This is a genomic window from Paraburkholderia bryophila, from assembly GCF_003269035.1.
GTDB lineage: Bacteria > Pseudomonadota > Gammaproteobacteria > Burkholderiales > Burkholderiaceae > Paraburkholderia > Paraburkholderia bryophila.
Window position 1 is genome coordinate 1 of the sequence record NZ_QLTK01000033.1, and the last position, 57,181, is coordinate 57,181.

The 57,181-nt window shown below is 62.6% G+C and carries 53 protein-coding genes; 31 read left to right on the plus strand and 22 right to left on the minus strand.

Annotated elements, in window-relative coordinates; genetic code table 11:
- The first annotated feature begins 151 nt into the window (after window positions 1-151).
- Window positions 152-568, plus strand: a complete 417-nt coding sequence (locus BX591_RS30600) for a hypothetical protein (RefSeq protein WP_111935061.1) — start codon at window positions 152-154, stop codon at window positions 566-568.
- A 25-nt stretch (window positions 569-593) separates the two neighbouring features.
- Here the strand turns inward: BX591_RS30600 and BX591_RS30605 are convergent, their stop codons facing one another.
- Both BX591_RS30605 and BX591_RS30610 read right to left on the minus strand, forming a co-directional pair.
- Window positions 594-1,127 carry a GNAT family N-acetyltransferase gene (locus BX591_RS30605; RefSeq protein WP_111935062.1) on the minus strand — a complete coding sequence of 178 codons (534 nt, stop codon included), beginning with the start codon at window positions 1,125-1,127 and terminating at the stop codon, window positions 594-596.
- A 112-nt stretch (window positions 1,128-1,239) separates the two neighbouring features.
- On the minus strand, window positions 1,240-1,884 hold the full coding sequence (locus tag BX591_RS30610) for a glutathione S-transferase C-terminal domain-containing protein (RefSeq protein WP_111935063.1): 645 nt from the start codon (window positions 1,882-1,884) through the stop codon (window positions 1,240-1,242).
- A gap of 71 nt (window positions 1,885-1,955) precedes the next feature.
- Here BX591_RS30610 and BX591_RS30615 point away from each other — a divergent pair, with 71 nt between their 5' ends.
- On the plus strand, window positions 1,956-2,681 hold the full coding sequence (locus BX591_RS30615; protein WP_111935064.1) for a TetR/AcrR family transcriptional regulator: 726 nt from the start codon (window positions 1,956-1,958) through the stop codon (window positions 2,679-2,681).
- Between the two features lie 66 nt (window positions 2,682-2,747).
- Entirely contained in the window at window positions 2,748-3,452 is a 705-nt protein-coding gene (locus tag BX591_RS30620) for a hypothetical protein (RefSeq protein ID WP_111935065.1), read from the plus strand.
- 9 nt (window positions 3,453-3,461) lie between these two features.
- Here BX591_RS30620 and BX591_RS30625 read toward each other — a convergent pair whose 3' ends face one another.
- Window positions 3,462-4,139, minus strand: coding sequence for a DJ-1/PfpI family protein (locus BX591_RS30625; RefSeq protein WP_111935066.1), 678 nt, complete (start codon window positions 4,137-4,139; stop codon window positions 3,462-3,464).
- A 132-nt stretch (window positions 4,140-4,271) separates the two neighbouring features.
- On the opposite strand from BX591_RS30625, the gene BX591_RS30630 reads away from it, so the two are divergent.
- Both BX591_RS30630 and BX591_RS30635 read left to right on the plus strand, forming a co-directional pair.
- The gene (locus BX591_RS30630; RefSeq protein WP_111935067.1) at window positions 4,272-5,267 is read left to right on the plus strand and encodes a GlxA family transcriptional regulator; all 996 of its coding nucleotides are present in this window, start codon (window positions 4,272-4,274) and stop codon (window positions 5,265-5,267) included.
- Between the two features lie 116 nt (window positions 5,268-5,383).
- A complete protein-coding gene (locus BX591_RS30635) occupies window positions 5,384-6,652 on the plus strand; it encodes a hypothetical protein (RefSeq protein ID WP_146749835.1) in 1,269 nt (422 codons plus the stop codon).
- A 70-nt stretch (window positions 6,653-6,722) separates the two neighbouring features.
- Here the strand turns inward: BX591_RS30635 and BX591_RS30640 are convergent, their stop codons facing one another.
- From BX591_RS30640 to BX591_RS30665, 5 genes are all read right to left on the minus strand, one after another.
- Window positions 6,723-7,085: a cupin domain-containing protein gene (locus BX591_RS30640; RefSeq protein ID WP_111935118.1), complete on the minus strand. Its 363-nt coding sequence runs from the start codon at window positions 7,083-7,085 to the stop codon at window positions 6,723-6,725.
- Window positions 7,086-7,224: 139 nt separating this feature from the next.
- The gene (locus tag BX591_RS30645; RefSeq protein ID WP_244147171.1) at window positions 7,225-8,301 is read right to left on the minus strand and encodes a polyamine ABC transporter substrate-binding protein; all 1,077 of its coding nucleotides are present in this window, start codon (window positions 8,299-8,301) and stop codon (window positions 7,225-7,227) included.
- An 827-nt stretch (window positions 8,302-9,128) separates the two neighbouring features.
- The gene (locus tag BX591_RS30655) at window positions 9,129-9,413 is read right to left on the minus strand and encodes a DUF4148 domain-containing protein (protein ID WP_111935070.1); all 285 of its coding nucleotides are present in this window, start codon (window positions 9,411-9,413) and stop codon (window positions 9,129-9,131) included.
- Window positions 9,414-9,583: 170 nt separating this feature from the next.
- Window positions 9,584-10,657 carry an aldose epimerase family protein gene (locus BX591_RS30660; protein ID WP_111935071.1) on the minus strand — a complete coding sequence of 358 codons (1,074 nt, stop codon included), beginning with the start codon at window positions 10,655-10,657 and terminating at the stop codon, window positions 9,584-9,586.
- 33 nt (window positions 10,658-10,690) lie between these two features.
- Window positions 10,691-11,920 (minus strand): XylR family transcriptional regulator, encoded by a 1,230-nt coding sequence (locus BX591_RS30665; protein ID WP_111935119.1) that lies wholly within the window; start codon window positions 11,918-11,920, stop codon window positions 10,691-10,693.
- A 275-nt stretch (window positions 11,921-12,195) separates the two neighbouring features.
- On the opposite strand from BX591_RS30665, the gene xylA reads away from it, so the two are divergent.
- From xylA to BX591_RS30695, 6 genes are all read left to right on the plus strand, one after another.
- Entirely contained in the window at window positions 12,196-13,518 is a 1,323-nt protein-coding gene (gene xylA / locus BX591_RS30670) for a xylose isomerase (RefSeq protein WP_111935072.1), read from the plus strand.
- Between the two features lie 166 nt (window positions 13,519-13,684).
- A complete protein-coding gene (xylF, locus tag BX591_RS30675; protein WP_111935073.1) occupies window positions 13,685-14,713 on the plus strand; it encodes a D-xylose ABC transporter substrate-binding protein in 1,029 nt (342 codons plus the stop codon).
- A gap of 82 nt (window positions 14,714-14,795) precedes the next feature.
- Complete coding sequence (xylG, locus tag BX591_RS30680) at window positions 14,796-16,355, plus strand: D-xylose ABC transporter ATP-binding protein (protein WP_111935074.1); 1,560 nt, start codon at window positions 14,796-14,798, stop codon at window positions 16,353-16,355.
- Entirely contained in the window at window positions 16,352-17,551 is a 1,200-nt protein-coding gene (locus BX591_RS30685) for a sugar ABC transporter permease (protein ID WP_111935075.1), read from the plus strand. Before xylG ends, BX591_RS30685 begins: the two co-directional genes overlap by 4 nt.
- Window positions 17,552-17,873: 322 nt before the next feature.
- Complete coding sequence (locus BX591_RS30690; protein WP_111935076.1) at window positions 17,874-20,144, plus strand: xanthine dehydrogenase family protein molybdopterin-binding subunit; 2,271 nt, start codon at window positions 17,874-17,876, stop codon at window positions 20,142-20,144.
- Between the two features lie 51 nt (window positions 20,145-20,195).
- The gene (locus tag BX591_RS30695; protein ID WP_111935077.1) at window positions 20,196-20,657 is read left to right on the plus strand and encodes a (2Fe-2S)-binding protein; all 462 of its coding nucleotides are present in this window, start codon (window positions 20,196-20,198) and stop codon (window positions 20,655-20,657) included.
- 220 nt (window positions 20,658-20,877) lie between these two features.
- Here BX591_RS30695 and BX591_RS30700 read toward each other — a convergent pair whose 3' ends face one another.
- Window positions 20,878-22,539, minus strand: a complete 1,662-nt coding sequence (locus tag BX591_RS30700) for an FAD-dependent oxidoreductase (RefSeq protein ID WP_111935078.1) — start codon at window positions 22,537-22,539, stop codon at window positions 20,878-20,880.
- On the minus strand, window positions 22,539-24,053 hold the full coding sequence (locus BX591_RS30705) for a polyamine aminopropyltransferase (RefSeq protein WP_111935120.1): 1,515 nt from the start codon (window positions 24,051-24,053) through the stop codon (window positions 22,539-22,541). The genes BX591_RS30700 and BX591_RS30705 overlap by 1 nt, the downstream gene beginning before the upstream one ends.
- An 86-nt stretch (window positions 24,054-24,139) precedes the next feature.
- Here BX591_RS30705 and BX591_RS30710 point away from each other — a divergent pair, with 86 nt between their 5' ends.
- The 5 genes from BX591_RS30710 (at window position 24,140) to speD (ending at window position 27,694) form a co-directional block, all read left to right on the plus strand.
- Window positions 24,140-24,526 (plus strand): DUF350 domain-containing protein, encoded by a 387-nt coding sequence (locus tag BX591_RS30710; RefSeq protein WP_111935079.1) that lies wholly within the window; start codon window positions 24,140-24,142, stop codon window positions 24,524-24,526.
- Window positions 24,527-24,591: 65 nt separating this feature from the next.
- Window positions 24,592-25,596, plus strand: coding sequence for an SPFH domain-containing protein (locus BX591_RS30715; protein WP_111935080.1), 1,005 nt, complete (start codon window positions 24,592-24,594; stop codon window positions 25,594-25,596).
- A gap of 9 nt (window positions 25,597-25,605) precedes the next feature.
- On the plus strand, window positions 25,606-27,147 hold the full coding sequence (locus tag BX591_RS30720; protein ID WP_111935081.1) for a DUF4178 domain-containing protein: 1,542 nt from the start codon (window positions 25,606-25,608) through the stop codon (window positions 27,145-27,147).
- Window positions 27,148-27,149: 2 nt separating this feature from the next.
- Window positions 27,150-27,296, plus strand: a complete 147-nt coding sequence (locus tag BX591_RS36645; RefSeq protein ID WP_167444649.1) for a hypothetical protein — start codon at window positions 27,150-27,152, stop codon at window positions 27,294-27,296.
- Window positions 27,293-27,694 (plus strand): adenosylmethionine decarboxylase, encoded by a 402-nt coding sequence (gene speD / locus BX591_RS30725; RefSeq protein ID WP_244147170.1) that lies wholly within the window; start codon window positions 27,293-27,295, stop codon window positions 27,692-27,694. The genes BX591_RS36645 and speD overlap by 4 nt, the downstream gene beginning before the upstream one ends.
- Before the next feature lie 12 nt (window positions 27,695-27,706).
- Here speD and BX591_RS30730 read toward each other — a convergent pair whose 3' ends face one another.
- A complete protein-coding gene (locus BX591_RS30730; RefSeq protein WP_111935082.1) occupies window positions 27,707-29,182 on the minus strand; it encodes an HD domain-containing phosphohydrolase in 1,476 nt (491 codons plus the stop codon).
- 81 nt (window positions 29,183-29,263) lie between these two features.
- On the opposite strand from BX591_RS30730, the gene BX591_RS30735 reads away from it, so the two are divergent.
- Window positions 29,264-29,407 carry a hypothetical protein gene (locus tag BX591_RS30735; protein ID WP_176343141.1) on the plus strand — a complete coding sequence of 48 codons (144 nt, stop codon included), beginning with the start codon at window positions 29,264-29,266 and terminating at the stop codon, window positions 29,405-29,407.
- 110 nt (window positions 29,408-29,517) lie between these two features.
- On the opposite strand, the gene BX591_RS30740 is transcribed toward BX591_RS30735, so the two are convergent.
- From BX591_RS30740 to BX591_RS30760, 5 genes are read right to left on the minus strand one after another with little or no spacing between them, the layout of a single operon-like run.
- On the minus strand, window positions 29,518-30,978 hold the full coding sequence (locus BX591_RS30740; RefSeq protein ID WP_111935083.1) for an efflux transporter outer membrane subunit: 1,461 nt from the start codon (window positions 30,976-30,978) through the stop codon (window positions 29,518-29,520).
- Window positions 30,975-32,024, minus strand: a complete 1,050-nt coding sequence (locus BX591_RS30745) for an efflux RND transporter periplasmic adaptor subunit (protein WP_111935084.1) — start codon at window positions 32,022-32,024, stop codon at window positions 30,975-30,977. The genes BX591_RS30740 and BX591_RS30745 overlap by 4 nt, the downstream gene beginning before the upstream one ends.
- A complete protein-coding gene (locus tag BX591_RS30750; RefSeq protein WP_035561322.1) occupies window positions 32,021-32,230 on the minus strand; it encodes a DUF1656 domain-containing protein in 210 nt (69 codons plus the stop codon). The genes BX591_RS30745 and BX591_RS30750 overlap by 4 nt, the downstream gene beginning before the upstream one ends.
- A gap of 46 nt (window positions 32,231-32,276) precedes the next feature.
- Entirely contained in the window at window positions 32,277-34,379 is a 2,103-nt protein-coding gene (locus tag BX591_RS30755) for an FUSC family protein (protein WP_111935085.1), read from the minus strand.
- Between the two features lie 6 nt (window positions 34,380-34,385).
- Entirely contained in the window at window positions 34,386-35,015 is a 630-nt protein-coding gene (locus BX591_RS30760) for a MarR family winged helix-turn-helix transcriptional regulator (protein WP_111935086.1), read from the minus strand.
- A 221-nt stretch (window positions 35,016-35,236) separates the two neighbouring features.
- Here BX591_RS30760 and BX591_RS30765 point away from each other — a divergent pair, with 221 nt between their 5' ends.
- Both BX591_RS30765 and BX591_RS30770 read left to right on the plus strand, forming a co-directional pair.
- The gene (locus tag BX591_RS30765; RefSeq protein ID WP_111935122.1) at window positions 35,237-35,605 is read left to right on the plus strand and encodes a PAS domain-containing protein; all 369 of its coding nucleotides are present in this window, start codon (window positions 35,237-35,239) and stop codon (window positions 35,603-35,605) included.
- Complete coding sequence (locus BX591_RS30770) at window positions 35,605-36,882, plus strand: sensor domain-containing diguanylate cyclase (RefSeq protein ID WP_111935087.1); 1,278 nt, start codon at window positions 35,605-35,607, stop codon at window positions 36,880-36,882. Before BX591_RS30765 ends, BX591_RS30770 begins: the two co-directional genes overlap by 1 nt.
- Window positions 36,883-36,939: 57 nt before the next feature.
- On the opposite strand, the gene BX591_RS30775 is transcribed toward BX591_RS30770, so the two are convergent.
- The 3 genes from BX591_RS30775 to BX591_RS30785 all read right to left on the minus strand — a co-directional run bounded on the left by BX591_RS30775 (window position 36,940) and on the right by BX591_RS30785 (window position 41,139).
- The gene (locus tag BX591_RS30775) at window positions 36,940-38,598 is read right to left on the minus strand and encodes an ATP-binding protein (protein WP_111935088.1); all 1,659 of its coding nucleotides are present in this window, start codon (window positions 38,596-38,598) and stop codon (window positions 36,940-36,942) included.
- A 7-nt stretch (window positions 38,599-38,605) separates the two neighbouring features.
- Window positions 38,606-40,117, minus strand: coding sequence for an ATPase domain-containing protein (locus BX591_RS30780; protein ID WP_111935089.1), 1,512 nt, complete (start codon window positions 40,115-40,117; stop codon window positions 38,606-38,608).
- A 113-nt stretch (window positions 40,118-40,230) separates the two neighbouring features.
- Window positions 40,231-41,139, minus strand: a complete 909-nt coding sequence (locus tag BX591_RS30785) for a LysR family transcriptional regulator (protein WP_111935090.1) — start codon at window positions 41,137-41,139, stop codon at window positions 40,231-40,233.
- Window positions 41,140-41,339: 200 nt separating this feature from the next.
- Here BX591_RS30785 and BX591_RS30790 point away from each other — a divergent pair, with 200 nt between their 5' ends.
- The 5 genes from BX591_RS30790 (at window position 41,340) to BX591_RS30810 (ending at window position 46,496) form a co-directional block, all read left to right on the plus strand.
- Entirely contained in the window at window positions 41,340-42,395 is a 1,056-nt protein-coding gene (locus BX591_RS30790) for a porin (protein WP_111935091.1), read from the plus strand.
- Window positions 42,396-42,474: 79 nt separating this feature from the next.
- A complete protein-coding gene (locus tag BX591_RS30795) occupies window positions 42,475-43,551 on the plus strand; it encodes an alpha/beta hydrolase (RefSeq protein WP_146749836.1) in 1,077 nt (358 codons plus the stop codon).
- Entirely contained in the window at window positions 43,548-44,906 is a 1,359-nt protein-coding gene (locus tag BX591_RS30800; protein ID WP_111935093.1) for an MFS transporter, read from the plus strand. Before BX591_RS30795 ends, BX591_RS30800 begins: the two co-directional genes overlap by 4 nt.
- 20 nt (window positions 44,907-44,926) lie before the next feature.
- Entirely contained in the window at window positions 44,927-45,931 is a 1,005-nt protein-coding gene (locus BX591_RS30805) for an alpha/beta fold hydrolase (protein ID WP_111935094.1), read from the plus strand.
- Between the two features lie 109 nt (window positions 45,932-46,040).
- On the plus strand, window positions 46,041-46,496 hold the full coding sequence (locus BX591_RS30810) for a hypothetical protein (protein ID WP_111935095.1): 456 nt from the start codon (window positions 46,041-46,043) through the stop codon (window positions 46,494-46,496).
- Window positions 46,497-46,541: 45 nt separating this feature from the next.
- Here the strand turns inward: BX591_RS30810 and BX591_RS30815 are convergent, their stop codons facing one another.
- Window positions 46,542-47,144: a histidine phosphatase family protein gene (locus BX591_RS30815; protein ID WP_111935096.1), complete on the minus strand. Its 603-nt coding sequence runs from the start codon at window positions 47,142-47,144 to the stop codon at window positions 46,542-46,544.
- A 250-nt stretch (window positions 47,145-47,394) separates the two neighbouring features.
- Here BX591_RS30815 and BX591_RS30820 point away from each other — a divergent pair, with 250 nt between their 5' ends.
- From BX591_RS30820 to BX591_RS30845, 6 genes are all read left to right on the plus strand, one after another.
- A complete protein-coding gene (locus BX591_RS30820; RefSeq protein ID WP_111935097.1) occupies window positions 47,395-47,616 on the plus strand; it encodes a CbtB domain-containing protein in 222 nt (73 codons plus the stop codon).
- 13 nt (window positions 47,617-47,629) lie between these two features.
- A complete protein-coding gene (locus BX591_RS30825; RefSeq protein ID WP_111935098.1) occupies window positions 47,630-48,361 on the plus strand; it encodes a CbtA family protein in 732 nt (243 codons plus the stop codon).
- Window positions 48,362-48,716: 355 nt separating this feature from the next.
- Window positions 48,717-51,152 (plus strand): DUF6531 domain-containing protein, encoded by a 2,436-nt coding sequence (locus BX591_RS30830; protein ID WP_111935099.1) that lies wholly within the window; start codon window positions 48,717-48,719, stop codon window positions 51,150-51,152.
- A gap of 30 nt (window positions 51,153-51,182) precedes the next feature.
- Window positions 51,183-51,623, plus strand: a complete 441-nt coding sequence (locus BX591_RS30835) for a hypothetical protein (RefSeq protein ID WP_111935100.1) — start codon at window positions 51,183-51,185, stop codon at window positions 51,621-51,623.
- A 173-nt stretch (window positions 51,624-51,796) separates the two neighbouring features.
- On the plus strand, window positions 51,797-52,282 hold the full coding sequence (locus BX591_RS30840) for a hypothetical protein (RefSeq protein ID WP_146749837.1): 486 nt from the start codon (window positions 51,797-51,799) through the stop codon (window positions 52,280-52,282).
- A gap of 210 nt (window positions 52,283-52,492) precedes the next feature.
- Window positions 52,493-52,753, plus strand: a complete 261-nt coding sequence (locus BX591_RS30845) for a hypothetical protein (protein WP_111935102.1) — start codon at window positions 52,493-52,495, stop codon at window positions 52,751-52,753.
- A 358-nt stretch (window positions 52,754-53,111) separates the two neighbouring features.
- Here BX591_RS30845 and BX591_RS30850 read toward each other — a convergent pair whose 3' ends face one another.
- Together BX591_RS30850 and BX591_RS30855 are read right to left on the minus strand one after the other, a co-directional pair.
- Window positions 53,112-55,076 carry an FUSC family protein gene (locus BX591_RS30850; protein WP_111935103.1) on the minus strand — a complete coding sequence of 655 codons (1,965 nt, stop codon included), beginning with the start codon at window positions 55,074-55,076 and terminating at the stop codon, window positions 53,112-53,114.
- Between the two features lie 279 nt (window positions 55,077-55,355).
- Window positions 55,356-56,087, minus strand: a complete 732-nt coding sequence (locus BX591_RS30855; RefSeq protein ID WP_111935104.1) for a 2OG-Fe(II) oxygenase — start codon at window positions 56,085-56,087, stop codon at window positions 55,356-55,358.
- Window positions 56,088-56,260: 173 nt separating this feature from the next.
- Here BX591_RS30855 and BX591_RS30860 point away from each other — a divergent pair, with 173 nt between their 5' ends.
- Window positions 56,261-57,109: an HTD2 family dehydratase gene (locus BX591_RS30860; protein WP_111935105.1), complete on the plus strand. Its 849-nt coding sequence runs from the start codon at window positions 56,261-56,263 to the stop codon at window positions 57,107-57,109.
- The last annotated feature ends 72 nt before the right edge of the window (window positions 57,110-57,181 follow it).

Below are 57,181 nucleotides of genomic sequence, written 5' to 3' on the forward strand. Positions count from 1 at the left end.
ATCTCACGCGAGTGCTGAGAATCCTGGGCTTTAAAAAGACAATGAAGGCGATGCGGCTGGTGGGTGCGTGAGAACCCCTTTAGGCCCTGAAAAAAAGCCATAAACTCGTCTGGAACGCGTTGGAGAGGCTCGCAGTCTCGTCGTCCCATTGATGGCCGAAAAGGCAACCAAACGCACTGCGGCGGTCAGCAATCATGCGTCGCATTGCAATCTCATCGGGTTTCCACACAGCCTGGTTCGATTGCTGACGGGTTTTTTACTGCCATTGATCCTCGGGGCGCTGCTGTTTGCGTTGTGCGACGGCTGGCGTGACGGCACGTGGTTCGAACAATGGGGCCGCTGCCTGCCGCTGGTTTCGGTGGTCATGGCTCTACCGACCTTGCTGTACACGATCACCATGGAGATCGCCGCGACGAGTATGCAGCGGCGAGGTATCGACAACCGGCCGGTGCTGATTGCGTTGTCGACGTTTCTGGGGTTACTCGCTGGCGGATTGCTTGGGGTGATGGCGTTGATCGGAATGCCGGTCGGTCTGGTGTGCGGTTTTGTTCTGATGCGGCTGCGGTGATGCGGTAGCCGCGCTTCATTTCACTTCAGTCCGCTTCGACCGTTGCGCCATCGAGATGACGTTCAAAATGCAACAGGTCGTACCACACGCCATGCAGCCGCATGCTGCGCGTTGCTCTACCGTAAGCGACAAAACCATTACGTTCCAGCACGCGGGTGGAGGCCTGATTTTCAGGCCGTACCGTCGCCTCGACTCGCCACAGTTTCAAATCGGCACGCGCGGTTTGTAGCGCGAGTTCGACCGCTTTAGACGCGTAGCCGTGTCCCGCGAACTGCTCGCCAATGCGATACCCGAGCATTGCTTTGTTGTAGTAACGCCGCTCCACGCCCGTCAGGTTGATTCGACCGACAATCTCTTCGTCTCGTTTGACGAGAAACTGATAGGCCTTGTCGTCGCGTGTTTCTTTCTGCGCCGTTTCTATCGCGGCCTTGACGGAGTCGATGTTGTAGAAGCCGGTGTCGCGAGCATTGATCCAGTGCTCGAAATAAGCGCGGTTTTGCAATTCGAACTGAAGGAGCGGCTCCGCGTCGTCGAGTATCAGCGGGTGGATTTGTACCATTCGATTTTTTACCCTGCAGGCAAGTGTCGATCATCTTTGCGCGCAGTGTATAGGAACGGAGAGTTCGCTGTTTCGGCACGTGCAGCGCCCGGAGGCGCTGCCACCTGCACGCTCACGAAGCGCGTGCTTGCCGTCTCGCCTGCTGCTCGCCAAACAGCGCGATTTCTTCCCTCAACGCCCTGGCGACAAGCGGCCGAAGCGCCGTCCGTTTGTAGTACGCGGCGACCGCAGGCCACTCGGCGAGGTCGACGCCACCATACTGAGCCCAGTTCAGCACGGTAACGAGGTAAGCGTCCGCGACCGTGAAGCGGTCCAGCAGGAACTCCCGTTCGCCGAGATGCTGTTCGAGCACGTTGAGGCGCAGCGCGACATTGTTCTGCGTGTAGGCCCGAACGTCCGCGGATGCGTGCGGATCGAGCAGCGGCACGAATACGCCCTTGTGCAGTTCCGTGCTGATAAAACCCAACCACTCCTGCAACTTCGCACGCTCCGCCGTGCCGACCGCCGGCGCAAGCTGGGCCGCCGGAAATGCATCGGCCACATACGGCAGGATCGCGGTGTTCTCCTTGAGCAGCCAACCCTCGTCGGTACGCAGCACGGGCACCTGGCCCAAAGGATTGAGCGGATAGAAATCGGAGCCGTCACGTAGTTGCTTTGACTTCGTGTCGACTTCAATGAACTGCGCGTCCGCATTTGCTTCATAAAGCGCAATGCGTGTGGCGAGCGAACAGGCGAGTGGCGAGAAGTAAAGCTCCATGCTGACGGCTCCGGTCGTTGGGATAGTTTTTGTACTATAGTGTATAAAAATCCATCATGGCAAGAAATTTTATGCAGACCGGTACAAAAACGGACAAGCGCTCGCGTGGCCGGCCACGCACTTACGATCCCGAGCAGGCGTTGAGCGATGCGCGAGACGCGTTCTGGGAGGGCGGCTATTCCGGCACCTCGCTCGACGCGTTGAGCGAGTCGACGGGGATGAACCGGCCGAGCCTCTACGGTGCGTTCGGCGACAAACACGCGCTCTATCTGAGCACGCTGGACCGGTACATCGAAACCGGGCTTCAGGGCATGGAAGCCGCGCTCGCCGGAGATCGTCCTTTAGCCGATGCGTTGATGTCGGTGTACGACGGCGCGCTGGCGATCTACCTGCCGATTGACGAGACACCGCGCGGCTGCTTTCTGATCGGCACGGCGTTGGCGGAATCGAGGGCGGATCAGGAAGTTCGCGAGAAGCTCGCAGCGGGGTTGAACACCTTCGACGCCTCGTTCGAACGGCGCCTCGAACGGGCCAAGGCAGCAGGTGAACTCGATAGCGCCGCCAACGCCGCCGTATTGGCGAAGGTCGCCTCCGCGGTTCTGCACAGTCTGGCGCTGCGCTCGCGCGCGGGTGATTCACGCGCGTCGCTGCGCGCAACGGCCAAGGCGGGTGTCGCGTTGATCTGCGGCACAACTGCCGAGCCGCCGCGCAATGTTAGAAAGCCTCGTGGCGGCAGCGGCGAACCGGCAACTAGTGCGCGTGAGAAAGCTCCCATGCGACGCAAGTCGAACCGATAACGGGCGCTTCATGCCGGGAACAATGATCCCAATGCGTTACCTCCGCGATTGCATCGAGTGGGACAAGTGCTGACTTCTTACTTCTTGAGTGGCGACGTTATCCGCAGTCGCTACGTCAGCGACATCGTGCTGTCCGGTGCGCTCGACATTCCCATGCCTTCGCCACGTTTGCTCGCAGATTGGCAACGTGAAATCGCGACGAACATGGTCCTCGAACCTGGCGACGTCGAAGTCATGCCTTTGGCGCGAGCACGGGCGCGTTGGCCGGACTACGGCCGCTGCGTGCAGGCCGTGTCGGACTGGACGCACGCGCTTGGATTGCCCGACGTGCTCGCATCCAGCGACGTCGCCCTGATGGTCTGCCGAGGCGCGAGGTATCACCACGACGCCGAGCAATACGGCGGCGCGGCGTTCTGCAATCTCTTCCTGAGCGAAGACCGCGGACTCGACGTGCATTTTCCGTCTGCCGGTCAACGCATTCCGCTGAAGCGCGGCACGGCGTTGATATTCGACACGGGCCAGCCTCACGGCGTCATTCAACGAGGCAGCAGCGGTTTCAATGCCGCCAATTTCGCCTCCGAAGAGGACTATGTGCAGCTATTCCTGACGTGGGAGCTACCGATTGAAAACGCTCACGTAGCACAAGCGCTCAAGGTTGATTTCGACGTCGCGCCTTCCACTGCATTGCAACTGGATGAAGAGCAAGTCCGGCTCGACGGCGAAAAAGTCATGGTGTGCCCGGAGTCGGGACGTTGGCGTCCGCTCGACTGAGCCTTTTCATCAAAGCAATGCAGCGACCCGCGTAACGATCGCGCGGCGTCGCGCCAGCGAATCCGCGGACCGCTGACGTACCGACTCCACGACGGAGGGCGGCGCGGTCTCCGGGCTGCCGGCGTCGAACGGCGGCGCGGGTGCGTATTCGAGCTGTAACTGAACCGCCTGCGCTTGCTGCTCACCGACCAATTCGCTCGCCACCGTCAGCGCGAAATCGATACCCGCGGTCACGCCGCCGCCAGTGATCAGATTACCGTCGCGAACTACGCGATCGCGCACCGGAATTGCGCCCAATGGTTCGAGCAATTCATGAAACGCCCAATGCGTCGTCGCCCTGCGTCCACGCAGCAGACCGGCCGCACCGAGCACGAGTGCGCCGGTGCAGACGGATGTGACGAAGCGCGCCTGGCTCGCCTGTCGCCGGATGAAGTCGAGGGTTTCCGGATCTTCCATCAGGGCGCCGACCCCGGTGCCACCGGGGACGCAGATGACGTCGAGCGCGGGGCAGTCGTCGAACGTGGTGTCCGGTACAAGCGTTAGTCCGCTGCTCGATTTCAGCGGCGCAAGGTCTTTCCAGAGAAGATGAACCGTCGTATCGGGTAGCGAAGCAAAGACGTCGTGCGGCCCGGTCAGGTCGAGCTGCTGCACGAGCGGGAATACCAGCAAGCCAATGTGAAGCGTCATTGCAGTACCTCGGTATTTGAATAGTGTGGCCTGCTCCGCGTTCGGCAGGCAATCTGGGGATGGACAGACAAACTGTACGCAAGTACTGTCTGGCGGGAATGCCATATATCCAACATTTTCCGCCAGGCTGCCATGCGTAAAGCGCTTCGATCGATCAACGTCCTCGCCTTTCCCGATGTGCAACTCCTCGACGTTTCGGGGCCGTTGCAAGTATTCGCCTCCGCGAACGAACTCGCACGTGGGCGGGGTCTCGCTCCGTGCTATGAGCCGCGCGTGATCGCCGCTCAGGCGGGCACGGTCGTGTCTTCCGCAGGCCTGGGGCTCGTCGCGCATGCGTTGCCGTCGGCGCGCACGCCGTCCGACACGTTCATCGTCGCGGGCGGAAGAGGGGTTCACGCGGCATCGCGCGACACGGTGCTGACCCGCTGGGTGCGCCAGCACGCTGCCGTATCGCGGCGGGTGGCGTCTGTGTGCACGGGCGCTTTCCTGCTCGCGGCGGCCGGGCTGCTGGATGAACGCCGTGTCGTGACGCACTGGGCGCACTGCAATGAACTTTTGCAGCAATACCCGGCGTTGCAGGTGGAACCGGACCGGATTTTCATTCAGGACGGGACGGTGTGGACGTCGGCGGGCGTCACGGCAGGTATCGATCTGGCGCTCGCGCTCGTCGAAGAAGATCTCGGCCGTTCAATGGCGCTCGACGTGGCGCGAGAACTGGTGGTGTTTCTCAAGCGACCGGGCGGGCAGTCGCAGTTCAGTACGGCCTTGTCGCTGCAACAGGACGACGATCCATTCGGCGAACTTCACGCGTGGATCGTGGAACATCTGAGCGCCGATCTTTCTGTCCCCGTGTTGGCCGACCGTGTCGGCATGAGCGAACGCAGCTTCATGCGCCATTACCGCGCGAAGACCGGAAAAACGCCGGCGCGCGCCATCGAGCAGATTCGCACCGAGGCTGCGTTGGGTCTGCTCGTGGATACGTCGCTGCCGATCAAGCGCATTGCGGCGCGCTGCGGATTCGGCAGCGAGGAGACCATGCGGCGCAGTTTGATGCGGACGATCGCGGTCACGCCACAGGCGTATCGCGAGCGTTTTGCGTCGAGCGATAGCGAATCGACGAAGTCGTAGCGCGATCGGGAAACGCGCGGCCGTGCAAAAGGGCCGCTGCGTTACTTCCATAGCACCTCGCCTCGGAATGAGCATGCTTCAATGAACGCTCACATAGCACCTTCAGAGGCTATCAAATGTCGACGTCAATCTCAGGCACGCTCGTGCGTGCCGCGATACCGATAACGATTCGTTCCGATCAGATTGTTGAAAGTGGAAACAACGCGAACAGAGGGAGAGAAGACCGGCAAGCTCTTCCAGCCATTTACCGCTCCCTGTCCCAGCAAAGTGAGCCTTTCTCGTTCAGTCAGGCAAACCGCGTCGGATACGCGGGTAATGGCAAGTTGGGGCAGATGGGTCGCTCTCCCAGCGGACAAACCGGCGCAGCGCCTTTGCTGCGGATCGTCCAGGCTCGCGCGAACGATTTCGTACGCGGTGCGAGCGACTTGCTGGTTACGGGCAATCTCGGCGGCAAGGAACTGCTGGGTTTGGCATCGAAAGCGTTGTCGGATGGCGCGACTGAATTGGGCATCATGCCGGAGGTTATCAACCTGTCCAACAACGTCAAGCACCTGATCGCGGACCCGAAAAACGAGCAGGCCAAATGGGACGTGGGCAATGCGGCGGCGCATCTTGCCGGCGGCCTCGCTGCCACGGCCGCATCGTTTGCCTTTCCTCCCGCCGCGTTGGCGCCGTTGCTCCTGCCGAATTTTTCCGAAATCCATCATGCGGAGGACCTCCGGCACGAAGTGAACCGGTTGCGTGCGCAAGGGCGCAATACGGAGGCCGATGCAATGCACACCATTTATCAGGAGGCCGCGCTGAACGCAACGCCGATCATTAACTGGTTCGGGTCGGTCTATAAGTCGGCGATGCGGCCCGCCATCGAGACATTCGAGCTATCGCAAGGAAACCGGCCGGATGCTCCGTCAGCGGACGGCGTGCCGCAGGGACTCGCCGATAACGCGGGCGACATTGCCGGCCACTACTACGCGAGCGCATTGTCCGAGCGTGCGAAGAGTTTTGCAAACAACGCTAGATCGGAACTGAAAGCGCTGAGTCAAAAATCAAACATGGATACGGTAACGATCCTGTCGCGCGCGCCGCAGCTATTCGCCTGGCCATCGACGGGGCAGCCGATGCGGGCGTTCGACAAAGCGATCGCGATCACCTATTCGAAGCGAACCGATTCGGTCTCAGCCCAGTTTCTCTCTCCAGGGAGCCACGGACAATTTCACGTTCCGATAATGGACGGCGTAACAACGGGCCCCCGCATGAAGAACCTTGTCGTAGTAGGCAACATGCTGGATCCGGACCAAATGAACGTTAAGTTCGATCTCTCCCTTTATCGCGATGGTAAGGTCGGCAACCTGGCCGTTGCCGATCCCCGGCATTACGCGGTTTGACGTATAGCCGCTGCGAGGCGGCGAAGAGGTGCGCGATGAAGCGAACTTCTTCGTTGAAATGCGCCGTCGTTCATCCCTTGAACTCCACCGAAACGAAAATTTTCCTGCATGGCTCAAGGACTTCCCAAGTCCCTTTGAATCCGGCTGGAATCAGAAAGCGATCGCCCGCCCGTACGGTCTTGCTCGTCCCGTCGGCATCGCGAATGACGGACACGCCTCCGAGAATTTCACAGTACTCGCTCTCGGTGAAGTTCACGCTCCACTGTCCAGGTGCGCCTTCCCACACACCTGCCGCGAGTTGTCCGCAAGGGCTGGTGAAGTGCGTATGAACGGACTGTGACGGATTGCCAGCCAGTACCGCTTCGGCCTTTGGCATGTACTCAATGCTTTCTTTCGCCGGCAGCGCGAAGTCTACGATATTCGAAATGCTCATGATGTCCTGGTCAAAACGCAAGAAACTGCAGGATAAAAAAGAAGCGTGGCCCACGCACCCACTGCATGCGTCACGCCGGAAAGAACCCTCTTCGGCAGAAAGGCCGCCGTCCAGCTAATTGCAACTCAACGCCCGCTGCTCAACTCCCCGATTTCAACTGTGCCCAAAGCCGGTTCTCGAGCCGCATGATCGGCGCCGGTTGCGGCCGCATCAATGTCATTTTGTTCAGCACGGCTGCGGGCGGATAGACGTTCGTATCCTGGTCGATGGCGGGCGTCACGAATTGCCGCGCGGCCCGGTTCGCGGTCGGATAAAACACCTCGTTGGTAATGTCGGCGCTGACCTTCGGGTCTTCGATGTAGTTCATCCATTTCATTGCCGCTTCCGGGTGCGGCGCGTCTTTCGGAATGACCATCACATCCATCCATACCAGCCCGGCGTCCTTGATGTTCGAGAACCGGACTTCGTAGGAGCGTTTGGCCTCCGACGCACGGCGCCGGGCGATCCCCACATCGCCTGAAAAACCGAACGCGACGCAGATATCGTTGTTCGCGAGGTCGTTGATGTAGCCGGACGAATTGAACTGCGTGATATACGGCCGGATCTTCTTCAATACTTCGTACGCTGCCTGGTAGTCGCCTGGGTTGGTGCTATTCGGGTCTTTATGCATGTACTGAAGCACGGCGGGGAAAACATCCGACGCCGAATCGAGGAAGGAGACGCCGCAACTTTTTACCTTGGACAGGTTGGCCGAATCGAACAGCAGCGACCAGCTATCCACCGGCGCTTCGCCGCCCAGCGCTTTCTTCACGGCTTGCACGTTATAGCCGATACCGTCGGTGCCCCACGCCCACGGCACGCCGTATTGATTGCCGGGGTCTGCGTCGGCGATCAGTTTCATGAGCCCCGGATCGAGATTCGCCAGGTTCGGCATCTTCGATTTGTCGATCTTCTGATAGACGCCGGCTTCGATCTGCCGCGCCATGTAGCTCGACGTCGGCACCACGATGTCATAGCCTGAACTGCCCGCGAGCAGTTTGGCTTGCAAGGTGTCGTCGCTGTCGTAACTGTCGTACTTCACGTTGATGCCGGATTGCTTTTCGAAGTTGGCGATCGTGTCTTTCGCTATGTAGTCCGACCAGTTGTAGACGTTCAGCGATGTGTCCGCGGCGCACGCGGTGTTCATCGCGGTGAAGGCGGTCAGCGAGCACAGCATCGTGCCGGTGAGCGAAAGCAGCGTGGTATGACGGGTCTTCATTCTGCAATCTCCTTGGGTTCGATCTTCGGTTTTTCGCCGAAGCAACGACGCGCACGCATGACGGTCCACTCGTCCCATGCGATCACGGCAAGCGCGACCAGCAGGACAAGACGGGGCGTGACGCGGCTTGCCGCAGCGCAAGCGCACAGCAAAACAAAATGGCAGGCGTAGGCGAGCGCCGGCAGCCGTGTCGCGCGGGCAAGCGAACTCGCACCGCATGACCATGCAAACGCACGACAAGCGCACGGCAAACGCTCGACCGCTAGCTAAACGAGCGGTCTACCGCATGCAACGCAGGCTCGCGAAAAGAGAGGGGGGCTAAGGCAGAAGCGACGCGATTTCGTCGGTGCGAACGGGAATGGCGGAGGGGGCTGCGATCACGTTATGCCGGCGCACGGAGCGGCGCGACAGGACGGTATCGATAGACAGGGGGCGGGATGGCGAAGCGCAGTTGCTCCCCTGATGAGCGATCGGACAGCCGGACAGGAACGTTCTTTCCCGACCAGGCTGGTATCTCACCAATGGACCACGGACTTTCACGATTGGACCCGAAGCGACGTTGAGTAGAAGTTCTCGCTGACGTGAGCAGCAACGCTGCGAGAACCACCGAACTGCCGCCTTAGGATAGCCGAGTCAGTATTTTCGTCAAAGGAATTTCTGACATGACGTCGTCATGGTCGCGCGCTGTCATTCGCTATGGTGCAATGCGAGTGCATGCCGATGCGAGTGCATGCCGATGCGAGCGCCTGACATGCGCTCGAATCGAATGAACTGGACGTGAAGCACTATTGGCTATTCATCGGTGCGTTGGAACCCGCTTGCGACGAGCCGCCCGCCGGACTGCCGTAGGCGGTTGCATTCTGCGCGGCAACGCGTGCTTCGGCTGCCTGAATATCGGCGGGATAGGTGGCGTCGGTCGCGACGGCCGGGTTGTATCCGGCGTCTTCGAGTTGCTTCAACTGAGCTTTGACCTGTGCACGCGTGAGCGGCTGCTGGTCGGATTGCGCGAACGCCGCCACGGGTGCGGCCAATACGACCATTAGCGCAACGGCTTTGATGAGCGATTTCATAGTGCTTCCCTCCGGAATTGTTTTATCCGGCACCGCAGCAATTGCGGCGCCGATTAGACGAGTGTAGGAAGCTCGCGGTACTGGGGGAACTACAGGTCGGTTAATTCAGTATTGACGCAAACAGTAAGTCGGCGCGCTGTAAGCCACGTCGTAAGATAGGATGAATCGCATCACACACCTTCGCGTACGCCGACTTTATAAGTCGTGAATTGCCGATAGGTGTCGCCGGCTCGAAGAATCACCTGTTCTTGCCCGGCCATGTTGACCTGGTTCGGAAAACCGCCTGCTTCGAGACACAAGCCCGCATGCGCTTGATAGGCGATGCCGCCGCGTCCCTTCTCGCCATTCAGCCAGTTGCCGGTATAGAACTGTAAGCCGCGCTGATCGGTCGATACGGTCAATTCGCGGCCGCTGCCCGGGTCGTACGCACAGGCAACCGGGCGTAACGGCGACGTAGCTGCGTTCGCAGCGTCGTGCAGCACATAGCAATGATCGAAGCCATGAGCCCGCGCCAGTTGCGCATGGGGCCAATCCAGACGTGCGCCGATCGGCGCGCTTTGCCGGAAATCGAATGCATTGCCCGCCACTTCCGCGAGCTGGCACGGAATCATCGCCGCGTCGATTTCGAAGAAGCGATCGGCGTCGATCGACAGTACATGACCGCGAATATCCGTGCCAGGGCGCCCGGTCAGATTGAAGTACGGATGACTGGTCAGATTGAGCGGCGTCGCGGCGTCGGAGATCGCTTCGTAGGCAAGGGTCAGCGTGCCGTCGTCGTCGAGTGTGTAGCGTACCTGCGTGGTCACGTTACCCGGAAAACCGGCATCGCCTTCGGGCGACTCCAGCCGCATGAGCAACGCGCCGTTGTCCTCGCTCACGTCCCACAGTGCGCGATGAAACCCCACGGCGCCGCCATGCAACAGGTTCGCGCCTTCGTTGCGGTCGAGCGTGTATTCGATGCCGTCGAGCGTGAAGCGTGCGCCCGCAATGCGGTTCGCCCAGCGGCCGATCAGGCCGCCCATATACGTAGTGGCCGCCACGTAGTCGGCCGGCGTGTCGTGGCCAAGCAGAATATCGCCCAGACGCCCCGCGCGATCCGGCGCGTGCCACGACACCAGCGTCGCGCCCAGGTCGCTGATGGCGACTTTCATGCCGTGCGCGTTGCGCAACGTGAAGAGCCGGACGGGATCGCCTCCGTGCAACGTGCCCCACGGCTCGGAAGAAAGTTGTGCGATGCTGATCATGTCGTGAGTCGGAATAAAAGAGTAAAGGCGCGCTCAGTCAGGCATGGGTGTCGACGTCTGCGCCGCATTCGCGCGATCCTGGTACTCGCGCGGCGTACAACCGAGCTCACGCCGAAATACCGCATACATGTACTGCAGCGACGTAAAACCGCAGCGGATCGCAACCTCCGCGCTGGACGCGTCGCGTTTGGCCAGCAGGGCTTTCGCCACGTCGAGTTTATGGCGCAGGATTTCCTGGTGCACGGTGCATTGCCGTTCGCGCCGGAAGTACTCCTCGAGCGACGAACGCGACACGCCCACGTAATCGGCCACCTGCTCGGTGCGAATGCCCTGGCACGCGTACTGGCGGATAAAATGCCGCGCCCGCATCACATACGGACTCGCAAGCGGCTGATGTTTGGTCGATTCAAGCACATTGATACCGACCGGCGGCACGAGAATGCGTCGCCCCGGAAAACGCGCGCCGTGCAGCATCTGATGCAACAAGTGAGCAGCGGTGCGGCCCATTTCGTCGGTACCCTGAATGACCGACGAAAGTGGGATGCGCGTCAACGTGCGCGTGAGCGGATCGTTGTCGATGCCGATAATCGCCACTTCCTCCGGCACGGGAATGCCCGCGATCAGGCAGGCCTGCAACAGATGCCGCGCGCGTGCGTCGGTCACGGCAATGATGCCGACCGGTTTTGGCAATTCCCGCAGCCACGCCGTGAGTTGTTCGGTCGCCTGGTTCCATGACGGGGCGCTGGTGGACAGCCCGCGATAGATCTCGCTGTCGATCTGCTCCTCGCTGTGGCCGTCCGCACGCCGCAAATGCGCGAACGCCAGTTCACGCTGTTGTGCCCAGCGGTTTTCCTGCGCTTGCGGCAGGCTGTACAGCGCGAAGTGTTCGAGACCGGCGCCGATCAGATGCGTGTAAGCCAGCGAGATAAGCTTGCTGTTATCCGTGGCGATATAGGGTAAGTCCGGAGGGTAGTGCGCCGGATCTTCGAACGACGACCCCACCGCCACCACTGGCAACGGGCAATCGCGCAGTGCTTCGCCCACGGCCGGATCGTCGAAATCCGCAATGATGCCGTCGCCGTCGAAACGCTCGATACCCGTGAGCCGGCAGCGAAAATCCTCTTCGAGAAACAGATCCCACGCCACGCGCGTCGACAACAGATAGTTGCCGATGCCGGTAATGATCTCGCGGTCGTAGACCTTGTTCGCGTTGAACAGCAGCGCGATCCGATGGGTCGTCTGTGGTGTTTGCGGACGGGTCATGGCGGTGGGTGGCATGCGGGTCGCAAATCGGACGCCACGCGCCTTCGTCTCCAGTTGAATGCGGGTTTAACCTGCATCGTTTTTAAGCGTCTGGTTATTCTAGGCCCCGAATCGCCAAGCCGTGCGAATCAAACACGCGGGCGGTAAGAAACATCAAGCACGCTGCGCAATTTCGCAATTGCCGATGCCTCGTTCACGCGTCAGCATGGCGTCACCTTGTCGACCGCTGCGGTAATGCCGGGCGAGTTGCATTGCAACATAAACAGGAGACGCCGATGTCCTATTTCGAACACATGCCCGAGATCCGTTATGAAGGACCGCAGTCGGACAACCCGCTTGCGTACCACCATTACGATAAAAGTAAAAAAGTACTCGGTAAAACCCTCGAAGAACATCTGCGTATTGCGGTGTGCTACTGGCACACCTTCGTCTGGCCAGGTACGGACATTTTTGGGCATGGGACTTTTCGACGCCCGTGGCAGCAGGCCGGCGACGCGATGGAGCGGGCGCAGCAAAAAGCGGACGCCGCCTTCGACTTCTTCTCGAAGCTTGCCACGCCGTACTACACGTTTCACGATACCGATGTCGCGCCCGAAGGGGCAAGCCTGAAGGAATACAGCGAGAACTTCTCGCGGATGGCCGACTACCTGGCGCGCAAGCAGCAGGACACCGGCGTCAAATTGCTATGGGGCACGGCCAATCTGTTCTCGCATCCGCGCTACGCCGCCGGCGCCGCGACCAGTCCCGACCCGGAGGTGTTCGCGTTTGCCGCGACGCAGGTCCGCCATGCGCTCGACGCCACGCACCGGCTCGGCGGAGAGAACTATGTGTTGTGGGGCGGCCGCGAAGGCTACGACACGCTGCTCAATACCGACCTCGTGCGCGAACGCGATCAGCTTGCGCGCTTCCTGCAGATGGTGGTCGACCACAAGCATCGGATCGGTTTCAAGGGGGCGCTGCTGATCGAGCCGAAACCGCAGGAGCCGACCAAACATCAGTACGACTACGACGTCGCGACCGTTCACGGCTTTCTGTTGCAATACGGACTCGAAAAGGAGATTCGCGTGAACATCGAGGCCAATCACGCGACGCTTGCCGGCCATTCGTTTCATCACGAGATCGCCACGGCTTACGCCCTGGATATCTTCGGCAGCGTCGACGCGAATCGCGGCGATCCGCAGAACGGCTGGGATACCGATCAATTCCCAAATAGTGTGGAAGAACTGACGTTGGCTCTTTACGAAATTCTCAAGCACGGTGGATTCACGACCGGCGGCATGAACTTCGATTCGAAGGTTCGGCGGCAAAGCGTCGACCCGGAAGATCTGTTTTACGGCCATATCGGTGCGATCGACAACCTCGCGATCGCCGTGGAGCGGGCTGCGGTGCTGATTGAAAACGATCGTCTCGATCAATTCAAGCGGCGGCGCTACGCAGGCTGGGAGGCGGAGTTCGGCCGCAAGATTCTGTCAGGCGATTATTCGTTGTCGACGTTGGCGGCGGACGCACTCACGCGCGGATTGAATCCGCAGCACGCCAGTGGGCATCAGGAGTTGATGGAAAGTATCGTGAATCAGGCTATTTACAGCGGGCGTTGAGCACGCTTCGCAGCACATGCAGCACACGCAGCAGCAACATAAAAAATCGCACGGCCACGTCGACCGCGCGAAACAGGAAGCTTTGGGTTGTCGCTTGTCCGGTCTTGCGGCTCGCAGCGCAAACCGTCCAATCCGGTATTCCGGCTATCAGAAGATGGAGACAGACATGAAATTCGCAACGCGTCGTACCGTACTGAGTTCGCTCGTGTGTGGAGCGGTACTCGCCAGCCTGTCGCTTGTCGCGCCGCTCGCGCATGCAAGCAAGGATCACCCTGAAATCGGCTTCTGTATCGACGATCTGCGTGTCGAACGCTGGTCGCGCGATCGCGATTATTTCGTCGCTGCCGCGGAAAAACTCGGCGCGAAAGTGTCGGTGCAATCGGCCGATGCGAGCGAGGAGCGGCAGATCTCGCAGATCGAGAACCTGATCTCGCGTGGCGTGGATGTGATCGTGATCGTGCCGTTCAATTCGAAGACGCTCGGCAATGTGGTCGCCGAAGCGAGAAAAGCCGGCATCAAGGTGGTGTCGTATGACCGCCTGATTCTCGACGCCGACGTCGACGCCTATATCTCGTTCGACAACGAAAAGGTCGGCGAATTGCAGGCCCAAGGCGTCTACAACGCGCAACCCAAGGGCAACTACTTCCTGCTCGGCGGTGCGCCGACCGACAACAACGCCAAGATGCTGCGCGAAGGCCAGCTCAAGATTCTGAAGCCGGCCATGGACAAGGGCGACATCAAGATCGTCGGTCAGCAGTGGGTGCCGGAATGGAGTGCCGCCACGGCGCTGCGCATTACCGAAGATGCGCTGACCGCGAACAACAACAAGATCGACGCGATCGTCGCCTCGAACGACGGCACCGCCGGCGGCGCGATCCAGGCGCTCGCCGCGCAGCACCTGGCGGGCAAGGTGCCGGTGTCGGGTCAGGACGCGGACCTCGCCGCGGTGAAGCGCGTGATTGCCGGCACGCAGACCATGACCGTCTACAAGCCGTTGAAGCTGATCGCCAGCGAAGCGGCCAAACTCTCCGTGGCGCTAGCCAGAGGCGAGAAGCCGGCCTACAACGCGCAGTACGACAACGGCAAGAAGAAGGTCGACACGGTGTTGCTGCAGCCGACGTTGCTGACGAAGAGTAACGTCGACGTGGTAATCAAGGACGGCTTCTACACCCAGGCCCAGCTCGCGAGCCAATGAGCGAACGTGTGCGCGGCGGCGTCGACACGCGAGACGTGTGTCCACGTCACGCCGCCGCGCGCCTTGCAGCGAGGCATAGCGAATGACTCAACCCTTGCTGACGATGCGGGGCATCGTCAAGGCATTTTCCGGCGTGAAGGCGCTCGACGGCATCGACCTGACGGTCGCGCCCGGCGAGTGCGTCGGCCTGTGCGGCGAGAACGGCGCGGGCAAATCGACGCTGATGAAAGTGCTGTCCGGTGTCTATCCGCACGGCACCTGGGACGGCGACATCACATGGGAAGGCGAGCCGCTGAAGGCCGCCAACGTGCGGGACACCGAACGCGCCGGCATCATCATCATTCACCAGGAGTTGATGCTGGTGCCGCAACTTTCGGTGGCGGAGAACATTTTTCTCGGCAATGAAATCACGCTGCCCGGCGGCCGCATGAATTACGCGGCGATGTATCAGCGCGCCGACGAACTCATGCGCGAACTCGGCATAAGCGGTATCAATGCCGCGCAGCCGGTCATGAACTACGGCGGCGGTCATAAGCAATTGATCGAGATCGCGAAGGCGCTGAACAAGCGCGCGAAGCTGTTGATTCTCGACGAACCGTCGTCGTCGCTGACCGCGTCGGAGATCCGCATTCTGCTCGACATCGTGCGTGATCTGAAAAGGCGCGGCGTGGCGTGTGTGTATATCTCGCACAAGCTCGACGAAGTCGCGGCAGTCTGCGACACGATCAGCGTGATTCGCGACGGCCGCCATGTCGCCACCGAGCCGATGCACTCGCTCACCACCGACCGCATCATTTCGCTGATGGTGGGCCGCGAGATCAAGAACCTGTTTCCGCGCGAGCCGCATCCGATTGGCGAGGTGATCTTCGAAGCGCGTAACGTGACCTGTTTCGACGTCACCAATTCGCGGCGCAAGCGGGTGAACGATGTGTCGTTCGCGCTGCGGCGCGGCGAGATTCTCGGCGTGGCCGGTCTGGTCGGCGCCGGGCGCACCGAATTGATGGAGGCGGTGTTCGGCGCATACGCCGGTGTGAGCGAGGCAACGGTCGTGCTGGAAGGCAAGCCGCTGAAGATTCGCGCTCCCGTGGATGCGATTCGCGCGGGCATCGGCATGGTGCCGGAAGATCGCAAACGACACGGCATCGTGCCGGGTCTGAGCGTCGGCCACAACATCACGCTCGCGGTGTTGCAACGTTTCGCCAAAGGCGGCCGGATCGATTCGGCCGCCGAACTCGACACGATCAACACGGAAATGAAGCGGCTCTCGGTGCGCGCGGCGCATCCGATGCTGTCGATTGCGAGTCTGTCCGGCGGCAATCAGCAGAAGGCCGTGCTCACCCGCATGCTGCTGACCGATCCCAAGGTGCTGATTCTCGACGAGCCCACACGCGGCGTCGACGTCGGCGCGAAATACGAAATCTACAAACTCATTTTTCAACTGGCGCAGCGCGGTATGTCGATCGTGATGGTGTCGTCCGAATTGCCCGAGGTGCTCGGCATTAGCGATCGCGTGCTCGTGATTGGCGAGGGCGAGCTGCGAGGCGATTTCGTCAACGACGGACTCACCCAGGAGGACATTCTCAGCGCCGCGATTCGCCCCGTGCAGCGATCCCCGAACCCAACCGCAGCGAGTGCCGCATGACGCCCGACGTTACTTCCCAACGCGCCGACGGCGCCGCGCCTCGCGGTGCATTCGGCGGCCCGCAGCGCATTCAGCAACTGTTTGCCCGCTACAAGATTCTTGCGTTGCTGATTGCGGTGGCCGCGATCTGGATGTTCTTCTCGTTCCTCACGCACGGCGCTTTCGTCACGCCGCGCAATCTGTCGAATCTGTTGCGGCAAATGTCGATCACCGGGATGCTCGCGTGCGGCATGGTGTTCGTGATTATTGCCGGCGAGATCGATCTGTCGGTCGGCTCGCTACTCGGTTTGCTCGGCGGCGTGGCCGCGATTCTCGACGTCAACCGTCATTGGCCGATCGGTGTGACCGTGCCCGTGGTGATGGTGCTCGGCGTCGCGGTCGGCATGTTCAATGGATGGTGGTCGACCTATCGCCGCGTGCCTTCGTTCATTGTCGGCCTGGGCGGCATGCTCGCGTATCGCGGCATTCTGCTCGGCGTCACGGGTGGTTCGACGATCGCGCCGGTCTCCGACGGTTTCGTGTTTCTCGGCCAGGGCTATCTGCCGCGGCTCGTGGGTGACGCGCTCGCCGTCGTGTTGTTCGTGCTGCTCGCGTTTCTCACGCTGCGGCAGAGGCGTAATCGCGAACGCTATCAACTACGCGTGGTGCCGGTCTGGCAGGACGTCGTGAAGGTGGTCGGCGCGGGTGTGATTCTGGCGGGCTTCGTCGCCACGCTGGACCGGTACGGCGGAATTCCCGTGCCGGTGCTGTTGCTGCTGGCGCTGCTCGGCATCTTCACGTGGATCGCGACGCAGACCGTGTTCGGACGGCGCATTTATGCGGTCGGTTCGAACCTGGAAGCGACGCGGCTCTCCGGCGTCAATACGAACCGCGTGAAGCTCGCGATCTTCGCGCTGATGGGGCTGATGTGCGCGTTCGGCGGCATCGTCAACACGGCGCGGCTCGCGGCCGGATCGCCGTCGGCGGGCTCGATGGGCGAACTCGACGCGATCGCCGCGTGCTTTATCGGCGGGACGTCGATGCGCGGCGGCTCCGGCACCGTGTACGGCGCATTGATCGGCGCGCTGGTGATGGCGAGCCTGGACAACGGCATGTCCATGCTCGACGTCGACGCGTATTGGCAGATGATCGTGAAAGGCAGCATTCTGGTGCTCGCGGTGTGGATCGACGTGGTGTCCGGATCGAACCGGCGGTGAGATAGCCAAACGTGGTGACGGCGATACACACGGATCCGTAAGTGAACGGCTGTCGGCGGGCAATGTCGACGGCGATCGGATCCGTGGGGTCGCCGCGGGGTCGTATAGTCAGTTCAATCAGCTCAATCAGTTCATTCTGTGTAGCAACCCTCAGCAGCTTCGCGTTAACCCCTGCGCCTCACCGCGATTGACTTAAATTCCCGAATTTAAGTCCCGCAATCGCTCGCCCGTCTTACTACTATCCGAACACGCGCCACGCCAAACCCGTGCCCTCGCGCACATTCCCAACCTTCGCCACCATGCAAGCTCACCGAGCCGGGCCATGTTGAAGCGCAGAACCTTCCTGCTCGGCGGTGCCGGCGCAGTGGGCGCGCTGCTGGTCGGCTGGTCGGTGCTGCCGCCGGGTCAACGGCTTACCACGTCCACCCCGTTACCCGCGCAAGGTACGGAAGTGCCGCTGAACGGCTGGGTGAAAATCGCCGCCGACAACACCGTGACGATCGTCATGTGCAAGGCGGAAATGGGGCAGGGCATCCACACCGGCCTTGCCATGCTGCTCGCCGAAGAGCTCGACGCGGACTGGTCGCAGGTGCGCGTGGAGGATTCGCCGCTCGACGGGATCTACAACAGCGTGCAGAACATCGTCGACGATCTGCCGTTTCGTCCCGACGACGACAGCGCCGTGAAGCGTGCCACGGTCTGGCTGACCCGCAAACTGGTGCGCGACGCCGGCACGATGATGACGGGCGGGTCGTCGAGCATCAACGATCTGTGGACGCCGATGCGCGAAGCCGGCGCCTCGGCACGCGCCATGCTGATCGGTGCGGCCGCTGCGCAATGGCAGGTGCCGGCCGCCGAATGCCGCGCGCAGAGCGGCCAGGTGTTGCATCCGTCGGGACATCGGGCGAGCTTCGGCGAGTTGTCGGTGCTGGCGGCGCAACAGCCGCTGCCGCGCAACGTGGCGTTGAAAGACCCGGCCGACTTCAAGCTGATCGGCAAGCCGGTCCGCCGCATCGAAGCGGCGTCGAAGATCAACGGCACGGCCCGCTTCGGCATCGACGCGTTGCCCGACGGGCTGCTGTATGCGAGTGTCGTCATGTGTCCCACATTGGGCGGAACGGTCGCGCATTTCGACGCCGGGCCGGCGGAGAAACTGCCGGGCTTCATCAAGGCGTTCGCCGTCGCGCCGTACAACGGCGGAACCGGCGGCGTCGCGGTGATCGCCGACAACCCGTTTCGCGCAATGAACGCAGTCACCGCTATCACGGTCGGCTGGAACGACGGCGCCGCGGCGCACGTGTCGAGCGCGGATGTGCAGAACCGTCTCGCGCAGGCATTGGACGACAGCGAGGGCCACGCCTACTACCGTCTCGGCGATGTCGACGCCGCGCTGAGCGGCGCCACGCGTACGGTCAGCGCGGAGTATCACGCGCCGTATCTCGCGCACGGCGCGGTCGAACCGCTCAATTGCACGGTGCAGGTTGCGGACGGCGCGGCGACGGTATGGGTCGCCACGCAAGTCCCCGCGCTCGCGCGTCACCACGTGGCCAAGGTGTTGAACCTCGACGCCGACAAGGTCGATGTGCAAACGCAGTTGCTCGGCGGCGCATTCGGCCGGCGTCTCGAACTCGATTTCATTGCACAGGCCGCGGTGATTGCGCGCCAGGGCGGCGGCAGACCGGTGCAGACCATCTGGTCGCGGGCGCAGGATTTCACGCATGATTTCTATCGCCCTGCCTGTGTATCGCGGCTCGAGGCCGGTCTCGACGCGCACGGCAAGCTGCTTGCATGGGACAGCCGGTCCGCGGGACAGGCGATCGTGCCGGAATCGCTCGCACGCTACTACGGCGTGCCGCGTATCCCGATCGACAAAACCACCTGCGAGGGCGCGTTCGATCAACCCTACGAATGGCCCGCCGCGCGCGTCGCGCACAAGATCGTCGAGTTACCGGTGCCGGTCGGTTTCTGGCGTTCCGTCGGCCATTCGCATCAGGCGTTTTTCACGGAGAGTTTCACCGACGAACTCGCTGCCGCCGCCGGTCGCGATCCGATTGCGTTTCGCGCTGAGCTGCTTGCGCGGCACCCGCGTCATTTGGCGGTGTTGAAGCGGGTTGCGGACGTGTCGGAATGGGGACGCCCGTTGGGCCATGCCACCGACGGCGCGCCGCGCTCGCGCGGCGTCGCGCTGCACGAGGCGTTCGGCAGCGTGGTTGCGCAGGTGGCGGAAGTATCGCTCGGGCCGGGCAAGCAGATTCGCGTGCATCGCGTGGTCTGCGTGATCGATTGCGGCTTGCCGGTGAATCCGAATCTGATCCGCCAGCAAATGGAGAGCGCGATCGTGTTCGGCCTCTCGACCGCTTTGCAGGACGAAATCACGATCGTCGATGGTCAGGTGCAGCAGAAGAACTTCGTGGATTTTCCGGTGGTGCGGATGAACGATTGTCCAACGATCGAAACCGAGATCATGCCGAGTCGACTGCATCCGCAAGGCGTCGGCGAACCGGGCGTGCCGCCGGTTGCGCCGGCGGTGGCGAACGCGGTGTTCGCGTTGACGGGCCAACGTCTGCGTGCGTTGCCGCTGAAGCTGGCGTAACGCGCAACACGCTCAAACAGACAAAAGAACGGGAATGACGAGGAGACCCGCATGGGATCGCTAAACATCAACGGCCGCGCGGTCGCGGTGCAGGCCGAGCCGGACATGCCGCTGCTGTGGGTGCTGCGTGCCGAGCTCGGCATGACGGGCACCAAGTTCGGCTGCGGCGTGGGGATTTGCGGCGCGTGTACGGTTCATCTGGACGGCAAGGCGAGTCTGTCGTGCCAGACGCTGATGTCGAGCCTGCATACGCAGAAGATCACGACGATTGAAGGCGTGCAGGGCGTGGAAGCGCAAGCCTTGAAGGCGGCGTGGATCGATCTCGACGTGGTGCAGTGCGGCTATTGCCAGAGCGCGCAACTCATGGCGGCCTGCGCACTGCTCAAACAGAAACCCAATCCGACGGATGCCGATATCGACGCGGCCATGTCCAACATAGTGTGCCGTTGCGGCACCTATCCGCGCGTGCGGGCGGCGATTCACCAGGCGGCGTCGAAGCGTCGGCCGGCATAGCGGCGGCGACGTTCGACGCGCGCGCGTACTTAATTGGCGAACATTTCCACCACGGCGACCACGGCCGTGAAAATGCCGATACAACCGCCCAATGTGACTGCGCCTTGCATGAATTGCGACATACGTGACCCTGTATCGAGAGTGATTGACGAAGGAGATTTAACCCGAAATGAAAGCTTAAAGAAAGATTATCAAAAATAAAACGTAAGCGAATTCGGGCTTATCCCAGGGCACGGTGTGCCGCGAGTACACCCCAGTACGAGGCTTCTTCGAACAGCGACATGCCCGACAGGTCCGCATGCGCAAACAGCACCGGGCCGTCCGCGTCGCGCAACGCGAGCAGGCCGGGACGGCTGAGGAAGCCCACGTCCGGCGTCGCCATGGCGTGACCGCGCACGGTGATTTCCAGCGCGGCGGCGTGACGCCATAGATCGCGGCCATAAGCGGGCAGCAAATCGATCGCTGCTTGCGCGCGCAGGTCGTCGGGATGCGCGGCGGCGAGCCAGCGGCGGGTGTCGTCGGGCGTCTTCAGATCGAGCGCCTGATACGCCGAGAACACCGAGCGCTGCGGCGGCGACAGACGAATCAGTTGATGCGTCGAAACCACGTAGCCGAGACCTTCGCCGCGATACACGACGTTGTCCCACGCGAGCGGCACGCCCGGCGCTTCGCGCGGCATGCCGTCCATCAGGAAGTTGGAGACCAGCCACGGCGCGCGCGGCGGCAGGTCGCGCGACGCGTCGAAACCGTACGCGGACAGATGCGGCATGACATGCTGGGCGACAAAAAGCGGCATGGCCGACACCACGCGGCGCGCTTTCAGCACGAAGGTACTGAGCACGTTACGACTGTCGATGCGTACGCACAGCACTTCGACGCCACCCGGTTTTTCATCGACCCGCGCGGCAAAGCCCGGTAATGACCACGTGGATTTGCCAACCCGTTGCGTGATCGACGCGCTCAGCCGGGTCACCATGCCATGCAGGCCATCGGGCCAGGTCAGCACCGCGCCGTCTTCCGCATTGCGCGCGTGGCCGCCGCGCGACGAGAAATAGTGCAAGCCAGCCCACGCGGAGACGTGTTCATAACCGGCGCCGAAATCGTCGCGGCACGCGTAGTTCAGATACCAGTGCAGCGACGGTGCGGTATAGCCCTCGTCGACCAGCCACTGTTTGAACGAGCGCTTATCCAGGGCGCGCCAGCGCGGCTCCTGCGAGGACTGCGCGAGCGGAATGCAGAACACCTTGCGGCCGTCGCTGCCCACGGCGGTGCGCAGTGTGTCGGTGTAAGCGAAAAAGCGCTGCTGCTGCGCGATTTCCGCGTGGTCCACGCCGAGTGTCGGCACCAGGCCGTCCTGCCATTGACCGTCGATCAGCAAGCGTTCGTCTGGCGCATGCACCAGCACGCGTTCGTCGAACACCGGCCGGGCGGTGAACGGGTCGGCTTCGATCACGCCAAAGTCGGCGAGCATGTCGCGCAGATGCGTCGATTCCATCGACGGTAACGGCAGATAGTGCGCGCCCTTCGGATAGCCCAGTTCGCCAAAGCGGCCGCCCGCCGCATTGCCGCCGAATTCCGGCCCGGCAAGCACGACGAAATCTTTATGCCCCGCCCGCGCGAGTTGCCACGCGCACGACAAACCCGCCGCGCCCGCGCCGAGAATCGCGATGTCGGTTTCGAGCGTGCCGGACGGCGCCGGCAAACTGCGACGGTCGCGCAGCGCATGACCTTCGCGCATGCCGGGACTGTCGATCACCGGCGTCGTCTCGATCCAGCCGGTGCGGCTGAGATCGGTCAACGAGGCCAGCGAGCCCAACGCGCCCGCCCCCACCGCGCCGGCCGTGCCAGCCGCGCCCGCAAACAGAAAAGTGCGGCGGTCCATCAGCGCAACACGTGCTTCCAGTCGTCGTCGAAAAGGCGGACAAGCGGCTGGTCGTTCATCTGGTTCGGCGCCATCGGCAACGCGGGCATGTCGGCGGGAAAATGAAACATTTCAACGGCGGTTTGCGCGTCGAGCCAGCGCATCGGCTCCGCGTAATGCGTCGGGATCGTGTAGTCGCGACGCTTGCCGGCAATCACGAAGCCCCAGTCGCCGAATGACGGCACATAGCAGTGATACGGCCACGTGTTGAAGCCCGCCTCGCGCAACGTGTCGACGATCGTCCAGTACGCGTGCGGCGCGAAATACGGCGAGGTGGATTGAATCACCGCATAGCCGTTCTCGGACAGATGCCGCGACAGCATGCGATAGACCGGCACCGAGTAGAGCCGCCCTAAACCGAAGTTGGTCGGATCGGGAAAGTCCACCACGATCGCGTCGAACACCTCGGCGTTGGATTCGAGCCAACGCACGGCGTCGTCGTTGATCACATGCACGCGTGGATCTTTCAGCGAGCCTTGATTGAGTTTGACGAGCGGCGCCGAGGTGGAAAACATCCGCGTCATGGCCGGGTCGAGATCGACCAGCGTGACCGTTTCGATGTTGCGATGCTTGAGGATTTCGCGCACCGCGAGCCCGTCGCCCCCGCCGAGCACGAGCACGTGCTTCGCCCACGGCAATGCTTCGAGCGTCGGGTGAATCAGCGCCTCGTGATACCGGTGTTCGTCGCGCGACGAGAATTGCAGATTGCCGTTCAGATAAAGACGCATGTCGTCGTGCCATTGCGTGAGCACGATGCGTTGATACGGCGTGGTTTCGGAGAAGATCGTCTCGTCGCCGTACAAGCCGTGTTCGGCCCAATGCGTGAGGCGCTCCGACAGCGCGAAACCGGCGCCGAGCAGGCTGATCACCAGCGCGGCGCGCATCAGCTTGCCCGGCACGTTGCTGATTTCGGCGCGGAACGTGTGCGTGGTCCACAGCGCCACCAGCGCGTTGAGAATGCCAAACAGAAAGCTGGTGCGCAGCAGGCCGAGACGCGGCGCGAGCACCAGCGGAAATAGCAGGGAAACCGCGAGTGAGCCGAGGTAGTCGAACGTCAGTACGTCGCTGACAGTGTGGCGGAACGCCTGGCGGCGCTGCTGGAACGCGCGCATGACCAGCGGAATCTCCATGCCGATCAGCGCGCCGAGTGCCAGCACCACTGCGTAGAGCGCCGCGCGAAACGGCGTGGACAGCCAGGCGAACACGCCGAACAGCATGGCCGCCGACAAACCGCCGAGCAGACCCACCAGCAATTCGATATCCACGAAGCGGTCGAGCACGTCGTCGTCGTCGACGAATCTGGCGAGCCACGAGCCTACGCCCATCGCAAACAGATAACAGCCGATCACCGACGAAAACTGCAATACCGAATCGCCGAGCAAATAGCTGGACAAGGTACTGCTGATCAGCTCATAACCCAATCCGCACGAGGCGAGCACCAGTACCGACAGTATCAGCATGCGATTATGTTTAATCTTCATGCTGGGCACTCCGGTCCGATCTGGATATACTGGCGGCGATTTACGCGCGCCGCCGCGACATACAAAATCCGGGGGATTAAATGGGTGATGCCTTTTCTTATGGGATTCATTTACTGTCGGCGTTTGTGCTGATCCTCGGATTCGCGGCAGTTTACCTCAAGGTCACGCCGTTCGACGAACTTGCGTTGATCCGCGAGGGCAACGTGGCGGCGTTGCTTTCCTTTGCCGGCGCGCTGGTCGGCTTCTGCCTGACGCTCGCGTCGAGCATTGCGCACAACTCCACGCTGTTGCTCGTGCTGGTCTGGGCATTCGGTGCGATGATCGTGCAGGTCGCCACTTATGCCGTACTCACGCGCTTATTGCCCGGCATGAACCATGCAATTGAAACGCGTAATAACGCAATGGGTGGATTGATGGGCGCGGCTTCGCTGGTGGTGGGTATTATCAATGCCGCCTGCCTGACGTAAATTCACATTCCACGCATTTTCATCTTAATGCCTGTCTGGCGGGCGCCTCGCGCGAGGAGTACACGATGAGTCTCGGTTCGTTTATTCGCAAGCAGTTTGTCGACGTCCTGCAATGGACGGAGGACAGTGACGGCGTATTGGCCTGGCGTTATCCGATGGAAGACCAGGAAATCCAGTACGGCGGCCAATTGACGGTGCGCGAGTCGCAAATGGCGCTGTTCGTCAACGAAGGCCGCATTGCCGACGTATTCGGCCCCGGCCTGTACACGCTGACCACGCGCACGCTGCCGTTGCTTACCAGTCTGCGCAATTGGGACAAGCTGTTCGAGTCGCCGTTCAAGTCCGACGTGTACTTCTTCAGCACCCGTTTGCAGCTCGGGCGCCGCTGGGGCACGCCGCAACCGGTTACGATCCGCGACAGCGAATTTGGTCTGGTGCAGGTGCGCGCGTTTGGCATCTATTCGTACCGGGTGGTCGACGTGCCGGCGTTTCATCGCGAGATCAGCGGCACACGCGGCGTTTATACCGTCGACGATCTCGAACAGCAATTGCGCAATCTGGTCGTGACGGCCATGAGCGTGGCGTTCGGTTCGGCCGACGTGGCGTTCGTGGATATGGCCGCGAATCAGGAGGTGCTGTCGCAACGCATCGGCCAGGCGCTCGCGCCGGTGTTCGCGCGTTACGGTGTGACGCTGGATTCGTTCACGGTGCAAAGCGTCTCGCTGCCGGACGCGTTGCAAAAGGCGCTGGATGCCCGCATCAGCGTCGGCGTGAGCGGCGATCTGAGCAAGTTCGCGCAGTACCAGGCCGCGCAATCCATTCCGCTCGCCGCGCAGAACGCGGGCGGCGTGGCGGGTGTCGGCGCGGGACTCGCGGCCGGCGCGGCGATCGCGCAAACCATGGCGGGCGCGCTGAACCAGACGCCAACGCCTGCGCCCGCACAGCCCGCCGCCGCCAACGACTACGTCGACCGCCTGCAGCAGCTCAAGACCTTGCTCGATAAAGGCCTCGTCACCGAAGACGACTATGCGAAGGCGAAAGCCGAGATCCTCGCGAAGCTGACGAAATAAGCGCACTCGATGTTCAGTACTTCGTGTCCACAATGCGGCGCACCGCTCGAATTCCGTTCCGCCGCGGCCGTGATGGCCGTGTGCGGATCGTGCCGCAGCACCTTGCTCAAACACGGCGAAGCGGTTGAACGCCTCGGCGAAATGGCCTCGGTGTTCGAGGACTATTCACCGCTGCAACTCGGCGCCACGGGCCGGTTTCACACGCGCTCTTTCACGCTGCTCGGCCGGATCCAGTTGCGCTACGACGCGGGCTACTGGAGCGAGTGGTACGCCACGTTCGACGACGGCACGTTCGGCTGGCTTTCGGATGCATCGGGCCAGTACGCGGTGACCACGCAGCGAGCGCTGGAGGATACCGAAACCGCCGCGCTGCCGTCTTTCGATTCGTTGAGCCCGGGCGTGCCCTTCGAATTCGACGGCAAGCGCTATCTCGCGTCGGACATCCGCACGGCGCAATGCGTGGGCGGCGAGGGCGAGTTGCCGTTTCGTGTCGGCGACGGTTGGCAGGCGCGGGTGGCTGACTTCCGCTACGAAGATCATTTCATCACGCTCGACTACGCCGACGCCGATCCGCAACACGGCAAGCCTGCGTTGTATTCGGGCGAATCGGTGGAACTCGCCGAACTCGCGTGTCAGGGCTTGCGCGACGAAGCGGAGATTCGCGAATCGGCCGGGCGCTATCGCGGCGACCTGGCGGCGTTCACGTGCCCGAGTTGCGGCGCGTCGCTCGATTGCCCGGTCGGCGTGGCCGATTATGTGATCTGCGGCTCGTGCCATGCGGGCGTGGATTGCAGCGCGCCGCAAGCCACGCTGTTTTCGAAAAAGCGCACACTCGAAGCGATCGACACCGCGTTGCCGCTCGGTGCGAGCGCAACCTTCGACGGCGCGAAGTACACGGTGCTCGGCCTGATGCGTTGCCGCACGCCGGACGGCGAATCCAGTTGGGACGAATACCTGCTGCACAACCTCGAACGCGGGTTCCTGTGGCAAGTGCACAGCGAAGGTCGCTGGGAGCGCGTGGAAGTGTTGAATCACTGGCCGATGATCAGCCAGAGCGGCCAGGTGCTCGACGACGGCAAGACCTATCGCGAGAGCGAGCACTATGTTTCCGAAGTGATCTATGTGGCGGGTGCGTTCAACTGGCGCGTGCAGGTGGGCGACAAGACATCGATCACGGATTTCGCGTGGCGCGACTTCAAGATGACCCGCGAAATCAGCGCCGACGAAATCGTCTGGTCGCGCGCCAGACCGCTGACCGGCAGCAAGGTTGCGCAACGGTTCGGCATGCCGGCACTGGCGGCGGCCGGTGCGGCGGCGAGCCGCCGTGCGACCCAGTCCAAGCGTAGCAGGAGCGACCTCGAACCGGCCAGGGAAGGTTTCACGACCGCCGGCTTCGGACCGTGGCCGTGGATCGGCACGGGTGTGATGGTGTTTGTCAACTTCGGCAAGCTGTTCGAGTTCGATGGCTCGACGGTGCTGGTGATTGTCGGCATCCTGGCCTTGTGGGCGCCCGAGTGGATCTGGCGCGCCTTTCACGACGAGCCGAGGTGAGCGTGAGACAGTTTTTATATGCGCTCTACGCGTTCGTGGTGATCGTCATGTTCAGTTGCACGTCGATGACTGGAAGCGGCGGAAGTGGCGGCGGTTATGGCGGAACATCGGCGCGTAGCGGATATTCGTCGTATGGGGCGCACAAGTGAACGGGGTGCTTCCGGTGTCGGAACTCGCGGCTGCGCCACGTGACGCGTATGGCGCGCATGTGCTGGCCGATCTGGGCGGGATCGCTGCCTACCTGTTACGCGATGCCCCTACGCTCGAATCGATTCTGGTGAAGGCGGCGAAACAAGCCGGCGCGCGCGTGTTGTCGGCGCATTTTCATCACTTCGGCGGCGAGCATGGCGTGACAGGTGTCGTGTTGCTCGCGGAGTCGCACATCACGATCCATACCTGGCCCGAGCATCGCTTCGCCGCACTCGATATCTTCATGTGCGGCAACGCTCGCCCCGACCAGGCGGTCGAGCGGATCGCGCTTGATTTGCAGGCTGAAGTGAAGAATCTTCGCACTTGCCAGCGAGGCATCGCGGGGTCGCCACGCTAACGGTTTTTCGCCTCAGATCAACCGCAGGGTCGAGGCTTTCAACGTAGCCGCCGCGCGCGTCGAACATTCAAGTTTGCGAAACACGCTTTCCACATGCGTGCGCACCGTGCTCGGACTCATCTGCAGTGTTTTGGCGACTTCCTTGTTGCTCGCGCCCTGGCTGATGTGGCGCAAGACCTCCACTTCGCGCGGCGACAGCAGCGCGGCACGCGCGGGCTTGACGCGCTCGGCGCCCGACTCGTAGCCGTCTTTCTCGCCGCTCAGCAGCGCATGGATCGAATCGGCATCGAAGCGGCCAGCCGCTGCTTCTTCATTGAGTACCGCCGCCGCTTCATCCGCCGACAACGCCGCCCGCCAGGGTCGTGGCGAGCGCAATGCCACCCAGCTCGCCGCCGCGGCCAGCACGCGCGCTTCGCGGCCGAGCATGGCGCCCGTCGCACCGCAAAAATAGCCCGAACCGTCGAGCCGTTCATAAGCCTGCGACGCGATCTCCGTTTCACGCGCGAGCGCGCCGATCTGCTTGCCGGCGCGCGCGGTCCAGTAAGGCACGAGCCGCACCTTTTCCCACGCTGCGGGTGAAAGCCGCCCCGGCGTGTTCCAGATCGCGTTCGAAACCGCCATGCGCCCCATGCCGTGAATCAGGCCGGCGAGATACGTGGCGTGCCGAACGTCGTCGTCGAAACCGAGGCGCTCGCAGCAGCCTGCCGCGGCTTCGGCCACGCGGCGCGAGTAGCCGGCCATCCACGGTAGTTTCAGATCGATCACGTCGGCGATGATTTCGGGTGCGGTGCCTCGCTGCATGGGCAGTGCGTCGAGCGGTTCGTCGCGTCCCGCCGCGCTGTGCTCGTCGAGTTCGGCGAGCCAGTCGGCGGCTTGCGCGAACGCGACCCGGGCGAGCGCGTCCGGATACTTATGGCCCGCCTTCTGCGCAATCAGTTTTTGCGCCGCGTCGAGGCCATACACGCGACTCAGAATCTCAAGGTCGCCTGCGAGTGCCACCAGAAACACGGCGTCGGGTACCCGCGCGCCCTCGAGTTTTTGCGGCAGACCGCCGCCGTCCCAAGCTTCGAAAATGTGCCGCAAAGCGGATTGGGTGGCGCCCGCGAGGCCGAGCATGCGCGCAATTTCCCCCGATACCTCACAGTGAATCTGCGCGAGCGGCGTGATCGTTGCTTCCAGCCGCCCCTGAGCTTCGGCCGCGCCAGCCCAGCCTGGCCGCATGGCAAGCATCGCTTCGCGGCCGCCGATGTCGTCACCCAGCATCGCCGAGAATCCCGACGCATTGGCCGTGCAACCCGACCAGCGCAGCAGCGAAACCTCCTTCACGACGCCGCATTGCGCGTCGTCATGGCCCGCCGCGGCCGCTAACCGCGCGGCCAGCCAACTGGTGCGCAGCGAGTGGTCCGTGGGCTGCCCCATGCTGAGATCGCCGATGAACGCCAGCGCCTTCACGGCGTCGAGCGCGCGGATTGTTGAAACGTCTGCCATAGGTGTCGACCTGTTCGTCCTGTGTTTCGTTTGCCGCGCCAAAACAAGCCGTCGTGGTTCGTGGAGACCGGGAAGGATCGCATGATTCTGACGGCGCTGCAGGACGCGACGGCGCAGCAGATCGGCGCGACGGTCATCAAGGTCGATGCAAGCCATGTCGCGATGCTGTCGAAGCCGACGGAAGTCGCGGCGGCGATCATCGCAGCGGCACGCGCCACGAAGTGAGTGGGCAGTGTGCTTGACGCTTGACGCTCGGCTCGCGTGAGTGAGTTGGCTGAAAAAAAGGCGTTGCCCGGGGTGCCCCGGCAACGCCTTTTTTGCCTTTCAGGGCACGCTCAAGGTGCTTTCGTGGTGGTCGGAGCCGACGCCGGCATCTCCCACCCGCCGCCCAGCGCGAGGAACAGATTGACCTGATCGATCGCGACCTGACCTTCCGCAGCCGCCACCTGAGATTTCGTCGACGTCAGCGTGCGCGTCGCATCCAGATCCGAAATGAACGACTCGCGCCCGGCGAGATACAGGCGATGCGTTTCATCGGCCGACTCGGCCGCCGACTTCAATGCGGCGCGCAACGCGTCGGCGCGTGCATAGTCCGATGCGTAAGTGGCGAGACTGGTTTCCGTCTCGCGCAAGGCGGTGAGCACCACGCCGTCGAACTTTGCGAGCGCGACCTGGCTCGAGGCTTCGGCTTCGCGAACGCGGCCGCGCGCGCCGTTCGCGGGGAAGGTCCAGCTAATCAGCGGACCGAAGCCCCAGCGCGCGGTAGGCGACGTGCCCAGGTCTTCGAGAACCCCCGTCAATCCCGCTGACGCGCCGATGCTTACGGTCGGATACAAGGCCCCGGTCGCCACGCCGATGCGCGCGGTGGAGGCCGCCAGTTGACGCTCGGCCTCCCGCACGTCGGGGCGGCGTTTGAGCAGCGCCGCGCCGTCGCCGACCGGAATCGGCTGGCGAATCTGCGGGAGCCGATCGCAAGCGAGCACGGCCGGCGGCAGGTCGGACGGCGCACGGGCGAGCAACGCCGCGAGCCGGTACTGGGCTATCTTGCGGCGTGCCGTATAGCGCGGAATATCCGCTGCCAGCGTATCGACCTGCGTTTGTCCACGCGTTACGTCCGGCTGATTGCCGCGACCCGCGTCGCGCAGACGTCGCGATACGTCCACGCGCTGCTTCTGTAACGCGAGCGACTGCTGCGCGACGCGGAGTTCTTCAGCCGCCGAACATTGATCGACGTATGAGCGCACGACGTCGGCGACCACGCTGATCCGGGCGAGATCGCCGGCGGCCTGGACGGACTCGGTGTCCGCCTGCGCCGCTTCCACGCCGCGCCGCAGCTTGCCGAACAGATCGATTTCGTACGAGATGCTGATGCCGATATCGCCTTCATTGACGACCGGCAGCTTTTCGGTGAGCAGGTACTGTTCGGCCGATTCCTGCGCGCGTTCGAGCAGCACCGAGCTTTTGCCGGAGAAGCCGCCTTGCGCCTGCGCGACGCCCAGCGCTTCACGCGAGCGCGCCAGGTTGGCCGCCGCGACGCGCAAATCCGTATTCGATTGCAGCGCCTGGTCGACCAGGCTGTTCAGCACGGGATCGTCGTAGAGTTGCCACCACACGGCCGGCACGTTCTGGCGCGACGTCAGCGCGGTGTCGGCGCCTTCGATCGGCGCATTGGCGAGCGGCGCGTTGATGAGCGCCTGCTTCGGCAGCGCATAGTTGGGACCGACGTTGATGCAGCCGTTGAGCGCGACGGCCAGCGGTAACAGTGGCAGGAACGGAAGAGCGCGCGACAGCTTCATTGCGATGCGCCCGAGATCACGGTGGCGGACGCCGTCCGTGCCGCCGGGCCGCTCGGCGCCGCTGACGCCGGCGACGTGGCCGACGCACCGCTCACCGGAACGCCCGCGCCCGAAGCCGTCGTTGCGGAAGCATCGACCGCCCCCGCAGCGTGTGTATCAGGATGCTTCTTGCCGATCGGCGACAGATCGCGTACCGACACGGTCGCCGTGCGCCCCGCGATCATGCGGAAATCGGCGGGCACTTCGTCGAGCGCGACGCGCACGGGAATGCGTTGTGCGAGGCGCACCCAGCTAAATGCCGGATTCACGTTCGGCAGCAGATTCGAGCCTTGCGTGCGGTCACGGTCTTCAATCGCGGCGACGATGCTTTGCACGTGGCCGCGCAGCACGTTCGGCTCGCCCATTACCGTGATATCGACCGGCTGGCCGATGTCGATGCCGCGCAGCTTGGTTTCCTCGAAATACCCGTCGACGCGGAACGAATGCATATCGACCACCGCGAGCACCGGGCGCCCCGCCGCGACGAATTCGCCGGTACGGGGTGCCCGATCGTTCAGATAGCCGTCCACGGGGCTTACGATGGTCGAGCGCTGCAGGTTCAGTTTCGCGGTGTCGATCGCGACGTTCGCATCGGCGAGCGCGGCTTCCCCCTGTTCGACGCGCGAGCGGCTTTCCTCATAGACCTCCGCGGCGACCAGGTTGCCGAGCTTGCGATTACGCGCGTCTTCGCGGCGCGCCTGATCGAGCGCGGCACGGCGTTGTTGCGCGTTCGCTTCCGCCTGACGCAACGCGAGCGTGTAGCGAGCCTGGTCGATCACGAACAGCACCTGGCCTTTGCTGACCTGCTGGTTGTCCACCACCTCGACGGACGAGATCAGTCCGGAGATATCCGGCGCGACCTGGATCACGTCCGCGCGCACGTGTCCGTCGCGAGTCCAGGGCGCGAACATGTAGTAGCCGACCAGTTTCCACAGCACCAGGGCGGCGGCTACGACGACGATCAGGGTCAGCAGAATTTGACCGACGGAGAACCAGGTTTTTTTCACGTTATTAGTCTGTGCGAAACGACGACGACAAGGCCCAGCACCAGCACATAGATGCCGAGATCGAAGATGGAGCGATGCCAGACGAAGCGGTAGAAGCCGACGCGCGCGAGCACGGTGCGCAAGGCCAGGTTGATCAGATAGGCGATCAACATCAGCACGAGCACAGCCGGCACGAACACGCCGAAAATATCGATTTCACCGATCATCGCGGGGAGAAGAAAAGGGTGGGGGACGGTTCACGAAATGCGCGCATCAGGCAGCGGCCTCCGGTTCGGGCGGCGTGGGTGTCATCAGCGTGGCCGGAAACAGCGAAAGACGCAAGCCGACCAGCGCGTGCAGCGCGTCGCGCAGGCGGCGCGCTGAGCTTTGCGACGTTGCGCTCGGTGCGGCGGCATTGGCGAGTCCTTGCGCGATGACACGCGCCATGGCGGCGTCGATCGACGCCATCAGACTGTCGGGCACCGGCTCGCGCTTGCGACGGTCGACGCAATTTTCGTAATACGCGCGCACGTCGTCGAGTACGTGATCGATTGCGGCCGGCGCTTCGCCGGCAAGCTTGCGGGTCACGCGGCGCAGATCGAGCGCGTTGAAGGCAATGCGCAGATCGCGGAAGCTTTCGATCGACGGGTGGCGATGATCGTCGGTGGCGGCCAGGCGTGGAATGAGCTGCATGAGGCGGTCGAGCATGCGCGCGGCAAGATTGCGCGGATCGTCGATCTGTCGTGTCGACGCCGTGAGCGCCACGTCGGCCCAACTCGAACGCAGCAGGCGCGAGGCCGCGAGTTCGGCGCCGAACGGGCGCGTGACGCGCGTCCACAGATAGGCGTACAGCAGGCCGGCGAGCCCCGCGAGATTGCTGTTCATGAAGATCAGGAAGTTCGCGTCGTACGCGTCCTGAATGCTGATGAACGTGGCGGTGTTCACCGCGACCAGCACCGTTGCCAGGTTGAACTGCGGACGCGGAATCAGCGTGCCGACGAAAATGAAGGGCGCCGCGAACATGATCACCAGCATCGGAAAATCGTGCACGTGCGGCAGCACGGCGAACAGATAGACACCCGCCGCCACCACGCTGATGGCGGTCGCCACGAAGAAGCGGAACACCATGGGCGCGGGTTCGTCGAGCGCGGCGAAGAAGCAGCACGCCACCGCCGCGAGCGTCACCGCGCCGGCGCCGTCGTTCCAGCCCGAGCTGATCCACAGGCTGCACGCGAGAATCACGGCCGCCGCCGCGGAGCCGGTCGAGAACAGCATGATGCCGCGATCGTAGAAGCGCTCGGTGCCGCCCAGCCGCCAATGGCGAAAACGCGGCCGCCACGAGCCTTCTTCGCGGGTGATGATGATGCGCAGCGAGCGGCAGTCCTGCCACACGTCGATCACCTGTTTCATGCGCCACAGTGCGTTCGAGAGCAGCGCGCCGTCCCAGTTCGCCAGCGCGGCGGGCGGCGGCTGCATGGCCGCGATGCGCGCGCGCAACGCGTCGGCGGCCGGATCCGGGTGATAGCCCGCGCTGACCGCAGGCATCGGCGCGTTGAACCATTTGATGACGTCGTTCAGCAGCGCTTCGAGCCCCTCGGGCCAGGTCTGGCGGCCGGAGTTATACAGCGCGATCAGCGGGTCGGCGAGCGACGACATGATCGGCAGCAGCAACTGCATGCGCCCGCGCAGTTCATGCGCGCGCGCCAGCACGTCGGGCCGCGTGTGGTCGTAGGCCAGTTGGCTCAACAACAGTTCCAGCCCGTTGATAATGGCCGCGAGCCGCTGCCGCGCGCCCGAAATCGCGGAACCGGCAATGCGGCCGGACAGCGTTTCGGTGGCGTAGAACGCGGCATCGCGAAACCACGCGTCGGTGCGTTCGATAATGGTCGGTGCGAGCCGGCTTGGAAACAGCGAGCTGCCCACAATGCTCGCGCAGACGATACCGAGCGTGATTTCTTCGGTGCGGCTCACCGCCAGATCGAACACGCCGGCGGGATTCGTGACCGACGGCAGCGCGATGATGGGCATGGTGTAGCCGGCCAGCAGGAACACATAGCTGCGCGCGGTGCGGTCGGACACCGCGAGATACAGCAGCGTGCCGGTCCATAACGCGACAATCACGCTGAACAGATACGGCGATTCGACGAAGGGCGGCACCAGCAGCACTGCCGCCGACGCACCCAGGGCCGTGCCGAGCGCGCGATAGAGCGCCTTGGAACGGGTTGCGCCGACAAACGGATTCGACACGATGTAAACGGTTGCCATCGCCCAGTAAGGTCGCGGCAGTTCGAGTGCAAGGCCGATGTAAAGCGCAATCATTGCCGCGGCGAAGGTCTTGACCGAAAACAGCCAGTCGCGAAGGGAGGGATAGACCATAAAACGTTACGCCGGATCGCCGGCGTCGTGCGGCGCGGCGGTGGGTGCTTTGCGTTTGGAAGATTTGCGCGCGGTCGTTTTGACGACTTTGGCGGCCTTGCTGGTATGGGTGGTTTTTGCGGCTTTGCGGGGTGTGCCGATTGCCCGCGTCCGCGCGCCGGGCGCGGGCGGCGCGGAGGACTCGGTTGTCGGATCCTCCCGTTCCGCCGCGTCTGATGTAAACGCTGCAAGCACCCGCAAGGTCGCCTCCAGATCGCTGCGCGACACGCCTTTCAGTGCTTGCGCGCGCAACGTGACCAGTTCCTCTTCCATTTTCGCGGTGACCCTGCGGCCTTCTTCGGTCAGCACCACGGTTTTCGCTCGACGGTCTTCGGGATCCTCGTCGCGGCGCATCAAGCCTGCCGCGCACAATTGATCGAGCAGCCGCACGAGCGACGGACCTTCGATACCGACGTGATCGGCCAGCGTGACCTGGCGCACCGCCGAGCCGAGCCGGCCGGCGGTCAACAGCGGCGTGGCGCACGCCTCCGAGACGTTGAAAGCCGCGAGCACGCCGTGGCTCGTGCGCCGCCATTTTCTGGCAGCCACGACCAGGGTGCTACTGACGGTGCGGCGCAATTTATCGAGGTTCGACATGGGCGGTATTGTATTTCTAAAAAATTCGTTAGCAAACTATTGAATTGCGATTTTTTTGTGACGCGATGAGATGAGAGGGGCAAGCAACGGGTGGTGGACGCGGGTCGCCCGCTGCCTTGCGGTATCTCCGGTAAACTTACGGCCGCTCATGTCGTTAACCGTATTGTTAGCCGGTTACGCGTTATCGATTTCCCAGCCGGCGGAATCTATTGGAAGACATCGTGACTCTGCAATTTGACAACGTGCCGCTCGCGGACCTGAACGCCGCCACCCGCGAGACGTTGGACGCGCTGCCGTTCGGCGTGATCGGTTTTGCCGCCGACGGCCGTGTGACCGTGTACAACGCATTCGAATCGGCGGGCGCGGGTTTACGCGCGGCGAACGTGCTGGGCCGTCACCTGTTCGACGAAGTCGCGCCGTGTATGAACAACTTCATGGTGGCGCAGCGTTTCGAAGACGAAGCCACGCTCGACGCCACGCTGCCGTACGTGCTGACCCTGCGCATGCGGCCCACGCCGGTGCGGCTGCGCCTGCTGCGCGGGCCCGACAGCGCGACGCGGTTCGTGCTGGTCGACCGTCAGGCGGCCTAGTGGACTCGCTCGACGACGAGGCATTGGAACAGCTCCAGGCGGAGCACGAAGCGCTGCTGTCGTTCGTGTACATGTCGCCGGTCGGCATTGTGCGCAGCGATCTGGCGGGCCGCATCGATATGATGAATCCGCTCGCCTCGCAATTGCTGATGCCGCTGGTCGGTGCGCACGGCATCGAGAATATTTTCGAAAGCCTGACGTCGGTCGCGCCGGAATTGCGCAACCTGGTTGAGAGTTTTACGGCCGGGCGCGGTGCGATCTGCGAACATCATCGGATCTTCGTGACGCCGGCGCATGAGCGCGCGGTGGTGTTGTCGTGTTCGATCATCAAGATCGGCGCCGATCTGCTGATGACGGTGCTCACCGACGTGTCGCGTCAGGTCGCCGCCGAACGTCGTGCGCGTCAGACCGAATCATGGCTTGCGGCGATCTACACGAACGTGAAGGACTTTTCGTTCTTCACGCTCGACGCGCAAGGCCGCGTGGAGAGCTGGAACGCTTCGGTCGAACGCGTGACGGGTTTCAGCGAAGCGGACGCGCTCGGTCATACGCTCGCGCGCTTCTATTCGCCGGGTCAATTTCCGCCGCACCGTTCGCCCGAACACCTGGCGTTTGCGCGCGACCAGGGCTGGCATATCGAAGAGTGCTGGTGCGAGACGCAACGCGGCGAGCGCTACTGGGGGCAAATTCTGGTCGCGGTTTCGCGCGAGGAAGATGGCGAGTTTTCCGGTTATACGGTCGTGCTGCGCGACATCACCGAACGCAAAATCACCGCCGACAACCTCCAACGCCTGCTCACCACGGATCATCTAACGGGCGCATCGAGCCGTGCGCATTTCTTCGAAGTGGCCGAAGCGGAAATCGCGCGGGCGAAGCGCGACGGCGACGCGTTGTCGCTGGTCATGCTGGACGCCGATCACTTCAAGCGGATCAACGACACGGCCGGCCATCTGGCCGGCGACGAAGTGCTCAAGCGGGTCGTCAGCGAGGCGACCCAATTGCTGCGTCCGCAGGATCTGTTCGCCCGTCTCGGCGGCGAGGAGTTCGTGCTGATGCTGAGTGGCGCCGACGCACAGCAGGCGGCGCAGGTGGCTGAACGCTTGCGCGCGGCGGTGGAAGCGGCGCGGGTCGACACGGTGGCGGGAGAGGTGCGGGTAACCGTGAGTCTCGGTTGCGTGACGCTCAGCGAATCGCGCGCCACGCTGCAAGCGTTGTTGCATGCCGCGGACCAGGCGCTCTACGAGGCCAAAAGCGCGGGACGTAACTGCGTGCGGTGAGATGAATCCGTGCGGAGGTGTGCCGTGGGCGAATCTGGCTGTAAATCACGCTATGAATCACGCAGCCAGTCCGAGCCGCACCGTGCGCGCCAGATCGTCCAGTTGAAACGGCTTGCGCAGAATCGTGCAGCGTTTCACCGCCAGCCCGGAAATATCCACATCCGCGTAACCGGTTGCGAGAATCACCGGTAAGTCCTCGCGCATCTTGCGCGCTTCCGCGATGACGTCGATGCCGTTCATGCCCGGCATCGCGAAGTCGACCATCAGCAGGTCCGGCTTGTCGCTCTCCAGGCGATTCAGTCCGGCGCGGCCGTCCGCGGCTTCCGTCACGGTGTAGCCGAGCATGCGCAGCGACTCGACCAGCATGGCGCGCACTTCGCCATCGTCTTCCACCACGAGCACCCGTTTTTCGCCGACGGCATTCTGTTCGATGTCGTAAGCCGCTTCGTTTTGCGGGGCCACGCGCTCGCGCAAGGGCAGCCAGATCTCCACGGTGGTGCCGGCGCCTTCCTCGCTGAACAGGCGCGCGGTGCCGCCCGCCTGCCTCGCGATGCCGTAGACCTGGCTCAAGCCGAGTCCGGTGCCTTTGCCGATCGGCTTGGTGGTGAAGAAGGGATCGAATACGCGCGAGACCACATCGGCGGGCACGCCCGAACCGGTGTCGATCACTTCGAGCACGACGTAACGGCCGTCCGCGAGGGTTGCGTCGGGCGCCGCGCGCTGTTTGACGTGAATGCTGAGTTGGCCGCCGCCCGGCATCGCGTCGCGCGCGTTGATCGCGAGATTCAGAATGGCCAGTTCGAGCTGGTTGGCGTCCGCTTCGGTCCACATCTCTTCGCCTTCGATTTCGTTGGCGTAACGGATACTGGATCCGAGCGAGACTGTGATGATGTCGCGCATGCCCTGCAGTAATGCGACCACGTCCACGGCTTTGAGATCGAGGTTGCTGTTGCGCGAGAAAGTCAGCAACTGGCCGGTCAGTTTCGCGCCGCGCTCGGTTGCGCGTTTGACCGTGCCGGCCATGCCGCGAATGCGCTCGTCGCCGCTCACCCGCGCGATCAGCTCCGCGTTGACCATGATCACGTTGAGCAGATTGTTGAAGTCGTGCGCAATGCCGCCGGTGAGTTGCCCGAGCGCTTCCATCTTCTGCGATTGCACCAGCACCGCCTGCACTTTGGCGCGCTCGTGAATCTCCGTCATGAGCCGATTGTTGGCGGACGCGAGTTCGTGAGTGCGTTCGGCAATCCGGCTTTCCAATGAGTCGTTCAACTGCACCAGCGCGTTCTGCGCCTCGATCCGTTCGGCCAGATGGCGACGCGATTCGTATTGTCGCGCCCGCGCCCGCAGCGACGACGCCACCGCGCGCCGCAGTGTTTCCGAATTCAACGGGCGTTCGAGCACCACCACGTTGCCGAGTTGCTCGAGCACGGCGAGTCCGCGCGCGGAGCGGTGCCCGACTCGCGACGCGGCCAGCAGGATAAAGGGGAAATCGGACCAGGCGGGTTGCTGCTTGAGCCAGTCGAATAAACGCGACGCATGGTGATCCGCAAGCGCTTCCTCGGCAATCAGCGCGCTGCCCGCGCCGGCGTCCAGCGCTTCGGTCAGCGCCTCTGCGCTGCGGCAGGCGACGCAGACGCGCTGGTCTTTGTGCAGCACTTCGGCAATCACATCGGCGTCGCGGCCGAACGGCGCCAGGATAAGGACGCGTTGCTCCATAACCTGACTACCTCGACGTGTCGATGACGTTGGGCTTGGCGCCGAGCAGCGCGGTGCTGCCGCGATACGCCGGCAGGCCGGACAGGACGCCTTCGAAGTCGCGTAGCGCCTCGCCCACCTCCACGCCGTTGGTGCTGATCCGGAATTGACGGATCGAGCGTTCGTGCGCACTGGCGCGACTCTTCACTGCGGTCACCGCGGTCAGCACTTCGCCGCGGTGCTCGAAATAGCGGAACAGCACGACCACGTCGCTGAGATAGCTGATGTCGATATCGGTCTGCACCTCGCCGATGATGCCGTGCTGCCCCAGCACGAGCATCGTGACGACGCCCTGCTGGTTCAGATAGCCGAGCAACTCGTGCATTTGCAGCAGCAGATAACGCTCGCCGGGCATGGCCTGCAAATAGGCATTCAAACTGTCGATAGCGACGTATCTGGCGCCCTTTTCGACCGAGTTGCGCACGTCGCTCGCGAATTCGCCCGGCGAGATTTCCGCTGGATCGATCTGGCGCAGCGTCAGCAGGCCACTTTCCACGTGCGGCGCGAGATACATGCCCAGCGTCGTGCAACGAGCGATCAGCGTCGTAAGCGTTTCGTCGAACACGTAGTAGACGCAACGTTCACCGCGCTCCAATGCGGCGATCAGACACGACACCACGGTCGTGGTTTTGCCGACTCCCGACGGGCCGATTATCAGCGCGTTGGTGCCAGGAAGCAGGCCGCCGCCGAGCAGCGCATCGAGGCCGGGCGTGCCGGTACTTTGCACGTCGGTAAGGAAGTCTGCGCGGTGTTCGGCGGCAACCAGCCGCGGATATACGTGAATGCCGCCCGTGTCGAGGGAGAAGTCGTGATAGCCCTCGCGGAACTTGATACCGCGCATCTTGGCGACGCGCATGCGCCGACGGCTGCCGCCATAGTCGTGCACGACGTTGTCGAGCGAGATCACGCCGTGTGCGATGCTGTGCAGTTGCACGTCGCGAGGATCGGCCGCGTTGTCGTCGAGCAGCAGTACCGTGCAATCGCGGGTCGCGAAGTAGCGTTTGAGCGCGAGAATCTGCCGCCGGTAGCGCAATGGGTTCTGCGACAGCAGACGCAACTCCGAAAGACTGTCGAGCACGATGCGCGCGGGTTTGAGTTCATCGACCTGCTGAATCACGCTGCGCACGGTCTCGCCGAGTTCGACTTCGGCCGGGTGCAGCACGGTCTGCTCGTACTGCGGGTCGAGGCCTTCGTCGGAAAGCAATTCGAGGATCGTAAACCGGCTGATATCCCAGCCGTGGCTCTCGGCGACCGAAATCAATTCATTGCGGGTCTCGGAGAGCGTGATGTACAGGCCGACTTGTCCTTCCTCGACACCCTCAAGTAAGAATTGCAACGCCAGGGTGGTTTTACCTGTACCCGGTGCGCCCTCGACGAGATACATGCGATATGGCGTGAAACCGCCTCCGAGGATGTCGTCGATGCCTTCGATACCTGAGGAAAGACGGCCATTGGGACTAGCGGCGAGTTTGTTTGACATGGCGTGTGGTTCGCGTCATTGGATGGTCGGCAATACCTGTCCGGTACGACGAGAGCGCAATTAGCGTGCCTATTTACACCGCCGAAACTGCGGCCCGCGCGAGCGGCCGCGACCTACTTGTGTGCGCGCGCCATCACCAACTGAACAAAGCGCGTCGCCGCGCTGTTTTGCAACGCCGCCGGGTAGGCCAGATGCAAGGGCGCACTCAGCCTGGAGGGATTGGCGAGCGTGCAATAGACGGTGCCCACCTGGTCGTAGCGTTGCATCGAGGCAGGCACTAGCGTTACGCCTAAACCCGCCGCGACGAGATTGATGCCGGACACCATGCGCGGCACTTCACGCGCGATACGCGGCACGAAGCCGGCTTGCCGGCACGCGGCGAGGATGTCGGCATACATGCCGGGGGCGCCCGGCCGCCGGACCAGAATGAAGTCCTCTTGCGCCAGCGCTTTCAACGACACCTGTGGGCGTTTTTTGCCCACGCCTTTCAGCAGCGCATGCCCCGCCGGCAATACCACGACCATGGGCTCATCGAGCAGGAGTTCGAACGCCACGCCCTCGCGCGCGTCGACCGGTTTGCGGAGAAACGCGGCCTGAATCTGCCCTGCGGCCAGACGCTCCATGATTTCCGCCGCGTTGAGCTCGGCCAGCTCCACGGCCACCTCCGGGCACACCGCCCGGAACGCGCGGATCGCCTCGGTCGTGAAGGGATGAAACGCGGCCGAACTGGTCAGCCCGATCGAAATCGTGCCGAGCTCGCCACGTGCGATCCGATTCGCCTTTTCCACTGACTGCTGAAGGTCGTGCAACAGGCGTTGCGCGTCTTCCGCAAAGGCCCGGCCTGCCGGTGTCAGCGTCACGCCGCGCGGCATGCGCACGAACAGCTCGAAGCCGATCTCTTCTTCCAGCGCGCGAATCTGCTGCGATAGCGGCGGTTGCTGCATGGCCAGTCGCTCGGCGGCGCGGGTGAATTGGCCTTCTTCGGCGACCGCCAGAAAGTAACGCAGATGACGCAGTTCCATGATGTTCCGTCTCCTGGCCGTGTAGTTCAGGCCACCCCGTTACCATATTCATTAAATATGGGTGGTGCGTAAAACAGGTATTTTACATTTACCACGGTCAATCCTACGATCTCGCTCATCGCATCGATCGATGCCTGCGCTGCCTCAGACAAACACGCCGGCTACGTTGCGACATAAAACAAAATCGACTGGAGACGTCAGTGAAAAAACAATATGCAGTGGCCGCATTGGCCATGGCGGGTTGCGCGGGCGCGCATGCTCAGGCCTCGGTTACGTTGTACGGCCTGATCGACACCAACCTCGAATTTCTCAACCATGCGGGCGCGAGCGGCGGCTCGCTGGTGCGCGAGAATTCCGGCGGCCTGAGCAATTCGCGCTTCGGCTTTCGCGGCACGGAAGACCTCGGCGGCGGCAACAAGGCGTTCTTTATTCTCGAGGCCGGATTCAACGGTAACGACGGTACCAACGCTACCGCCGGTGTGCTGTTCAATCGGACCGCGGCGGTGGGTGTCGCGAATGACGCCTACGGCGCGTTGTCGGCGGGTTTGCAGTACACCGCCATGTACGACACGCTGATCAAATACGACCCGATGGTGTTCGGCCAGCAGTACACGTGGATGCCCACCACCGGTTCCGCGGACAGTTTTTCGTTCAAGGCACGCGTGAACAATTCGGTCAAGTACGTGGGCCACTTCGGCGGTTTGACGGCCACGGGCGTGTACAGCTTCGGCGGCACGGCGGATTCGTTTCAGAGCAGCGCGGCCTATGGCGGTGCGCTCGACTACGATAGCGGCAGCTTCGCCGCGGCGCTCGCCTACGACTACCGTAACGGCGCGATTAATTCCACCGGCATGTGGACCAAATCGCGCAACTGGAGTGCGTCCGCACGTGAGCAGGTCGGCGACCTCACGGTGTTGGGCGGCTACGAGCACTATCTGTACAACCCGACCAAGGGCGCGACGGTGTCGTCGGCACTGTGGTTCGGCGGGGTGCGTTATCTGATCGCGCCGCAGTTTCGCGTGACGGTCGCGGAGTACTACCAGACCAACAAGGCGGCCAACGTGTCGAACTCATTGATGAGCGTGCTGGGTGCGGACTATATTCTGTCGAAGCGAACCGATGTGTATGCAACCGTCGCCTACGCCGCGTCCACGCGCTACGCCAACGACAAATACACGCCGGTCGGGTTGACGAGCGACACCGCGTTCGGTCCGAACCAGACCGGCGTGACGCTCGGTATTCGCCACCGGTTCTGAGCATTTGACTTCTCAACGACGGATTCGACGATGCGCCGCGTTCAAGAAAGACAGCGCACGGTAATCAGGAGCTAGCGGCATGACCTTTTCTCTCTCTCGACGCACCGCGACGTTATGCGCCGCAGCAGGCGTGGCCGTGTTTGCGGCACTCGTGCAACCGGCGTGGGCGGCACACGCGTACAAGGCGCATCTGAGGCCGGTCGCGGTGATCTCCGACACGCGGTTCTCGATCGATACGCCGCTCGGGCATGCCGAATTTCCGCTGTATCTGTCGAAGGACTGGAACGTCGCGCAGCCCCAGGTGACGCGTGCGGTGATCGTGATACACGGCAAACTGCGCAACGCGGACGTGTACTACCGTACCGCGCAGAACGCCCGCGACGCTGCGCATGCCGATCCCGACACCACGCTGCTGATCGCGCCGCAATTCCTCGCCAATCTCGACCTGCGCGTGCACGATGAACCCGCCGACATGCTGCGCTGGACCGGCGACGCATGGATGGGCGGCGAAGCGGCAAACGCGCCGTTGCCGATCGGTTCCTACGAGGTGCTGGACGCGATCGTCGCACGTCTGGCCGATCGCAAGCTGTTTCCGAACCTGCGCCATGTGGTGTTTGCCGGCCATTCCGGCGGCGGCCAGGTGGTACAGCGCTACGCGGTCGCGGGGCGCAACATCGCCGCGCTGACCGGCGCGGGCATCGACGTGCGATACGTGGTGGCGAGTCCGTCCACCTACGCTTACTTCGACGCATCGAGGCCTAACGCTCAAGGTGTCGCCGCGCCGTTCGACGCCGCGCAATGTCCCGACTTCAATCAATGGAAGTACGGCATGGACAACCGGCCGCCGTATCTCGGCGATCGTTCGCCCGCGCAACTCGAAGCGGGCTATGCGGCGCGCCGGATCGACTATCTGGTCGGCGGCGCGGACGACGATCCCCAGCAAAGCGCGCTCGATAGATCCTGCGCGGCGGAGGCGCAAGGGCCGCAGCGCGTGGCGCGCGCGACCGCGTATTACGCGTATATGCAGTCGCGTCATCCGCAGGGTTTGAATCAGAGTTTTCATGTCGTGCCGGGCGTCGGTCATGATGGTGCGCGAATGTTGACGTCGGTGTGCGCGTTGTCGGCCATGTTCGGTACGCGGGGGTGCGAGCCATGAGCGAGGCAGCCTTCAATCGACGCGAAGATGAGATCACCCGCGCCGACCCTTCGAGCGCACTGAGTCCGGCCATGGTGCGTCGCGCGATCTTCGCGTCCGTGCTCGGCAACGGCCTCGAATGGTTCGACTTTCTGATCTACGGTTACTTCGCGAAGATCATCGCGCAAGTGTTCTTTCCTGGCGGCAGCGGCTTCGTGTCGATCATGCTGACGCTCGCCACGTTCGCCGTCGGCTTCGTCGTGCGGCCGATCGGCGGCATTCTGCTCGGCATTTACGCGGACCGGGCGGGGCGTCGCAAGGCGCTCTCGCTGCTGATCATTTCGATGGCGGCCAGCACGCTGCTGATGGGACTCACGCCGAGCTATGCGCGGATCGGTATCGCGGCGCCGCTGCTGGTAGTACTGGCGCGTTTGCTGCAAGGGCTCTCGGTGGGTGGGCAGTTCGCGACGGCGTCCGCGATGCTGGTCGAGTATGCGCCGCCGCACAAGAAGATGTTCTATGGCAGCTTCAACATGTCGGCGCAGGCGTTCGCGTTGCTGCTGTCGTCAGGCGTTGGCTATCTGCTGACCACGCAGTTGACGCATGAACAACTGGTGGCCTGGGGCTGGCGTTTGCCGTTTCTGTTCGGCGCGCTGGCCGGGCCGTTCGGTTTTTATATCCGGCATCGCGTGGCCGAGTCGCCCGAGTTCGAGCGGCTGCTTCAGCATCAGGAGAAGCCGCCGCGCGTGACCGTCCGGCAGTTCTTCCGCGATAACGGTGACGCGGCGATCTGCGCGATGGGCGTGATCATCGTCGGGGCGGCGACGAATTACGTGTGGCACTCTTATCTGTCCGTGTATGTCGAGCGGCAATTGCATTTGCCGTTGTCGACCGCGTTGCTCGGTGCGTTCGTGTCGGGCGTGTTAAATCTGTTTCTGTTTCCGCTGTCGGGCAAGCTCGCCGATCGTTACGGCGCGTACCGCTTGTTCTATCCGATCGTGATTGCGTGGATGGTGTGCGTGTATCCGCTCTATCACTTCGTCGTGACCGATCCGACGCCGGGGCATCTGTTCATCGCGCAGATGGTGGCCACGGTGTTTCTCGCGGCGATGTCCGGCGCGCATCCTGGCATGCTCGCGACGCTGTTCCCGGTGCGTAGCCGCTCGGCCGGCGTCGCGCTGTCGTACAACATCGCGGTGACGTTGTTCGGCGGCATGGCGCCGCTCACTATTACCGGGTTGACGCACTTGACGGGCAGCAGTCTTACGCCGGCGTTCTACCTGATTTTTGCCGGTTTCGTGTCGCTGGCGATGGTGTATTTCACGCGTGCCGGGCGAGCGCACGGCAACGTGGCGGCGAGGGCCGCCACTCATTAGATCAACCACGAGCCTATTGCATGACCCAGTCTTTAAACACGGACGACGAACGCGCACCGAATGAACGTCCGGTCGCGGTAGTGGCGAGCCGCCATCTGAACGTCACGACACCTGCCGGCAGCGGCACGGTGCCGGTCTTCACGAATGGCGACTGGCTTGCGCCGCCGCGCGACGTCCGCCGCGCGGTGATTCTGATTCACGGACGTTTGCGCAACGGCGATACGTACTTCGACCTGGCGCAGCGGGCCTGCGAGCTAGCCGGCGGCAGCGCGGACGACACGCTGCTGATCGTGCCACAGTTTCTCGCCAGTGCCGACGTGGCGGTGCATGCCGTGCCGCCTTCCACGTTGCATTGGGAGTGGATCGGCTGGATGGGCGGCGACAACGCCGTCGGGCCGGCGCCGCTCAGTTCGTTCGATGTACTCGACGCCATTCTGCACACGCTCGCCGCGCGCGAGCAGTTTGCGTCGCTGACCGAGGTAGTGGTTGCGGGGCATTCGGGCGGCGGCCAGGTCGTGCAACGCTACGCGGTGGTCGCGCGCGGCGATGCGCCGCTCATGGCGCGCGGTATTGCGCTGCGCTACGTGGTGGCGAATCCCTCGTCGTATGTGTATTTCGATGCGATGAGGCCGGGGGCGGCGGGTGAATTCGCGGCGTTCGACGCGGCGCTGTGTCCGTCGTTCAATCGCTGGAAGTATGGGCTTGAGGATCTGCCCGCGTATGCCGGCGGCGAGGGTGACGCGGCCGGGCTCGAAGCGCGGTATGCGCAGCGTGAGGTCACCGTGCTGCTGGGTGGCGCGGATTGCGATCCACAGCATCCGGCGCTCGACCGGTCTTGTGCGGCGATGACACAGGGGGAACACCGGTTGGAGCGTGGACTCGCTTACGCGCGGTATATGGCGTTGCGGCATCCCGCTGGGCTGGCGATGCATCGCACGTTGGTGATCGACGGTGTCGGGCACGACGCCAAGGGCATTTTTGCGTCGCCGCAAGGGCGCGCGGCGTTGTTCGGTGACGGAGCGTGACGGGATACTGAGCGGGCGGTGGATAGGGCTCTGATTACGGCTCTGATAGGCATGCGTCGTGCTACTCCTGATCGCGGTAGTGCTCCCACTTCTGGAAGGACCATGCGACATGAACAGGACTCGACACATCCCGGCCGCGCTCGCCGCTGCATCGTTATCTGCATGGCTGGGTGTGGTTTTGCCATGCAGTAACGCTTATGCCGACGACGCCCCCAGCCCTTGCGCCGCGCTCAAACGCATCGTGGCGGCCGCACCGGGCGGCTTGTCCTCGCTGACACCCGACGACGGCAAAGGCGTCGCGCAACCCTATGGCGACGACGCGCAATGTTCCGCCAGTCACGGCAGCTATCAATGCATGTGGACGCCGCACCACGACGCGGGTTCGAACGCGGATGCACTGCAAGCCGTCGCGGCCGACGTCGCTTCCTGTTTGCCGGAGGCGACGCACGATCAGAATTCGCCGGGACGTCAGCACTTTTATGTCGGTGCACCGGGCAAACGGACCGAGATCACGCTCGCGCCGACGGGCTCGAACAAGTTGCGGCTGGTTGTGTCGGGCAAGTAATCGGCGAGTAGATGGCGCGGCTCCGCTCGAGCGGAACCGCGGTGGCTAGCGCGACGCTGGCCACCAGGTCCAGCCACGCCGCGAGCGTCGCAATTCGATCACCGAGAGCGGCGCGATTTCGATGCGTGGAAACACGGCGGGCGCAGCACCGAGCACGGAGACGATCGCTGCCCGCAACACCGGCGCATGCGTGATGGCGACCACGTTATGAGTCTGGTTGGCCTGGGATGCGTGGCTCATTCGTTCATTCAGCGCTTCCAGCCATTCCTCTATTCGCTTCACAAGCTGGCTGAACGACTCGCCGCCGTGCGGCGCGGCGTCCGGGTCGCGGGTCCATGCGGCGAGCTCATGAGGCGCTTCGGTCATGAGATCGGCGAGGCGTCGGCCGTGCCAATTGCCGTAGTTCATATCGGCCAGGTGCGCGTCGACTGTCGCCGTCAGGCCTAAGGCCGAGGCCGTTTCGCGCGCGCAGGCGGCGGGGCTGACGAAGGCGGTGGCATCGTCGGGAATCGACAGGAGCGAACGCGCGGCGCGGATTTCGGCGAGACCGCGTGGGTCGAGTGGAGCAAGTGGGTCGGCGACGGGAAAGCGGCCGGCACGCATCGCGGCGGTCGAGGCGTGGCTAATCAGTAATAGCCGAATGTCCATACCGATGGTTTCCTTGCGTTTCCTCGGACCGGGAGCCCGGACCGAAGCCATGTACTCGCGCATTAGTTCTGCGTTGCTGAAGGCCGGAGTTTAACGCGTAGAATAGCGGCACTGCGAAGCTCGGAAGCCGGTGGAAGCCCGGCGCGGTCGCGCCACTGTAATTGGCCTTTACTGCCAAAAGCCAGACCTGAGCTTGGCGCACTTCCTCTGTAATCGACTATCGGGGCGCGTTACCCCAGGAGATGTCACCATGACTGAAGCCGTTCTCAAATCCGGCAATCCGGCTGTCGCTCAGCCCACGCCGATTCCCTTGCGCGAGTTGCTGCCGTGGATCGTATTCGGCGGTTTGCTGTTACTGCTCGCTATTTACTTCGTTGGTGCGGAAGAGGGGGCCACCTCGCTGGTGCCCGGCATGTACGTGCATGAGTTCGTGCACGACGGCCGCCATCTGCTCGGCTTTCCTTGCCACTAACGGAGCATTGAACATGGTTGGTAAATTGTTGGTGCGCGGCATGCTTGCAGGCATCGCTGCAGGGTTACTCACGTTCAGCTTCGCCAAAGTGGTAGGCGAGCCGCAGGTCGATCAGGCGATTTCCTTCGAGGAAAAAGCCGATGCCGCCAAGGGCGAAGCCCCCGAGCCGGAAATCGTGAGTCGCGAGACGCAGGCGGGCCTCGGTCTGTTGACGGGTGTGGTGACGTATGGCGCGGCGATCGGCGGATTGTTTTCGCTGGTGTTTGCGTTCGCGTATGGACGTGTCGGCGTGGTGAGTGCGCGGGCGTTGTCAGCGTGGCTTGCGCTCGGTGCATTCATCACGATCGTGATCGTGCCGAATATCAAGTATCCGGCGAACCCGCCTTCGGTCGGCGATCCTGAAACGATCGGCGCGCGTACCGGTTTGTTCTTCCTGATGATCGCGATTTCGCTAGCGGCGATGGTGTTTTCGTTGAAAGTGCGGCGTCGGTTGGCCGTGCAACTCGGCGCATGGAATGGCTCGATCGTGGCGGCCGTGGTGTTCGTCGTGATGATTGCCGCCGTGCAGCTTTCCATGCCGGTGATCAATGAAGTGCCGGCGGCTTTCCCGGCTGTGCTGCTGTGGAAGTTCCGCGTTGCCGCGATCGGGATGCAGGTCATTATGTGGACGACGATTGGGCTGCTGTTCGGCGCATTGGTCGAACGAAGCGCGTTTGTGCGGCCGATCGGGCGGGCGGCGGTTTAGTCGTTCCGGTTGGCGGTGTGCCGTGCGCAGCGCTTGAGAAGGTAGTCCGATCAAGGAGTTGCGGCGGTTGCAGGAAGGTTATCCACAGGCTTCTGAACAAAATCTGGGGATAAGTTTTAAAGGCGAGGCGTTGGGCACGGTCGGATGACGGTGCGCGGCGGCCTCGCTTTTTGCGTTTGGGGGTTTCGGATGAGTTGCCCTTTCTTGATTTCCTACGCTTTGTGTAGGTGCTGATAGAAGCGCGCTGTAGTTGGCGAAAATAGAAATACAAGATTGAGAATTTTCAGAGCCTCTCGTCGCTGAGTTCCTTATAGCGTGGTTGTGCTTCATACAAGTACAACCAATAAGGATGACGATGAAAGACTATCGCGTGGCCGAGAGGCCGGCCGGGATGGCCGTTCGCCTGCTAGCCGCATTCATGCTGCTCATGGTGGCGTTCGGTGCAAGCGCAACCGACTGTCTCAAGCTCTACTCGCAATCTGGTGCAACGCCGGGTTCAAAGACGTGTCGCCTCGATGTCGTGGGCAATACGCCCGGCGGGATGGGCAACTACGCGTGTATCAACGATCTCGCGCTAATCGATCAATGGTGCGCGGCGCCGGCGGCAAACGAGCCTGAGGCCAGTTGTCCCGTCGCTGATCCGGTGTATCCAGGCAGTGGCGCGGTCACGTTGACGGAGGCCGATTTCGTCAGCGGTGACGATCTGCCGATGCGGTTCACGCGGACGTATCGATCGAAGTCGTTGGGTGCGTCGTCTGCTGCGATGGGACCGGTGTGGTTTCACAGTTGGCAGCGCAATCTTGGGTTGGCCAATGCGAACAGCGGTAGTGCGTCGAAGGTTCTCGCGTATCGCGAGAACGGCGAGCCCGTCACTTTCAACTGGTCGTCCGGGAGTTGGCGCACGGCGGGATTTACGGGGCTCGCGCTCGTTCAATCCGGTTCGGGGTGGACGCTTACCGATCTGAAAACGGATACCACCGAGTCGTACTCCGCGCAGGGCTTGCTGCTGTCCGAAAGTACCAGGACGGGTTTTGTCCGCACGTTGACCTACGACAGCTCGGGTCTGCTGACGACGATCACGCAGCATGCGGCGGGCACCGACGCGAAGCAGGACGTCACGCTTCGCCTCGACTATAACGACAAGCGGCGTCTGTCGCGTTTGAATGATCCGCTAGGCAGGCTGACGCAATACGCGTACGACGCGAGTGGCAACCTCGTTTCGGTGACCTGGCCTGACGGCAACGTGCACCGCTATGTCTATGACGACACCCGCTTTCGTAACGCTCTTACTGGCGAAATCGACGAGATCGGCAATCGCATTGCGACGTGGAGCTACGACACGCAGGGGCGTGCGGTGGCGGTTAATCACGCGGATTCGTCGCTCAACGCGCAGTTCGCCTACGGCGCGGGGACGACTACCGTCACCGACAACAAGCGTACGACGACGCTGGGATTTTCCTCCGTTGGCGGCGTGCTGCGGCCCACGTCTTCCCGCTCGGCCGATGGCGCCAAAAACTTCGCGTGGGACGCATCAGGCAGTTTACTGAAGGACAACGACGAAGCTGGCAATTCCGAATACAGCTACGACGTCGCCGGACGACCCGCACGGATCACAAGCAAAGATGCTTCCGGGACGTCCATCACGACGATCCGCTACGCGGACGGTACGAGTCTGCGTCCTGCGGCGATTGCGTCGCCTGGCGTCATCCAGTCGTTCGTGTACGACGGGCAGGGCAATGCGACCGGGCTGAGCGAGACACCTACGACTGACAGCACGGGAGCGAGCGGCTTCGACGCGGCGAAATCGAACGACGCGACGCGTGCTTACGGCATGGTGTACGACGCCTTCAACCGGATCACCTTCGCGCAGTTCTACGAGGCGGGGACGTTGGTTGGGCAGTGGAAGGTCACGCGCGACGCGACCGGCAACGTGTTCGGCGTCATCGTCCAGCAGGCGTTGCCGGACGGTACGGAAATGATCATGCGCGATGCCGCCCATCGCGTTCTCAACGGCTACAACCCGACCGGCGATTTCTACCTGCGCTATGACCTGCGAGGGCGGATCAGCCGGTTCAAGTTCAATGAGTATGCGAGTCCGACCAATGGCGGTCTCAGACGCGTATTCAAGGTCAGTTTCGACTATGCGCCTGACGGTCGCGTTGTGTTGCGCAGCGGGACGGTCGCGAGGAATGGCAGTGTTCTCGATCTGAATGACGGGACAGATGTTCCGATCAGTAGCGATGAAGTCGATCAATGGATCGACAACTACAACTTTGGGGAATCGCCGGTAGGGCCGCCGGCGAATCTCCAGGGCTCGCGTCAGATGCTGAGAGCGGCGGTGCCTGGGACATCGGCTGTGTGCGGTGGGTGTCATTTTTCGGCCGGCTTGCCCGACAATCTGGCGCGCGGCGCGCTCTTTATCTGGCGGTTGGTGCATAACCCGGCGGTCAGGTACGGCATCGGGCAGGGAGCGAGAAAAGCGGCTGAGACGGTCGAGCGCATCAAGGAGATGTGCAAGCCGACGGTTAAGGATACGTCGGAGATAAACTGGGGACAAAATCCTAATCAGCTTTATCACACGTTTCGGCATCTGGATGAAGAGGGCATCCCGCATCAGCCGGTTATGGACGCCATCCGGCAGGATGTGGCGGAGAGCAGCGGTGTCAAGCTGGCGGTTGGTGATGGAAAAACGTTTTATGTAACAGTCAATGGTCGGGAGATTCAGTATTCGGCGTATCGGCTCTCGCCCACGGAGATTCGAGTCGGATCTATTGCGGCTGTACGACAATAATTAAGAACGGAATAATTTGGGATCGAACTGATGGAACGACCTTTCGAGAGTCACGAGCTTCGGCTACTTCAATTTCTTCTCTCAGTGAACGAATCTTTCTATGAAGACTACGTTCCCCGATGGAGAGCGCAAATAGAAACATGTACGGTTCATGAGGTCAATGTGCCCTACTGTCTGGCGATCAGCCATGAGGATCGATTGCCCGGTGGCGGTTACACACCACTGGCTCGTGTTCTGATTGCACTTGACGAGGGAGTGCCTGTGCTCATCTATGCCTACGTCATCGAAACGCGCTCCGGTTATGTCTTGCACTCCCTCGACATTGATCGTCTCGATGGAGAGGCACTTGTTAAGTATCCGGAGCCGGGTGACGGTCTCATGATCATGGAAGCGGGAAAGCGCATCGGCGGGGCAGACTTGAGACACGTTTTCAAGGAATCGGACCTTCCGCCTAGCCGTAAGCTTCCCTAGATGTCTTCGTTCATCCGGATGTCGTTCCGTGCATATGGATGAACGTCGTTCGCGTTGACGCCGTCCGCCCACCACGGTAGTTGCAATGTTCGAGATATTCATGCGACGACTGCTATGCGAATCCGACGCGCCGTCGCTGGATGGCGCGGCTTAGCGACTGGATGGTTCAGAAAATGACTGTTCCGTTTTGCCTGTCGGCACGCATGGATTCGGTTCGTCGGAAGAGAAGAGAACGGATGCCAAGACCACTTTTCTTGCAGGAAATCGCGTTGCTCACATTTCTAATTGAGACATGCGAGCCAATTTACGGCGATCGAATCAATCAGTGGAAGGCGCAAATTCGCCAGTGTCTAGTACGCGAGATTGGTTCTCGGTTTTACCTTGCTATGTGTCACGACGACAGCATGGAGAAAGCCGGGTGCGACGTGCTTACTCTCACCCGCGAGCTGGTGGGTGTCGATCACGGCGTACCTGTACTCATCTATGCCGTGGCGATGAAGACACCAACGGATCTTGTCATCGATGCGTTCAACGTAGATAGGTTGGATGGTGAACCGCTTGTTGACTATCCCGAGCCCGGCGCCGGATTGATGATTATCGAGGAAGGTAGACGGGTCGGTGGCGCTGATTTACGTCATCTAGTTCGCCTTCCGGGATAGGCGAACTGTGCAACGACCTTTCGCGAATCGCGAGCTTAAGCTGCTTGAGGTTCTTCTCGCCGTCAACGAATCGTTCTATGAAAAAGATGTACCCCAGTGGAGAGCGCAAGTAGAAAAATGTGCAGTTCATGCCGGCCCGCGAGGAGTTCGCTTTCTCGCAAAGTGCAGAGCTGACGCATTCGCCAGATACCAAGCTTGCAGAGGTTATTGATGGCCAAACAACATCCGCCCTATGCTGTCGTGCTGACTTATAACGAGGATCTGCAGCAGTTAATCGTGCATACCGTCGATCCGAGAAAACTCGCCCCGCTTGTCGCAGGGAGGATGGGCGTGGTTATGGCTGATGAGGACGATTTCAAACTTGATGACGAATTTGCCCGACAGCTTGGAATCGGAATGCTGAATACCATCGCGTTGGGTCAGCCTGCGATCAAGTTGTACATGACGGCCACGCAGCATCCGATCGATTGACCCTAGCGTCGCAATTCGTGTCGCCGTCGCTCGGGACGGTGACACGAATTGCCTGATGGCCTGTCGTTAACGGCCATCGGGCAATGGAGGGTCGGAAATCCCACGGGAGACTGCCCGCTTATCGGAAATGCGTACTTCGTCGTTTTAGCCGCTGCCAGGAGCGAGGCGTGGTGTTGAGCAGGAGCGGGCAGTGCGAGCGAAGCACTAAACCCGCAACGCCCAGGCCCACCACCGCACCTTCCCCACAAAACCCAACCCCATCAACAACTTGCCCTTGTTGCCGGAACGTTATCCACAGCCTTGCAAACATTTTCTGTGGACAACTCTCTTGCAGAACTCCGACGCCAGCCAGCCGCCTTCAAACGCTCCGACTTCTAAACGCCCAATTGAATATCCGCCGAGTTTGCTGAACCGGCTGCGTCAACCGATCGAACAACTGCGCGACCGCGCCATCGAGTTGAGCGAGTGCTGGCGCTGCATCCGGATCGACATCGAGCGCCGCAACCGACGCTTCATGCTTTTCCACCCCGCTCAACGCAGAACCCGCACCGCTATACCGCGCAATCAACGAATCCAGCCGCGCCACGATCGATTCCACGTGCGCCGCTCCAACTTCCGCAGCATTAAGCGCAACACCTTCCGACACCGCATCGCCGCGCCGCGACGAATCACTCAACACCCGCGCCCAATGCAGACAGCAAAGCAGCGAACCGGTAGCCAGCTCAACATCGGGATTCCACACCACAACGCGTTGCGTTTGCAGCGGTTTCAACGCGACCCGCAGATCATGCCAACTACGATCGAGCTTACGCATCGCCGAAGTCGCATCTGAAGTTGCATCCGCAGTACCGTGACCACGAGCCCGCGAATAACCCGCCACCCGCACCACCTCCCGCAAAGCCGCAAGCACCGCCCCAAGTCTCGCTTCGACATGCCGCGTCGCCGCAAGCGGCATCATCAACATCGCGACTGCGAACGACACGAGGCACCCCACCAGCACCTCTTCGATCCGCAGCTCGGCCAGCGGCCCCATCGCGAAGCCCAGCTCGCCATAAACCAGCCCAACGAGCACGGTGATAAAAAACACGCCCGGCGCATACGCATTCAGAATGAAGTAAGCCCAGCCGAAAACGCACAACACCATCGCCGCCACCAGCAACCCAGGCGAGCCATGCAACGGCGCAACCAGCAGCACGCTGACCAACGCACCGGCCAGCGTGCCCACGAGCCGCTGCGCGCCGCGATATACCGTGTCGGCGCGCGACCGTGTGCCGAGGAACACGACGAACGTCGTGATCACCGCCCAGAACCATCGCTCGGGAGACAGCGAGTGGCCGATCAGCATCGCGAGAAATGCGGCGGTCGTCGCGCGCGTGGCGGGGAGCCAGCAGAGCTTGGCGCGCAAATCGGCGAAACGCTGCGCAATGGACGCAGCAACGCGAACCTCAACATCAAGGCCTCCGCCTGAAGCCAACAACCCCGCCTCATTTCCCACACGCCCTCGCTGCGCCATCTCCCGTAGCCGCCCAACCGCATGCCGCAATACTCCCGCGCTCGCCTGCGCTCCACCCGAACCCGAACCAGGCCCCGCAGCAAACGCATGCTGCCCAGCCGCGACTTCCACTTCGACGATCCGCTCGCGAACCGTCTCGGCATCCGGCGGATTCAGCAGCGCCAGTTGCTCCTCAAGCGACAGCGCCGCTTCATTCAACGACGACAGATTCGCCGCCCCCGGCGCATGCAGCAGACGCGTCGCACGCAACGTCACCGTATGCACAGCCAACCGGAAACTCGCCGCGACTCGCGTCGGCACCAGCACACGGCCGACCAGCGTCACCATCACCGGCCCCAACACGGACAACGACAGCGACATCGCGAGGTGCTGCATCGAAGGATGCAGATACAAGCCGAGGTAAAAACACACCACGCCCAGCATCGCGCAACCCAGCGCGCGCGGACCACATGCCTGACACAGCATGCCGACGAACATCACGACGAGAAAACCCGCATCGCCGGCGAGCGGATAGCGGCTTAGCACGCTCGCCACGGCGAAACACGCGCACGAGCACAGATAAAGGCAGAAAAGGGTGCCGAACCACGCGGAGCGCCGCGCGTCGCGCACGAACAGCGGCGCGACCATCGCGAAGAGAATGGCGGGCGCGGCGAGGGTGATGGGCTGATGGCGGGACACGGTCCACGCGATGCCGGCCACGCCGGTCAGCAAGCAGGCAAGCGCAACGCGCAACGCGTTATGGAGGCGGACGAGTCCCGGGTCCGCGGCTAGCAGACGTTCGGCGACGCGCGAAAACGCGACAGCAATCATGATCGATGATATCCAGGCTAAATGGCCGCCTCCGGCTTTTGGCCGATTGCGACAGGGCGGGCACGCGGCCCGCCACCTACGTATCGCCGAACTGGGCGGTCATGCCGGGATCACCGGCCAACAGCCCCATCCGACGACGGGCGATAACCCCCGAACTGGCACGCCGAAACACGCTGCAAAGGGTGGCGCAGCGCATCCGGCGGGTTCGGGTTTTCCCGGATGATACCTGGACAAAATGACGCTTGTCGAATTTTTGCGGCAGCGCAGCACCGCGCCGCGTCAGGCAGCGTCGTGAAAAATCACGCCAAGCGTATGGCGCTGGCCCGAACGCAAACGGCTCACGCCATGCCGCAGATTCACCCGGTACGGTCCGCGCGTGCCTTGCACCGGCCGATGATGCACCGCGAACACGACTGCGTCGCCTTTACGCAGCGGCACGACTTCCGCGCGCGACTGCATCCGCGGACGTTGCTCGGTCATCACGAACTCGCCGCCGGTAAAGTCCACGCCCGGCTCGGACAGCAGAATCGCCGTCTGGAGCGGGAACACGTGCTCGCCGTAAAGATCCTGGTGCAGGCAGTTGTAGTCGTCCGGTGCGTATTGAAGTATCAAGGGCGTCGGACGCGTCTGGCCGGCGGCATGGCAGCGCGCGATAAACGCGGCGTGCTCGGCCGGATAGCGGACGTCGATCCCCATCGCCTCATTCCAGCGATTCGCCACCGGCGCGAGACGCGGATACAACTCGCCGCGCAGACCCGCGATCAGCGGCGGCAGCGGATACGCAAAGTACTTGTATTCACCACGGCCGAAACCATGCCGCGCCATCACGACACGGCTGCGATACAACCTGTCGTGTGGATACAGCGCGCTCAGCGCATCGCATTCGTCCGCACTAAGCAGATTCGGCAAGATCGCGCAGCCATGGCCGTTCAGTTCTTCTTCCACGTCGAACCAGTCGACCGCGTCGACGCGCTGCGCCAGCGAGTCAGCCTCTCTCACAATCGTATTCATCAGCTATCTCCATCCGGCATTTTTCGAGCGATGAGCGAGTGTAAGCACGCGCCGTCGGCCACGCACTCCGGCTCTTGCTCTTTCATTCGCATCCCGGCTTTGCCGGGCCCGCCCGCATCGTTCATAGTAGGACCCTCGTTCAGCGTCAACGCGGCAAAACGGAGGCTCATCGCATGCCCAACTCCTCACAGAAACTCGACGACTGGCTGTTCAGGGAAGTGGTCGTCAAAGACGACATCAGCGCCTTTCCGCTCACGGCGATGTCCGCCACGCTCGACCGCGAGGAGAACGGCATCACCGTGCCGCCGCTGTGGCATTGGCTGTATTTTCTGGAAGCCGCGCGGTTTTCCGAAGTGGGGGCCGACGGTCATCCGGAGCGCGGCGGTTTTCTGCCGCCGGTGCCGTTGCAGCGTCGCATGTGGGCCGGCGGGCGTCTGACGTTTCATGCGCCGCTCAAAGTGGGGGAGCGCGCCACGCGCACGTCGACCATCGCCAATATCGAAGACAAGACGGGTCGGTCCGGCCGGCTCGTGTTCGTGACGGTGCAGCACACGATCGAAGCGGGCGGCGAACTGAAGCTGGAAGAGGAACACGACATCGTCTATCGCGATGCGCCCGAGGCAGGCGCGCGTCCGCCGCAAGCGGCGCTCGCGCCGGAAGGCGAAACGTGGAGCCGCACAATCGAAACTGACGCGGTTCTGCTGTTCCGCTACTCGGCGCTGACCTTCAACGGCCACCGCATTCACTACGACTATCCGTATGCGACGGAGGTGGAAGGTTATCCCGGCCTGATCGTGCATGGCCCCTTGATCGCGACGCTGCTGGTGGATCTGGTGCGCCGCGCAGTGCCTGACGCGGATTCGGCGTTGCAAAGCTTCGCCTTCAAGGCGCTGCGCCCGGCTTTCGCCGGCCAACCCTTGACGGTGTGCGGCAAGCTCGCCGCCGACGGCAAAACGGTCGAGTTGTGGGCCAAGGACCATGAAGGCTACCTGATCATGCGCGCGATGGCCGCGCTCGCCTGAAGCCCGTGCATATTTCCAATAAGAAACGAATGTGGCGGTGTGGGTGCTTTTCCCATGCGCATGCATCCGGTC

Excerpts from the sequence above, each read along its gene's own strand:
- BX591_RS30600 (WP_111935061.1), top strand. The coding sequence starts at position 152 with ATGGCCGAAAAGGCAACCAAACGCACTGCGGCGGTCAGCAATCATGCG.
- BX591_RS30605 (WP_111935062.1), bottom strand. The coding sequence starts at position 1,127 with ATGGTACAAATCCACCCGCTGATACTCGACGACGCGGAGCCGCTCCTT.
- BX591_RS30610 (WP_111935063.1), bottom strand. The coding sequence starts at position 1,884 with ATGGAGCTTTACTTCTCGCCACTCGCCTGTTCGCTCGCCACACGCATT.
- BX591_RS30615 (WP_111935064.1), top strand. The coding sequence starts at position 1,956 with ATGCAGACCGGTACAAAAACGGACAAGCGCTCGCGTGGCCGGCCACGC.
- BX591_RS30625 (WP_111935066.1), bottom strand. The coding sequence starts at position 4,139 with ATGACGCTTCACATTGGCTTGCTGGTATTCCCGCTCGTGCAGCAGCTC.
- BX591_RS30630 (WP_111935067.1), top strand. The coding sequence starts at position 4,272 with ATGCGTAAAGCGCTTCGATCGATCAACGTCCTCGCCTTTCCCGATGTG.
- BX591_RS30635 (WP_146749835.1), top strand. The coding sequence starts at position 5,384 with ATGTCGACGTCAATCTCAGGCACGCTCGTGCGTGCCGCGATACCGATA.
- BX591_RS30640 (WP_111935118.1), bottom strand. The coding sequence starts at position 7,085 with ATGAGCATTTCGAATATCGTAGACTTCGCGCTGCCGGCGAAAGAAAGC.
- BX591_RS30645 (WP_244147171.1), bottom strand. The coding sequence starts at position 8,301 with ATGCTGTGCTCGCTGACCGCCTTCACCGCGATGAACACCGCGTGCGCC.
- BX591_RS30655 (WP_111935070.1), bottom strand. The coding sequence starts at position 9,413 with ATGAAATCGCTCATCAAAGCCGTTGCGCTAATGGTCGTATTGGCCGCA.
- BX591_RS30660 (WP_111935071.1), bottom strand. The coding sequence starts at position 10,657 with ATGATCAGCATCGCACAACTTTCTTCCGAGCCGTGGGGCACGTTGCAC.
- BX591_RS30665 (WP_111935119.1), bottom strand. The coding sequence starts at position 11,920 with ATGACCCGTCCGCAAACACCACAGACGACCCATCGGATCGCGCTGCTG.
- xylA (WP_111935072.1), top strand. The coding sequence starts at position 12,196 with ATGTCCTATTTCGAACACATGCCCGAGATCCGTTATGAAGGACCGCAG.
- xylF (WP_111935073.1), top strand. The coding sequence starts at position 13,685 with ATGAAATTCGCAACGCGTCGTACCGTACTGAGTTCGCTCGTGTGTGGA.
- xylG (WP_111935074.1), top strand. The coding sequence starts at position 14,796 with ATGACTCAACCCTTGCTGACGATGCGGGGCATCGTCAAGGCATTTTCC.
- BX591_RS30685 (WP_111935075.1), top strand. The coding sequence starts at position 16,352 with ATGACGCCCGACGTTACTTCCCAACGCGCCGACGGCGCCGCGCCTCGC.
- BX591_RS30690 (WP_111935076.1), top strand. The coding sequence starts at position 17,874 with ATGTTGAAGCGCAGAACCTTCCTGCTCGGCGGTGCCGGCGCAGTGGGC.
- BX591_RS30695 (WP_111935077.1), top strand. The coding sequence starts at position 20,196 with ATGGGATCGCTAAACATCAACGGCCGCGCGGTCGCGGTGCAGGCCGAG.
- BX591_RS30700 (WP_111935078.1), bottom strand. The coding sequence starts at position 22,539 with ATGGACCGCCGCACTTTTCTGTTTGCGGGCGCGGCTGGCACGGCCGGC.
- BX591_RS30710 (WP_111935079.1), top strand. The coding sequence starts at position 24,140 with ATGGGTGATGCCTTTTCTTATGGGATTCATTTACTGTCGGCGTTTGTG.
- BX591_RS30715 (WP_111935080.1), top strand. The coding sequence starts at position 24,592 with ATGAGTCTCGGTTCGTTTATTCGCAAGCAGTTTGTCGACGTCCTGCAA.
- BX591_RS30720 (WP_111935081.1), top strand. The coding sequence starts at position 25,606 with ATGTTCAGTACTTCGTGTCCACAATGCGGCGCACCGCTCGAATTCCGT.
- BX591_RS30730 (WP_111935082.1), bottom strand. The coding sequence starts at position 29,182 with ATGGCAGACGTTTCAACAATCCGCGCGCTCGACGCCGTGAAGGCGCTG.
- BX591_RS30735 (WP_176343141.1), top strand. The coding sequence starts at position 29,264 with ATGATTCTGACGGCGCTGCAGGACGCGACGGCGCAGCAGATCGGCGCG.
- BX591_RS30740 (WP_111935083.1), bottom strand. The coding sequence starts at position 30,978 with ATGAAGCTGTCGCGCGCTCTTCCGTTCCTGCCACTGTTACCGCTGGCC.
- BX591_RS30750 (WP_035561322.1), bottom strand. The coding sequence starts at position 32,230 with ATGATCGGTGAAATCGATATTTTCGGCGTGTTCGTGCCGGCTGTGCTC.
- BX591_RS30755 (WP_111935085.1), bottom strand. The coding sequence starts at position 34,379 with ATGGTCTATCCCTCCCTTCGCGACTGGCTGTTTTCGGTCAAGACCTTC.
- BX591_RS30760 (WP_111935086.1), bottom strand. The coding sequence starts at position 35,015 with ATGTCGAACCTCGATAAATTGCGCCGCACCGTCAGTAGCACCCTGGTC.
- BX591_RS30775 (WP_111935088.1), bottom strand. The coding sequence starts at position 38,598 with ATGGAGCAACGCGTCCTTATCCTGGCGCCGTTCGGCCGCGACGCCGAT.
- BX591_RS30780 (WP_111935089.1), bottom strand. The coding sequence starts at position 40,117 with ATGTCAAACAAACTCGCCGCTAGTCCCAATGGCCGTCTTTCCTCAGGT.
- BX591_RS30785 (WP_111935090.1), bottom strand. The coding sequence starts at position 41,139 with ATGGAACTGCGTCATCTGCGTTACTTTCTGGCGGTCGCCGAAGAAGGC.
- BX591_RS30795 (WP_146749836.1), top strand. The coding sequence starts at position 42,475 with ATGACCTTTTCTCTCTCTCGACGCACCGCGACGTTATGCGCCGCAGCA.
- BX591_RS30800 (WP_111935093.1), top strand. The coding sequence starts at position 43,548 with ATGAGCGAGGCAGCCTTCAATCGACGCGAAGATGAGATCACCCGCGCC.
- BX591_RS30805 (WP_111935094.1), top strand. The coding sequence starts at position 44,927 with ATGACCCAGTCTTTAAACACGGACGACGAACGCGCACCGAATGAACGT.
- BX591_RS30810 (WP_111935095.1), top strand. The coding sequence starts at position 46,041 with ATGAACAGGACTCGACACATCCCGGCCGCGCTCGCCGCTGCATCGTTA.
- BX591_RS30815 (WP_111935096.1), bottom strand. The coding sequence starts at position 47,144 with ATGGACATTCGGCTATTACTGATTAGCCACGCCTCGACCGCCGCGATG.
- BX591_RS30820 (WP_111935097.1), top strand. The coding sequence starts at position 47,395 with ATGACTGAAGCCGTTCTCAAATCCGGCAATCCGGCTGTCGCTCAGCCC.
- BX591_RS30825 (WP_111935098.1), top strand. The coding sequence starts at position 47,630 with ATGGTTGGTAAATTGTTGGTGCGCGGCATGCTTGCAGGCATCGCTGCA.
- BX591_RS30830 (WP_111935099.1), top strand. The coding sequence starts at position 48,717 with ATGAAAGACTATCGCGTGGCCGAGAGGCCGGCCGGGATGGCCGTTCGC.
- BX591_RS30835 (WP_111935100.1), top strand. The coding sequence starts at position 51,183 with ATGGAACGACCTTTCGAGAGTCACGAGCTTCGGCTACTTCAATTTCTT.
- BX591_RS30840 (WP_146749837.1), top strand. The coding sequence starts at position 51,797 with ATGACTGTTCCGTTTTGCCTGTCGGCACGCATGGATTCGGTTCGTCGG.
- BX591_RS30845 (WP_111935102.1), top strand. The coding sequence starts at position 52,493 with ATGGCCAAACAACATCCGCCCTATGCTGTCGTGCTGACTTATAACGAG.
- BX591_RS30850 (WP_111935103.1), bottom strand. The coding sequence starts at position 55,076 with ATGATTGCTGTCGCGTTTTCGCGCGTCGCCGAACGTCTGCTAGCCGCG.
- BX591_RS30855 (WP_111935104.1), bottom strand. The coding sequence starts at position 56,087 with ATGAATACGATTGTGAGAGAGGCTGACTCGCTGGCGCAGCGCGTCGAC.
- BX591_RS30860 (WP_111935105.1), top strand. The coding sequence starts at position 56,261 with ATGCCCAACTCCTCACAGAAACTCGACGACTGGCTGTTCAGGGAAGTG.